We start from the raw sequence: 57671 nt of genomic DNA, 5'->3' as shown, positions 1-57671 counted from the left end.
ACGTCGCGGTCCCCGACAACGCCAGCCTCTACGCCTTCGTGATCGACAAGCTCACCGCGCGCCCCGAAGTGGCCGACGTCCGCACGTCGATCGTCTACGAACACCTCCGCAACACCCGCATCACGCCGGTCGAGCGCTGAAAACGGTTCGCTCGTCGGTGATTCGGGGCTAAGGAACTTCCTTCGTGGCCCGCGCCCGGAAGTCACGCACTTTGGCGCGGTTCCCGCACGTCGCCATGGAGCACCAGCGGCGGCGGTGCGCTTTGGTGCGGTCGTAGAACCACAGCGGGCACTCCGGTCCCTCGCAGTTGCGGACCAGCGACCGGTCGCCGTGGGCGAACAAGTCGGCCGCCGCTTGCGCGACGGGTGCGAGAAGGGACCGGGACGTGGTCCACGTCCACCGGTCCTCCAGATCGACGACGGCGCCGGAACGGTGGATCTGCAGGCTGCGGCCGCTTTCGGCGAAGATGGCGTTCAACGCGGCCAGGAAAGCCTCGTCCGGTGCCGTGGGATCGCCGCCCGCCCACGCCTGGACCACCGGGCGCAGGCGTTCGCGCAACTCGACGGCTTCGAGCGCCGCCGCGTCCAACTCGGCTGCGCTGAACCGGTTGAGCACCGCGGCGCGATCGTCGATCAGTCCCGTGAGCTCGAGCCACCGCAGATAACCCGCGCCGTCGGGGATCAGTTCGGCGCCTTCGGCGGTGGCCGCGGTGTTGAGGAACGCGAGGGCCGGATGGTCGCTCAGCCCGAGCGGGGGCAATTCCGGTTCCATCGGCCCTCCTTTCCTGTCCGTCCGTTCCGCGTTCGTTGACAGAGGACGCCAACCCCGGCACGGTCGTGAAGACGCTGGACCTCTGGGACGGCTCGCTGCCGCAGTTCGGACCGGCCGGCGCGAGCGCCAAGCTCGCCGTGTTCGCCGGCGGTGCACCCGAAGGCGAGCAGGCCGAGGTGTGGGCGCGGGCCCAGACGCTCGCCGACCAGTTCACTTCGGCCGACGCCTACGTCTTCAGCATTCCCATGTGGAACTCGGGCGTGCCCTACGTCTTCAAGCAGTGGGTCGACATCATCACCCAGCCCGGCATGGTCTTCGGCCTCGACCCGGCCGCCGGCTACTCGGGTCTGGTCCACGGCAAGAAGGCCGCCACGATCTATACCAGCGACGTCTACTCCGAAGGCGTCCCCATCCAGTTCGGCGCCGACTTCCACTCCACGTACGTGAAGGACTGGCTGCGCTTCGTCGGCGTCACCGAGGTCACCGAGGTCCGCTTCCAGCCGACCATCCTCACTGCCACCCCGGACCAGGACCGCGCCGCGGCCCTGACCGCAGCCCGTGACGCGGGCAAGGCGTTCTAGTTCGTTCCGGTAATCGGAACTCGGCGGTCCGTCGCCTCGCGGTGGCGGGCCGCCGAGGCGCGTCAAGCATCATGTCAATCCTTGACTTGATGCGACCGCAACCTTAACGTTTCCTTTCGCCGCCGGGTTTCCACAACATTAATTCACATATCTGAATAAATGGCACAGAGGTCCCCACCGTGCGAAAGGAAACTGCGATGCGCATGCGCGCCGCGCTCGTCGTGCTGGCGATTCCCGCTTTCGTGGCTGCAACCGCGTTGCCCGCGGAGGCAGCGCCGGCCACCGGCCAGTCCGTGCTGGGCAGCCCGTCCGTGGCTCCTGGCGGCAACTTCGACCTGTCGACCTGGCAGCTCCAGGAGCCGGTCGGCTCACCGGGCTCGCCGACCACCATCTCGTCGTCTCGGCTGCAAGGGCCGAACGGGTTCCAGGACAGCTATTTCTACACCGATACGCGTGACGGCGGGATGGTGTTCTGGGCGCCGGAAAAGGGCGTCACCACGCCCAATTCGAACTACGCGCGATCCGAGCTGCGGGAGATGAACCGCGACGGATCGGCCGCGAACTGGTCGCTGAGTGGTTCGCACAAGCTCAGCGCCACCCTGCGCGTGGTGTCGGTGACGTCGAACGTGTGCGTCGGCCAGGTTCACCTGGGTACCGGCGGCTCGTCGACGAAACCGTTGCTGGAGCTGTACTACCGCTCCAGTGGTGACATCGTGCTGGGCACGGAGAACTCGCCCGACGGCGGCCAGACCCTGCACACCGTCGGCCACGTCGCGGTGGGCAAGACCTGGACCTACACGATCGGGATCTCCGGCGGCAACACCATCGACCTCACCGTGAACGGCAGCACGACGCACTACAGCATTCCGTCGTCGTTCAAGGCGTACAAGCAGTACTTCAAGGCCGGTTCGTACAACCAGTCCTCGTCGAGCAGCACGACGAAGGGCGCACGGGTCTCCTTCTACGGGCTGACGATCTCGCACAGCTGACCGCCTGGGAAATCGGCGCCGCCGGGGCGAACTCGCCCGGCGGCGCCTTTTTTCGTTGCCCGGCTCGGCCCCGGGCACCGCGTCGGCCGGAGCGGCCGGCGCCAGGTCCGCGCCGCCGACCGGGTGAGCGTGGGCTCAGCTCGCCGGCGTGCTCAGGTCAAGTTATTCGCGATTCACTAAATTCCGCGGGGGATGAACGAGCCTGAGTCATCCCGGAGGGTTGGGTCTTCCTGGTCAGGTGACGTCGACGTCCTCGCTTGCCAAAGCGGCCGTAGTGAACCACTATGCACTAGGGTGCTGGACGGACGAAGGAGTCGGTGTGGACTTTCAGGAGGCCTCGGAACACAGGGATCTCCGGGACACGGTGCGGGCGATCGCCGCGAAGTTCGGGCCGGAGTACTACGTCCCGCGCGCCGAGGCCGGCGAGCCCACCGCCGAGCTGTGGGCCGAGTTGGGCCGCAACGGCTACCTGGGGATCAACCTGCCGGAGGAGTACGGCGGCGGTGGCGCCGGCCTGGCCGAGCTCGCGATGGTGTGCGAGGAGACCGCGGCGGCAGGCTGCCCATTGCTGCTGCTCATGGTCTCCGCCGCCATCTCGGGCGAGATGATCTCCGACTACGGCACCGCCGAGCAGAAACAGCACTGGCTGCCGCGCATGGCTTCTGGCGAGGCGAAGGTCGTCTTCGGCATCACCGAACCCGACGCCGGGTCCAACACCCACCGGCTCTCGACCGTCGCGGTGCGGGACGGCGATGACTTCGTCCTCAACGGCACCAAGCACTACATCTCCGGCGTCGACGAGGCCGAGGCCGTCCTGCTCGTCACGCGAACCGGCCGTGACGAGAGCACCGGGCGCGCGCGGTTGTCGCTGTTCCTCGTGCCCACCGACACCCCTGGCTTCGTTGCGACACGGCTCCCAGTGTCGGCGAAGCTGCCGGAGAAGCAGTTCGTGCTCCACTTCGACGACTTGCGCCTGCCCGCGAGCGCGCTCGTCGGCGAGGAGGGCAACGGCTTCCACCAGGTCTTCCACGGGCTGAACCCGGAGCGCATCACCGGCGCGGCCGTGTGCGTCGGTATCGCCCGCCACGTGCTGGGCCAGGCCGCGGACTACGCGTCGACCCGTGCGGTGTGGGACGCGCCGATCGGGCAGCACCAGGGCATCGCGCACCCGCTCGCGAAGGCCAAGATCGAGACCGATCTGGCCGCGCTGATGACTGCGAAGGCGGCCTGGCAGCACGACCACGGCGAACCGGCGGGCGAAGCCGCGAACATGGCCAAGTACGCCGCGGCCGAGGCGGCCGCCGCCGCCGTGGACGCGGCGATCCAGACGCACGGCGGCAACGGGTTCGCCACGGAATACGGCCTGCTGCCGTACTGGGGCATCGCGCGCCTGCTGCAGGTCGCGCCGGTGAGCCGGGAGATGGTCCTGAACTACGTCTCCCAGCACAGCCTCGGGCTGCCCCGTTCGTACTGAGCCCGAGACAAGCGAGCCGAGAGAAACGGACCACCGCGAGATGACCACCGTGTTGCGGTCCGCGCTGAACACCGCGGACGAGACCTTCCAGACCAACCTGAAGCACCAGAAACAGGTGCTGGCCGAGCTCGACGAGCAGATCCAGGCGGCCATCGCCGGCGGCGGGCCCCGCTACCAGCAGCGCCACCGCAACCGCGGCCGAATGCTCGTCCGCGAACGCATCGAGCTGCTGCTCGACCGCGACGCGTCGTTCCTCGAACTGTCGTCACTGGCGGCCTGGGGCACGCAGTTCCCGGTCGGGGCCTCGGTGGTGACCGGGATCGGCGTCGTCTCCGGCGTCGAGTGCGTGCTGATCGCGCACGACCCGACCGTGCGCGGCGGGGCGATGAACCCGTACTCGCTGAAGAAGACGTTGCGAGCGCTGGAGATCGCCCGGATCAACCGCCTGCCGGTGATCAACCTGGTCGAGTCGGGCGGTGCCGACCTGCCCACGCAGTCGGAGCTGTTCGTGCACGCGGGCAAGATCTTCCACGATCTCACCGAGCTGTCGTCGCTGGCGATCCCCACGGTCGCGCTGGTGTTCGGCAACTCGACCGCGGGCGGCGCCTACGTGCCCGGCATGTGCGACTACGCGGTGATGGTCGACGGCCAGGCCAAGGTCTTCCTCGGCGGCCCGCCACTGGTGAAGATGGCCACCGGCGAGGACGCCGACGACGAGGAGCTCGGCGGCGCGGCCATGCACGCCAAGGTTTCCGGGCTGTGCGACTACTTCGCGGCCGACGAGCGCGACTGCATCCGGATCGGGCGCCAGATCGTCGCCGAGTTCACGTGGCGCAAGCTCGGCCCCGGCCCGACGCTGCCCGCCGACGAGCCGCTGTACGACCCGGAGGAGCTGCTCGGTCTCGCGCCTTCGGACATCAAGGTGCCCTTCGACCCGCGTGAGGTCATCGCGCGGGTGGTCGACGGATCACGCTTCGGCGAGTACAAACCCTTGTGGGGCACCAGCCTCGTCACCGGCTGGGCCTCGGTGCACGGCTATCCGGTGGGCATCCTGGCCAACGCGCGAGGGGTGTTGTTCAGCGAGGAAGCCAAGAAGGCCAGCGAGTTCATCCAGCTCGCGAACCAGACCGACACGCCCCTGCTGTTCCTGCAGAACACCACGGGTTACATGGTGGGCAAGAACTACGAGCAGGGCGGGATCATCAAGGACGGCTCCAAGATGATCAACTCGGTTGCCAATAGCAAGGTTCCGCACATCACGGTGAACCTCGCCGCGTCGTTCGGCGCGGGCAACTACGGCATGTCCGGCCGCGCGTACGACCCGCGGCTGATGTTCGCGTGGGCCGGGTCCAAGCTGGCGGTGATGGGTGCCGCGCAGCTGGCCGGCGTCATGTCCATCGTGGCGAAGCAGTCGGCGGCGGCGAACGGGCGGGAGTTCGACCTCGAAGCAGACGAGCGCAACCGCGCGGCGATCGAGGCGCAGATCGAGAAGGAATCGCACGCGTTCTTCGTCACCGCGCGGCTCTACGACGACGGCCTCATCGACCCCCGCGACACCCGCACCGTGCTCGGCATCGCGCTGTCCGCCGCGCACTCCAACACCGTCGCCGGCCAGCGTGGCTACGGCGTCTTCCGGATGTGAGGACCACCTTGATGACCAGCCGGACCACGCCGGGCACCCACCCGATCCGGAAGCTGCTCGTGGCCAACCGCGGCGAGATCGCGGAACGGGTCATCCGCTCCGCGCGAGCCCTGGACATCGCCACCGTCGCGGTGCACTCCGATCCGGACGCCGACGCGTTGTTCGTCGAGGCCGCCGACGAAGCCGTGCTCCTGCCCGGCTCGTCGTCGGCCGAGACCTATCTGCGAGGCGAGCTCATCGTCGAAGCCGCGCTGGCCACGGGCGCGGACGCGATCCACCCCGGCTACGGGTTCCTGTCCGAGAACGCCGGCTTCGCGCGCCGCTGCGCCGAAGCCGGGCTGGTTTTCGTCGGGCCGCCGGTCGCGGCGATCGAGGCCATGGGGTCGAAGATCGCGGCCAAGGAGCTGATGGCGAAGGCCGGCGTTCCCGTTCTGCCCGGTGCCACCATCGACGACACCACCGACACGGATGCCGCGACCGTCACCGGGATGGCCGAGGACATCGGCTTCCCGCTGCTGGTCAAGGCGGCCTTCGGCGGTGGCGGGCGCGGGATGCGGATCGTGCGCGAGGCAGCGGACGTCGTCGAAGCCGTGACGAGCGCGCGGCGGGAAGCGGCGTCGGCGTTCGGCAACGGAACCGTGTTCCTGGAACGGTTCGTGGAGAACCCGCGCCACGTCGAGGTCCAGATCTTCGGGGACGCGCACGGCACCGTCGTGCACCTCTTCGAACGTGAGTGCTCGATCCAGCGCAGGTACCAGAAGATCATCGAGGAAGCGCCGTCGCCGGCCGTGGACGAGGCGCTGCGCAAGCAGCTCGGCGACGCGGCGGTCGCGGCGGGTGCCGCGATCGGGTACACCGGCGCGGGCACCGTGGAGTTCGTGATGGCGCCCAACGGGGAGTTCTTTTTCCTCGAGGTGAACACGCGCCTGCAGGTGGAGCACCCGGTCACCGAGGAGATCACCGGGCTGGACCTCGTCGCTCTGCAGCTGAGCGTCGCCGAAGGCGCTCCGCTGCCGGTCGAAGTCACCGAAGCCGCGATCAGCGGGCACGCGGTCGAAGCGCGCCTCTACGCCGAGGATCCCGCGGCCGATTACCTGCCGGGCAGCGGAACCCTCCACCGCTTCCGGATCCCGGCCCTGCCGGGGGTGCGCGTCGACACCGGGGTGCGCGACGGCTCAGTGGTCGGCACGCACTACGACCCCATGCTCGCCAAAGTCATCGCGCACGGCCGCACGCGCGCCGAAGCCGTGCGGAAACTCGCCAGAGCCCTTGCCGAAGCGCAAATCCACGGTCTGGTCACCAACCGCGACCTGCTCGTGGCGATCCTGCGTGAACCCGGCTTCGCCGCCGGCGCGACCGACACCGGTTACCTCACGCGCCACGATCCCGCCGCGTTGATCGGCGTGCCCGGCAAGGAGGCGGTGACCGTGCACGCGCTGGCGGCCGCCGTCGCGAGTCAGGCCGACCGGCGGGCCCGGGCCGAGGTGCAGCGGGTCGTGCCGACGGGGTGGCGCAACGTCGCGAGCGCCCCGCAGCGCGCCGAGTACCGCCTCGGGGACACCGACGTGGACGTCGCCTACCGCTTCACCCGCCAGGGACTCGACGCGCGGGTGGACGGTTCCCCTGTGGACGGCCTCGCGGTCCTCGACGCGCGTCCGGACCGAGTGGACCTGCGCGTGAACGGAATCCGGCGCACGGTCCACGTGCACCAGGTACGCGACATCGTCTACTGCGACAGCGTGCTGGGCGGCACCACCTTCACCGAACGACCCCGGCTGCCCGAGCCCGGCACGGACGCCGCGCCCGGTTCGTTGCTGGCGCCGATGCCGGGCACGGTCGTCCGGGTCGTCGCGGAACAAGGACAGCACGTCGAGGCCGGCGCGGTGATCGTGGTGTTCGAGGCGATGAAGATGGAGCACTCCGTGCGCGCGCCGGTCGCCGGGCTCGTGGCCGAGCTGTCCGTCGAGCTGGGACAGACCGTCGAATCGGGCGAGATCGTCGCCGTCATCACCGAAGAGGAGGCCGGATGACCCCCGTGCGCTACGAGGTGACCAATGGCGTCGCCTGGCTCACCATCGACCGCCCCGAGGCGCGCAACGCGTTGAGTGAGGCGGTCCGAAAAGGACTGTTCGACGGCGTGCACCGCTTCAACGCCGATGACGACGCGAAAGTCCTCGTCCTGACCGGCGCCGGCGACAAGGCGTTCTGCGCCGGCGGCGACCTCAAGGAGATGAACGAGACCGCGCTGAGGGTGCCGCCCCCGGACTTCCTTCCCCAGTTCGGGCGCAACGTCGACGTGCCGAAGCCGACGATCGCCGCGGTCAACGGGATCGCCTACGGCGGCGGGTTCCTGCTCGCCCAGCAGTGTGATCTCGTGGTGGCCGCCGAGCACGCGCGCTTCGCCGTGTCGGAGGTCAAGGTGGGCCGCGGTTCGCCGTGGGCGGCGCCGTTGTCCTGGCTCGTGCCGCCGCGGGTCGCGCTGGAGATCCTGCTGACCGGCGACCCGGTCAGCGCCGCGCGGGCGCAGCAGCACGGGCTGGTCAACGACGTCGTCCCGGCGGCCGGCCTGCGCGAACGCACGCAGCAGCTGGCCGAGCGCATCGCGGCCAACGCGCCGCTGTCCGTGCTTGCCGCCAAGCGCACCGCCTACCTGTCGGCCGGCCACAGCCGGGCTGAGGCCTACGACCTGGCCGAGGAGATCTGGGAACCCGTGTACCTGTCGGAGGACGCGCAGGAAGGCCCGTTGGCCTTCAAGGAAAAGCGCACGCCGGTCTGGCAGGGCCGCTGACGTGGCCGTTTCGATGCGGCAGGTGCTCGACGACCTCGTCGCCGAGACCCGGGTGCTGCAGGACCTCGTGGCGGACCTCGACGACGCGGCGATCTCCCGGCCGACCCCGGCGGTGGGCTGGACCGTCCGCGACCAGCTCACGCACCTCGCGTACTTCGACGAGACGGCGACGCAAGCCGCGGTCGACCCGGCCGCGTTCCGGCTCGCCGCCGACGCCCTCGTGGCCGGTGGCATGGATTTCCCCGACCGGGTCGCGGCCGAACACGCGACGCTGCCCGCGGAAGCGGTCCGCACCTGGTTCGACCGGACGCGCCGCGAGTTCGTCACCGCCTTTTGCGACCTCGACCCGAAAGCGCGGCTCCCGTGGTACGGCCCGGACATGAGTGCCCTGTCCTCGGTCACCGCGCGGCTGATGGAGACCTGGGCGCACGGACAGGACGTCGCCGACGCGCTGGGCCGTGACCGCGAGCCGACCGACCGGCTGCGCCACATCGCGCACCTCGGCGTGCAGACCATCGCGTTTTCCTTCGCCCTGAACGGAAAACCCGCGCCGGCCGAGCCGATCCGGGTCGAGCTCACGGCCCCGTCCGGTGCCGTGTGGACGTGGGGTCCGGCCGAGGCCGCGGACCGTGTCACCGGGACTGCGCTCGACTTCTGCCTCGTCGTGACGCAGCGCCGCCACCGCGACGACACCGCTCTCGAGGTGGCGGGCCCGGTCGCGACCGAGTGGCTGTCGGTCGCCCAGACCTTCGCCGGCAGCCCCGGAACCGGGCGAACGCCCCTGAGTCATGCGGGAGGACCATCGTGACCACGACCGGCGGCCGAGCCGTGCGCATCGGCAACTGCTCGGGCTTCTACGGCGACCGGCTGCAGGCCGCCCGCGAGATGGTCGAGGGCGGCCCGATCGACGTGCTCACCGGCGACTACCTCGCCGAGCTGACCATGCTGATCCTCTGGAAGGCCAAGCAGAAGGACCCGGCGACGGGGTACGCGAAGACGTTCCTCACGCAGGTCGAGCACGTGCTGGGCACCTGCCTCGACCGCGGCGTCCGCATCGTCTCGAACGCCGGCGGGCTCAACCCCGCCGGGCTCGCCGCCGAACTCAGCGTGCTGGCCGAACGGCTCGGTCTGCACCCGCGCATCGCGTACGTCGACGGAGACGACCTCGTGCCCCGGCTCGACGAGCTGCAGGCGGCCGGCCACGCCTTCGCGCACCTTGACACCGGCCGCAAGCTCGCCGACGCCGGTGTGCGCCCGGTCTCGGCCAACGCCTACCTCGGCGCGTGGGGGATCACCGAAGCACTGCGCGCGGACGCGGACCTGGTCGTGACCGGGCGGGTCACCGACGCGTCGGTGGTGGTCGGCCCGGCGGCGTGGTGGCACGGCTGGACCCGCGACGACGCGGACATCCACGACAAGATCGCCGGCGCGATGGCCGCCGGCCACGTGATCGAATGCGGACCCCAGGCCACGGGCGGGAATTACGCGTTCTTCGAGGAGGTCACCGACCGCCGGTACCCGGGTTTCCCGATCGCGGAGGTCGACACCGACGGCGCCAGCGTGATCACCAAGCACGCCGATACCGGCGGGCTCGTGTCCGTGGGCACCGTGACCGCGCAGCTGCTGTACGAGATCGCCGAGCCGGCGTACCTCGGGCCGGACGCCGTGGCCCACTTCGACACCCTCGAGCTCGTGCCCGAGGGCGAGCACCGCGTGCGCATCCAGGGCGTGCGGGGCAGTGCGCCGACCGACCGGTTCAAGGTGGCGCTCAACTACGAGGGCGGGTACCGCAACACGATGACGCTCGTGCTGACCGGCACCCGCATCGAGGAGAAAGCGGCGTGGGCCGAGCAGCAGCTGGTCGAGCTGCTGGGCGGACGGGAGCGGTTCGCGGAGTTCGACGTGCGGCTGCTGCGGTTCGACCACCCCGACGCGCCGACCAACGCCGAGGCCACCGCGCACCTGCGCGTGACGGTGAAGGACCCCGACCGGCGCAAGGTCGGCCGCGCGTTCTCCAACACCACCATGGAGCTCGCGCTCGGCGGCTACCCGGGTTTCCACACCACGACGCCGCCGTCCGCGGAAAGCGCGTACGGCGTCTACTGGCCGACGCTGATCCCCGCGTCCGAAGTGGAGCACCGCGTCACGCTGCCCGACGGGACCGTGCGGACCATCCCGCACAGCCCGGTGACGGCGGTCGCTCCTGAGGTCTCGGAACCGGCGGTGGCCGAGGTGCCCGCCGGGCCGACCCGGCGGCTGCCGCTCGGGACGATCGTGGGAGCCCGATCCGGGGACAAGGGGGGCAACGCCAACATCGGGGTGTGGGTCCGCACCGACGAGGAGTACGCGTGGCTGCGTGGTTATCTGACCGTCGAGCGCGTGCGCGAACTGCTCCCGGAGGCCGCGGAGCTGGACCTCCGGCGTTACGAGCTCGCCAACCTGCGCGCGGTGAACCTTGTGGTCGTCGGCATCCTCGGTGCGGGCGTCGCCTCCGCGACGCGGCCCGACCCGCAGGCGAAGGGGCTGGGCGAGTACCTTCGCAGCCGGCTCGCGGACATCCCGGAACACCTCCTGCGGGGCTGAGTCCACAGTGGACGATGTGCGTACGCCGAGACGCGACCCGGACCGCAAGGAGCGGATCCTGGCCGTCTCGGCCGAGCTGATCTCGCGACACGGCTACCACGCGGTGGGCCTGGCCGAGATCGGCGCGGCGGCGGGCATCGTGAGCACCGGGGTCTACCGCCACTTCCCGAGCAAGGCGGCGATCCTGACCGCGCTGCTGTACCGGGTCATGGACCTGCTGGACTCGGCGGCCGCCGAGATCCTGGCGACCGCGCCGGACGCGCGCACCGCGGTGACCGAGCTGGTGCGCCACCACGTCCGCGTGGCCGTGGAGGAGCGGCGGATCCTGCAGGTGTACCACCTGGAGGCGCGCAACCTCCCGGCCGAGGACCTGCGCCGGCTGCAGCGGGCCCAGCGCGAATACCTGGAGGGCTGGGCGGCAGCGGTGCGGCCGCTGCGGCCGGGCCTGGCGGAAGGCGAGGCGAGGGTGCTGGTCCACTCGGCGATCGGCTGCGTGCAGTCGGTGTTGTTCCACCATTCGGGCCTGCCCGCGGACCGGCTGACGGAGCTGCTGCGCGGTGCGGCGCACGCCTGCCTGGGAGTGTCGCCAGTCGAACCGGAGGCGAGCGGGTGAGCCGGGAGCGCGCGGCCGTGCGGAGGTCAGCCCAGCACGGCGCGGGCCACGAGCGCGAGGTCGTCCGGCAGTCCCTGTACCGCCAGCGAATCGACCACAGTGGACTCCCACCGGCACAGGTCCTCGCGGATCTTGCCCACCGGCCCCACGAGGGCGACCTCCTCGACGAGCGCCGTCGGGATCGCGGCCGCGGCGGCCCGCTTCTCGCCGCGGAGGTAGAGGTCCTGCACCCGCGTCGCCACGTCGGCGTAACCCACGCGGGTGAAAACGTCGTGGTGGAAGTTCGCTTCGCGGGCGCCCATGCCGCCGATGTACAGCGCGAGCTCCGGCCGGACGTGGTCGGCCGCGCGCTCGACGTCCTCGTCCACGACGACCGGCACCGTGGCGATCACCTCGAAGCGCGCCGGGCGGCCACCGGGCCGGCGGGAGAAACCGGCGTCGAGCGCGGCCCGGTAGAACGCGTCGGCCTCGGGGGAGAAGAACATCGCGTGCCAGCCGTCGGCGATCTCGGCCGCGAGCGCGACGTTGCGCGGGCCCTCGGCACCCAGCTGGATCGGCAGGTCCGGCCGCAGGTGGTGCAGCGTCGAGCGCAGCGGCTTGCCGAGCCCGGTGCCCGACGGCAGCGGAAGGCGGTGGAACTCCCCGTCGTGGGTGAGCGGGGCTTCGCGGGCCAGGACCTGGCGGATGACCTCGACGTACTCCCGGGTGCGAGCCAGCGGACGGGGGAAGGCGACACCGTGCCAGCCCTCGGACACCTGCGGGCCGGAGGCGCCGAGGCCGAGGACCACGCGTCCGCCGGAGAGGTGGTCCAGCGTCGCAGCCGCCATCGCGGTGGCCGCGGGGGAGCGGGCGGGGATCTGCGCGACGGCCGTGCCGAGGCGCACGCGCGTCGTGCGGGCGGCGCACCAGGCGAGCGGGGTGAACACGTCCGAGCCGTAGGCCTCGGCGAACCAGATCCCGTCGAAGCCGAGGTCCTCGATCTCCCGGACGCGCTCGTCCCACCGTGGTGGCACCCCGCGGAAGAACTGGCCGACGTTGACTCCCACGGGGATCGGCATTCCGGTGCCCTCCTGAACGCGCCTTTGGTGAGTGCATCGTTGTTCACTATCGGGCTCCATGCAAGCTGCACTGATCGGGTAACGATGTGAATGGCTAGTGACTTTGGTCTTGCCAGTGCGCGCGTCAAGTTGGATGCTGTGCGGCGTCTGGCATTCGGCAAGGAGGCTGGTGTGGACCTGTTCGGGAAGATCGACGTCACCACGTTGCGAGGCCGCCGCGCGGTCAACCGCTGGGAACGGACCTCCGTCGGCGACGTGTTCGAACGCCTGACGTGGAGCTACCCCGACAAGGTCGCGGTCACCGGCCGGCCGGGCGCGTACGGCGAGGAGCGGTTCGCCTCGGTCACCTTCCGCCAGGCCGACGAGATCGCCAACCAGCTCGCCCACGCCCTGGCCGCGCGCGGGCTCGAACCGGGCGCCCGGGTCGCGCTCTTCTGCGAGAACTCCGTCGAGGCGTACCTGGCGAAGATCGGCATCGCGAAGGCCGGGATGGTCGCCATGCCGATCAACCCCGCGCTCGCCACCGACGTGCTCGAGTACCTCATCGGCCAGGCCGCACCGGAGGCGGCGATCGTCGACGCCGAACTGTGGCCGCGGGCGCGGACGGCCTTCGAGAGCGCTGGGCTGCCGGTCGCCGCGACGATCACCATCGGCGGCGGCGCGGTGGCGGACAGCCCGACGTTCGGCGCGTTCCTCGCCGATCGGCCGGTGACCGAGCCCGACGTCGAGATCCACGGCGACGACATCTGGCAGCTGCTCTACACCTCCGGCACCACGGCCATGCCGAAAGGCGCGATGATCTCGCACTCGGCCAGCCACCTCGCGGCGCTGAACTTCTCCGTCTCGCTGACGCGCGGGCTCCGCGTGGAGACCGAGGTCAAGGTGCTGACCTACCTGCCGATGATCTACCACGTCGGCGACCAGGTGTTCACCTTCTCGGCGTTCCTCGCCGGGGGTTCGCTGGTCCTCGGACGCCGGCCGGTGCCCGACCAGGTCGCCCTGGCCATCGACGAGGAGCGGCCGACCGCGCTGTGGGCCGGCTCGCCGCAGTTCGTCGCCGCGTTGACCGCGGACGCGGAGAAATCCGGTCGCGATCTCTCCAGCCTCACGGTGCTGGTCTACGGCTGGGGTGCGCTCGAGCCGGCCGTTTACGAGACCCTGCAACGGAAAGCGCCCGGCCTGGTCGTGCTCGGCATCTTCGGGCAGACCGAGGCGATCGCGTGCCACCGGTTCTGGCCGGCGAAGTGGCCGGAGGTCTACGAACGCACGGCTCCCGCGTTGAACTACGTCGGAGTGCCGAGTCCGCTGCTCGCCTCCGACGTCGTCGACGAGACCGGCGCGTCCCTCTTGCACGAGCCGCAGATCCCCGGCGAGGCCGTGTACCGGAGCCCGACCGTCACGTCCGGGTACTACCTCAACGAGGACGCGACCCGCGAGGCCTTCCGCGGCGGCTGGTTCCACTCCGGGGACAGCGCCGTGGTGGACGAGGACGGCCTGCGCGTGATGGTCGACCGGTTCAAGGACATCGTGAAGTCCGGCGGTGAGAACGTGTCCAGCTTGCGGGTGGAGGCGGTGCTGCACCGGCACCCGGCCGTCGAGAAGGCCGCCGTGATCGGCCTGCCGCACGAACACTGGGGCGAAGCCGTGACAGCGGTCGTCGTGCTGCGGCCCGGCGCGGAGGCCGACGAAGCGTCGCTCATCGCGCACTGCCGCGCCGCGCTCGGCGGCTACGAGACCCCGAAGGGAGTCGTCTTCGAGGACGCCCTGCCCGAGACCGTCGGCGGCAAGGTCCTCAAGTACAAGCTTCGGGGCCGCCACGCCGGCCTCTACGGGTCGCGCGGCTGAGGACCCCGCTCGCCCTATCGTGATCTCCGGCGCTTCGCCGTCCTTTGTGGAGGAGCCTGATGACCCTGGTCGACCTGACCTACCAGGACTCGATCGCCCTCGTCCGCCTCAACCGCCCGGACCGCCTCAACGCCCTGTCCGACGAGCTCCTGGCCGACCTCGAGACCACGCTCGACCGCATTGCCGCCTCGGCGTGCCGCGCGATCGTCGTGACGGGTGCCGGGCGCGCGTTCTGCGTCGGCGCGGACCTGCCCGAAGTGCTCGACCGGCTGGACGGCGGCCAGGAGGACCTGCTGGCTTTCGTGCGGCGCGCCGGGAACCTGTTCAGCCGCTGGGAAAACTCACCCTTGCCGGTCATCGCCGCCGTCAACGGTCACGCCGTCGCCGGCGGGTTCGAACTGGTCCTCGCCGCGGACGCCGTCGTCGCGGCCGAGGGCGCCCTTCTCGGCGACGGCCACGTCCGCTACGGCATGCTGCCCGGCGGAGGCGGCGCGGTCCGCATCGAACGCAAGCTCCCGGCCAACGTCGCCCGCCGCCTGCTGTTCACCGGCGACCTCGAACCCGCCGAACGCTTCCACACCTGGGGTCTCATCGAGGAAGTCGTGCCGGCGCAGGGTTTGCTCGACGCGGCGTTCGCCCTCGCCCGCCGCTTCACCACCCACAGCGCCCTCGCTCTGGCCGAAGTCAAACGCGTCGCCAACGCCGCCCGCGACCTGCCCACCGCCGAAGCCCTCGACCTGGAGTACGAGACCTTCACGGCCTACCTGCATTCCCCGGAAATCCGCGCCGGCCTGACGGCCTTCCGCGAGCGCAACCGCCCGCCAGCGTAGGCGAGCGCGCTCGGCCGTCTGTTTCTCGCGGGTTTCACGAGCGGGAAACTGCGACGGCCGCGCTGCGCTCAGCCGCGGCGGCGGCCCCCGAGCGGCCGAGTGCCGGTCAGGCGCCCTGCTCGTCCGGCCATTCCTCGTCCGCCTCGACGACGACCGCGGGCGAGGCCGCGTCGATGCCGAGACAGGCGTGGGCCGCGCCGACCAGCAACGCGGCCAGTTGCGGTACCGGCAGGCCGGAGTTGAAGAACAAAATGGACTGGATGCTGCCGATCGCCGCGTGGACCAGGACGCGGATCTCGCCGTCGGCCAGGTCGGTGCGCAGGGGAGCGACCGCACCGACCCACTCCTCGATGTAGTGGCGCTGGGCGCGGCGCAGTCGCCGGAGGTCGTTCTCCGGCAGGTTGCGCGCTTCGCGGTGGTACACCTGGAGGATCCGGCGGTCGTGGATGGCGATGCGCACGTGGTTGCCGATCAGCTCGCTCACCGCGCGCCGGTCGTCGCCCGCTTCGTCCACGATGGACGAAGCGGCTGTGGACAGCTGGTCCATCACCTGCTCCAGCAGTTCGGCGAGGATCGCCGACTTGCTGTCGAAGTGCCGGTAGATGCCCGATCCCACGATCCCTGCGGCCTGCCCGATCTCGGCCATGCCCACGGTGTGGTAGCCGTTGCGCGAGATCAGCTCCGCGGCCGCGGTCAGGATCCGGGCTTTGCGCGCGGGATCGCGCCGAGGCCGTTGCGCCTCTTTCACCGGTACCTCCCTCCACGGCGGACTTTCCGATCGTACCTCGCACCCCCGCGCCCCAAGCCGCCGCAGGGCGAGCGTCACTCCCGTTTTGCGGGGCAGAACAACCCGATCACGTGAATTGCGCCCGGGCTCGACCGTGGTACTGTCCGCTAGCTAGTGAATCACAGTTCACTAGCTAGCCGCAGCCCTCGACACCTTCCACTTTCGCGCTCACCAGAGGGTTTCTTGCGCAGAAGTCCATGGTTCAGGATGACAAAGAGGTCAACCCATGCCGCTCGTAAAGAACACTCATTCACTACGGCGCCGGCGCGCAGCGACCGTGCTGGCCGCCCTTCTCGTGGCCACCGGAAGCGTCGTGACGCCCGTCTTCGCCGCGGAAAACCCGGCAACAGACTGCAAGAACGTCACGGTTGCGGTGACCGCGGCCGGTCAGCCGGCCACCATCGCCGGCACGCTGTGCGTCCCGCCCGGCGCCACCACCGTGCAAATCCTGGTTCACGGCTGGTCCTATGCGCGGTACTACTGGGACCTGCCGTACGAGCCGGACACCTACTCCTACGTGCGGGCGGCCAACCGGCGCGGCTACGCGACGATGAACATCGACCGCCTCGGCGACGGCCAGTCCACCCACCCGCTGAGCGCGTTCGACAACTTCTATGCCGACGTCAGCACCGTCCACCAGGTCATCACCGCCCTGCGTGCCGGCAAGCTCGGCACCCGCTTCGACAAGGTGATCGAGGTCGGGCACAGCCTGGGCGGCATCCTCACGATGACGGAAGCGGGCCTTTACCAGGACGTCGACGCCATCATGCCGACCGGCATCGCGCACTCGCTGAACTACACCAACGTGGTCACGAAGATCATCGCCGACGACTACCCGTCGTCGCTCGACCCGAAGTTCTCCGGCGCCGGCCTCGACCCCGCGTACCTGACCAGCTACCCCGACACCCGCCGCGGCTTCTATCTGGGCAACGCGACCTCGACCGACCCGGGTGTGGTCGCGAAGGACGAGCAGCTCAAGGAAACCGGTAACCTCGTCGAGCTGGCGACGTTGGCCGGCTACAACGTCCTCAACGTCGACCGCACGCTGAACATCCCCGTCTACACGGTTGTCGGACAGCACGACCCGTTCATCTGCGGTCTGCTCGGCCCGAGCTGCTCGGATTCCGCGGCCCTGGCCGACTTCGAGCGCCCCTTCTACGGTCCTCACGCGACAGTCCTCGCCGACGTCGTCCCGAACACCGCCCACGACCTCCAGCTGGAGAAGAGCGCGCCGGGCAGCAATGCGCGCATGCTCGACTTCGCGGACCAGTACGTCGGGGCCGGCACCGCGGCCCGCGACAGCGCGCCCGGTGCCGCGGCGCCCGTCCCCACGCCGCCAAACCCCACGCCGAGCCTGGCTTCACGGGCGGTCAACGCCACGGTCGTGCAAGCCGCCGTCCCGGCCATCGCGCTGCTTCAGCGCAGCAGCAACGTCGTCCCCGGCCTCGGCGACAACCAGGACCCGATCCCGGGCATGTCGCAAGCCCTCTCGACGATCGGCAACCTCACCGACACCCTCGTCGGCACGTTCCCGGAAGCACTGATCAGCGGCAGCTGAGTCGGCCACAATGACGGCAAAACAAATCGGCGGTTCTCACTCGCGAGTGAGAACCGCCGATTCGTTTACGTGAAGAATGTGCCCTTGGCAGGATTCGAACCTGCGACACCTGCCTCCGGAGGGCAGTGCTCTATCCCCTGAGCTACAAGGGCGCATCGCTGCGCGACGACGTCAGCTTAGCGCACCCCGGTTCGCCCGGTGTTCCGCAGGGGGTCACCTTCGAGGCCGACACTGCTAGCGTTGATCTTGCCGACGGAGGGAGCAAGGGTGACAGCGGAACCGTTCGAGGCCCACGTGACCGAGGCCGACATCGCGGACCTGCGGGAACGGTTGCGCCGCACGCGGTGGCCCGAGGCCGAGACGGTGGACGACTGGTCCCAGGGTTTGCCGCTGGCCTACGCGCAGGAGCTGTGCCGCACCTGGGCCGAGGACTACGACTTCGGCTTCGCCGACCGGCTGAACGCGTTCCCGCAGTTCCGCGACACCGTCGACGGGCTCGGGATCCACTTCCTGCACGTGCGCTCGCCCGAGCCGGATGCGTTTCCACTGGTGATCACGCACGGGTGGCCTGGCTCGGTGCTCGAGTTCCTCGACGTGCTGGGCCCGCTCACCGACCCGCGCGCCCACGGGGGAGACCCGGCGGACGCGTTCCACGTGGTCGCGCCGTCGCTGCCCGGGTACGGATGGAGCGACAAGCCGGCGAAGGCCGGGTGGGGTGTGGAGCGGACCGCGCGGGCGTGGGACAGCCTGATGGTCTCGCTCGGCTACGAGCGCTACGGCGCGCAGGGCGGCGACTGGGGCGCGGCCGTGACCGGAGCACTCGGCGAGGTCGCACCGGAGCGGGTGGCGGGCGTCCACGTGAACATGGCGGCCGCGCCGCTGGGGCAGTTCGACGACCCGACGCCCGAGGAACAGGCGGCGCTCGCCGCGGCGCAGGAGTTCGGCCGCACCGGCCGCGGTTACTCCGGCCAGCAGTCCACGCGCCCGCAGACGCTCGGTTACGGCCTCACCGATTCACCCGCCGGCCAGGCCGCCTGGATCGCCGAGAAGTTCTGGGCGTGGACCGACAACAACGGCCACCCGGAAGACGCGCTCACCCGCCGCCAGATCCTCGACGCGATCTCCGTGTACTGGTTCACGGCCTCGGCCACGTCGTCGGCGCGGCTGTACTGGGAGAGCTTCGGCTCGGGGTTCCGGAACAAGATCACCGCGCCTTCAGGGATCTCGTTGTACCCCAAGGAGATCACGCGGCCCTCGCGCCGCGAGGCCGAGCAGCGGTTCACCGACCTGCGCTGGTTCGAACAGCTGGCGCACGGCGGGCACTTCGCCGCGATGGAGGAGCCGGAGTCGCTCGTCGAGCAGGTGCGCGGGTTCTTCCGCCTGGTGCGCTGATCCCACCAGGCGGGAGTGCTCATCCGGGGGATGGGTATCGGCCTGTGTGCCCGATTACAGTGAACTGAGGCTTACCTGTATTGCACATATGCGCATGCGACTATATATTGCGAAAGGGACCTGGCGAAGGGCCTCGCACCGGTGGTGACCTGCGGAAACGAGGGGGAGGCGACGTCATGGGCCACGGACACGGGCACGCCGCCGCCCCGGCGAGCGCGTCCGGCCGCTACCTGCGAGCGCTGCTGATCGCCCTCGTCATCGGTGCGGGCTTCATGGTGCTGGAGTTCGTGGTGGGCTTCACCACGGGCTCGCTGGCGCTGATCTCCGACGCCGCCCACATGTTCACCGACGTCCTGGGCGTCGGGATGGCGCTCACCGCGATCGTCCTGGCGCGCCGCAGCGGGCCGACGCTCAGCCGTACGTTCGGCATGTACCGGGCCGAGGTGCTGGCCGCGCTCGGCAACGCGGTGCTGCTGTTCGGCGTCGCCGGATACGTGCTGGTCGAGGCCATCGGCCGCATCACCGACCCGCCCGAGGTGGCGGGCCTGCCGGTGCTGCTGGCCGCGGGAGCCGGCCTGGTCGCCAACATCGTGTCGTTCTTCGTGCTGCGCTCGGGCGCGCGCGAAAGCCTCAACGTCCGCGGCGCGTACCTCGAGGTGCTCGCCGACCTGATCGGCTCTGTCGGTGTGCTGATCAGCGGCGCGATCACCCTCACCACGGGCTGGCGCTACGCCGACCCGATCATCGGTGTCGCCATCGGCCTGTTCGTGCTGCCGCGCACGTGGACCCTGGCCCGACGCGCGCTGCGCATCCTGTTCCAGCACGCCCCGAACACCGTGGACGTCGGCGCGATCAGCACGGAGCTCGCGGCTTTGCCGGGCGTCTCGGACGTCCACGACCTGCACGTCTGGACCCTCACCTCCGGCATGGAGGTCGCCTCGGCCCACCTCACGATGAGCGACGAGGCCGAGCAGTCCACCGTGCTCACCAAGGCACAGGACCTCCTGTCCGCCCGGTACTCCATCAACCACGCGACGCTGCAGGTCGAAGGACCGCAGTGCGCGCGCCGGTGCCAGGAACTGTCCTGGTAGCCCGCAGCGCGCCTGCCGAACAGACCACCAAGGGGAATGCTCGTGAGTGAACGCATCAGTTGCAGCGGCAGGAGTTCGGGATCGGCGTGATCGGGGGGCCGACCACCGTCGTGGACATCGCGGGCCTGCGGTTCGTGGTGGACCCGACGTTCGACGAACCGGGTCCGCACGCCTACCTGACCAAGCTCGAGGGTCCGGCCGTCGACGAGGCCGGGCTCGGCGACGTCGACGTCGTGCTCGTGAGCCGCGCCACCCACCCCGACAACCTGGACGTCAAGGGCAAGGAATACGCCCTGACCGCCAAGACACTCCTGACCGGCGCCAACTCCGCGAAGCTGCTCGGCGCCAACGCCAAGGGCCTCGAGGCCTGGGAGACGATCACCATCCCGCGCGGCGACGGCGGCGGCGACCTGACCGTGCAGGCCGTGCCGGCCGAACACGGCCCCGCCGACGGTGACCGCGACGACACCGGCCACATCAACTCCCAAGTGATCGGCTTCGTGCTCTCGGGCACCGGCTTGCCGACGGTGTACCTCAGCGGTGACAACGCTTCCGTCCGCGTGGCGGCCGAGATCGCGAACAAGGTGGGGCCCATCGACGTCGCGGTCCTCTTCGCCGGCGCCGCCCGCGTCGCGGCGAAGTTCGACGGCCGCCCCCTGACGCTGACCTCCGAACGCGCCGCCGCTGTGGCCGCGGTGCTCGGCGCGAAGACCGTCCTGCCCGCCCACATCCAGGGCTGGGCCCACTTCTCCGAGGGCATCGACACGTTCCCGCCCGCCTTCGAGGACGCCGGCCTGGCCCACGTCCTCGCGCTGGCCGAACCGGGCGAGTGGAACGTCGTGGGGAACCGGTCCTGACGCCTTCTGCCTCTGCACAGGAGCCGGGCGCGGTGGACGAGGTGCGCCCCTCGTCCACCGCGACCACCTGGTAGACCAAGGGCATGCGCAAGGACTTCGATCCCGCCGACGTCGCCCCGTTCGCCTTCTACCGCCTGCTGACCGCGACCGTGGTGCCGCGGCCGATCGCGTGGGTGTCGAGCACCTCGGCAAGCGGCGTGGACAACCTGGCGCCGCACTCGTTCTTCACGGTGGCCTCGGCCGCGCCGCCGGTGTTGCAGTTCACGTCGGTGGGGCGGAAGGACACGTTGCGCAACGTCGAGGCCACCGGGCAGTTCGTGGTGAACCTCGCGCCGGAGCACCTGTTCGAGAAGATCAACATCACGGGCACCGACTTCCCGCCCGACCACAGCGAGTTCGACGCGACGGGGCTCACACGCGAGCCCAGCACGAAGGTCAAGCCGCCGCGGGTGGCGCAGTCGCCGGTGGCGTTCGAGTGCGAGCTGCACAGCACGGTCGGGTTCGGCACGTCGACGGTGGTGTTCGGCCGGGTCGTGCACGTCGCGGTGGCCGAGGACGTGCTCGACGGCGACCACCCCGTGATCGAGCGGCTGCGGCCGCTGGCCCGCCTCGGCGGCGACGAGTGGGGCACCGTCGGTGACGTCAAGGAGATCCCGCGCATCCGGTTCGCCGACTGGAAGCAGCACTAGAAAAAGGGCCGCCCCCGAAGAACGGGAGCGGCCCTGGAAACAACAATCTCAGGACGCCGGCAGCGGAGCCGCCCCGCGCGCCTGCAACATCAGCTTCATCTGGTTGATCTCCGCGCCCTGCGACACGAGGATGCTGCGGCACAACGCCTTGAGCGCCGGCAGGTTCGAGTGGTCCTGCGCGTACTCCGCCATCGCCGTGCCGCCCTGGTGGTGGCGCAGCATGAGCTGAAGGAAGTCGACGTCCATCGCGCGGCCGGTCAGCGAGCGCAGCTTGGCGATCTCCGCGTCGGTGGCCATGCCCGGCATCGGGGCGCCGTTGGCCGGAGCGCTGGTGGGCACCTGCATACCCGCGTGGCCCATCGGCTCGGTCATCCACGTCATGTACGCGCCGGGCGCCTGCTCGGGCTGGTCCCACAGCATGAGCCAGCCCTTCATGCGCCCGACCTGCTCGGTCTGCGACGACTCGATGTCGAACGCGAGCTGCCGCACCTCGGGGTCCGTGCTGTGGTCGCGGGCCCAGTTGGCCATGGTCACGGCCTGCAGGTGGTGCGTCGACATGTCCTGCGCGAAGCCGACCTCGACCGAACCCGCGCCGGGGATCGCCGGCGCGGCGTCGCTGCCGTCGGTGAGCCGCGAGGCGAACACGCCGATCGCCACGCCGATGAGCAGCACGGCGAGCATCGACCCGCCGATGACGACCCAGCGCGACCACGCGGGCCGCTCGTCGGGCTCGTCGACGTCCGGTTCGAGGTCTGCTTCGGTGCTCACCGCGAGATCACTGTCCTGCCGGAGCCGACGGCGCCGTCACCGGCGCGCTGGGCTGGCCGGGGGTGCCCGGCATGCCGCCCTCCGGCACGGCACCGGAGCTGCCGCCGTAGTTCATCGGCTTGGCGTCGGGGCCCGGCTTGCTCGGGTCGAACGGCGGCGGGTTGCTCGGGTCGAACTGGCCCGGGCCGAGCGCGTCGCACGAGGCGCCGATCTCGGGGTACACGCCGTTGGGGTTCGTCCGCAGCGCGGCGATGAACTCGTCGATGCGCGGGTCGTCGGCCTTGTCCAGCTTGAGCTGGTGGCCCCAGGACTGCAGCGAGATCGGCTTGTCCAGGCCGGGGTACGGCGACATCGAGATGTAGGTCTTGCCCTTGACGCGAGCGGCCAGCAGGTCCACCTGGTCGCCCTTGACGAGGTCCGGGTTGTAGGCGATCCAGATCGCGCCGTGCTCGAGCGTGTGAACCATGTTCTCGGTGCGCACCGCGGTCGGGTAGACGACGCCGTTGCAGGCCGCCCAGTTGCCGTCGTGCGGGCCGCCGAAGGGCGGGCTGTGGTCGTACGCCACGCGCTCGGTGGGCAACACGTGCACCGAACCGGTGTAGGTCGCGGTGATGACGCCCGGGATCTTCTTGGACGGGTCGGGGTCAGTGGCCGTCGGCGCGAACGACGAGGCCGCCTCCTCGCGGGACTTCTGGTCGCGCTGCGGAGCGGATTTCACCATGTAGTAGGTGACGACGCTGGCCAGGAGGGCCACCACCACGACGACACCGACGATGGTGCCCCACGGAGTGCCCTTCTTCCCCACGACGGACTTGCCGCGCGCGGCCTTGACCGCGTTCGCGGACTTGCCGCGCGTTCCGCCGGCGGACGTCCCCTTCTTACTGGTTGTCCCTTTCGCCATGGTTTGCCGCGATCTCCTCGTGAGATGATGGAGGGATCCGGACGGACCCTGCCCGTCGGCCAGTGTAGAGACCGGACGTCTGATCACCGTGAACGCCTCTCACGATCACTCCAGGGTGATGTGCGACAACCGCAGGTCGGACCGGCGTAAGCGTCCGACCTGGGCACACCTAGAATTCGGCGAGTGACTCCCGCCGCTCTCGCCGACCTGGTCCGCGCCTCCGCCGTGCAGGTGCTCGACGCCCGAGGCGTCGACGCCGCCGTGCTGCCGGAGCAGGTGACCATCGAACGCCCGCGCAACCCCGACCACGGCGATTACGCGACGAACCTCGCGCTCCAGGTGGCCAAGAAGGCCGGGCTGAAGCCGCGCGAGTTCGCCGAGGCGCTGGCCGAGGTCGTGGCGGCCGCCGACGGCGTGGACGCGGCCGAAGTCGCCGGCCCGGGGTTCCTCAACTTCCGCCTCGCCGCCGACGCGCAGGGCGAGGTCGTGCGCCAGGTGCTCGCCGCGGGGGAGGCCTACGGCCGCGGTGACGCGCTCACCGGCCGCAAGATCAACCTCGAGTTCGTCTCCGCCAATCCGACCGGCCCGATTCACCTCGGCGGCACGCGCTGGGCGGCGGTCGGCGACGCGCTGGGCCGCGTTCTGGCCGCGCAGGGCGGCGACGTCACGCGCGAGTACTACTTCAACGACGCCGGCGCCCAGATCGACAGGTTCGTCCGGTCACTGATCGCCGCCGCCAAGGGCGAGCCCGCTCCCGAGGACGGCTACGCCGGTGGCTACATCAACGACATCGCCGCCGAGGTCCTCAAGCAGGAGCCCAGCGCGCTGTCGCGGCCCGAGGCCGAGCGGCACGAGACGTTCCGCAGCGTCGGCATCGAGCTGATGTTCACCGAGATCCGCCAGAGCCTGCACGAGTTCGGCACCGACTTCGACGTGTACTTCCACGAGAACTCGCTGCACGAGTCCGGCGCCGTCGACGCCGCCGTGCAGCAGCTCAAGGACTCCGGCAACCTCTATCTCGCCGACGGTGCCTGGTGGCTCAAGTCCAGCGAGTACGGCGACGACAAGGACCGCGTGGTCATCAAGAAGGACGGCAACCCGGCCTACATCGCCGGCGACCTCGCCTACTTCAAGGACAAGCGCAACCGCGGCTTCGACCTGTGCATCTACATGCTCGGCGCCGACCACCACGGCTACATCGCGCGCCTGAAGGCCGCCGCGGCCGCCTTCGGCGACGACCCGGACACCGTCGAGGTCCTCATCGGCCAGATGGTGAACCTCGTGAGCGACGGCAAGCCGGTGCGCATGTCCAAGCGCGCGGGCACCGTGATCACGATGGAGGACCTCGTGGAGGCCGTGGGTGTCGACCCGGCGCGCTACGAGCTCATCCGCTACTCCGTCGACTCCACTTTGGACGTCGACCTCGACCTGCTGCGCAAGCACAGCAACGACAACCCGGTCTACTACGTGCAGTACGCGCACGCCCGGCTGTCTTCTTTGCAGCGCAACGCCGCCGATCTCGGACTGAGGTCCGAAAAGGACGCGGCGGATGTCGATTTCGGACTCCTGACCCTGCCCGCCGAGGGCGACCTGATCCGCACGATCGGCGAGTTCACCGCCACCGTCCGCCGCGCCGCCGAGATGCGGGAACCGCACCGCATCGCCCGCTACCTCGAGGAGCTGGCCGGCGCGTACCACAAGTTCTACACGGTGGGCCGGGTGCTGCCGCAGGGCGACGAAGAGGCCACCCCTCTCACGTTCGCCCGGCTCGCCCTGTGCGAGGCCGCCCGCCAGGTGCTGGCGAACGGCCTGTCTTTGCTCGGTGTCTCAGCTCCGGAACGGATGTAAGAAATGGCGCACCCCGCGGGCCCCCGCCACGCCGACGTCTACCCCCATGCCGACGCCTCCGGGTTCCCGCCCGCGAGCGCCGAGGAACTCGACAAGCTGCCCGCGAAAGTGTGGCCGCGCAACACTTATCGCGCCGGCGACGGCATCGTGCGCATTGCCGGGATGGACGTGCGCGACCTCGCCGAGACCTACGGCACGCCGCTGTTCGTGGTCGACGAGGCCGACTTCAAGTCCCGGTGCGCCGACTACGCCGAGGCGTTCGACGACCCGGCGCTGGTGCACTACGCGTCGAAGGCGTTCCTGTCCATCGAGATCGCCCGCTGGGTGGCCGAGCAGGGCCTGAGCCTCGACGTGTGCAGCGGCGGCGAGCTCGCCGTGGCGCAGCGCGCCAACTTCCCGGCCGAGCGGATCACCTTCCACGGCAACAACAAGTCGATCGCGGAGCTCGACGCGGCGGTCGAGGCCGGCGTCGGCACCGTGGTGGTCGACTCCTACTACGAGATCGCCCGCCTCGCCGAGATCGCCGCGCGCCGCGAGGTCGTGCAAGCGGTCCTCGTGCGTGTGACGGTCGGCGTCGAGGCCCACACGCACGAGTTCATCGCCACCGCCCACGAGGACCAGAAGTTCGGCTTTTCGCTGGCTTCGGGCGACGCGGCCGAGGCCGTGCGCCGGGTGCTCAACGCGCCGTCGCTCAAGCTCGTGGGCCTGCACAGCCACATCGGCTCGCAGATCTTCGACGCCGACGGCTTCGAGGTCGCCGCGCGCCGCGTGGTCGGGCTGCTGGGCGACCTGGCCAAGGAGCACGGCCGTGAGCTGCTCGACCAGCTCGACCTCGTGGACCTCGGCGGTGGCTTCGGCATCGCCTACACCGAGAAGGACAATCCGCCGCCGCCCGCGCAGATGATCACACAGATCCGCGAGATCGTGCGCAAGGAGTGCGCGTACGCCGACCTGCCCGTGCCGCGCATCGCGGGGGAGCCGGGCCGTGCGATCGCCGGCCCGGGCACCATCACGTTGTACGAGGTCGGCACCATCAAGGACGTCGCACTGGGTGACAACAGCACCCGCCGCTACGTGAGCGTCGACGGCGGCATGAGTGACAACATCCGCACGGCGCTCTACGACGCGGTGTACGACTGCCGGGTGGTTTCCCGCTCCGCGAGCGAAGGTGACGAGCCCGTGCTCGCCACTCTGTCCCGAGTCGTGGGAAAACACTGTGAATCCGGCGACATCGTCGTCCGAGACTGCTGGCTACCCGACACTCTTGCTCCCGGCGACCTGCTGGCCGTCGCGGCGACCGGTGCCTACTGCTACTCGATGGCGAGTGGGTACAACCGGCAGCCGCGCCCGGCGGTGGTGGCCGTGCGCAACGGCAGCGCCCGCGTGCTGCTGCGGCGGGAGACGACGGACGACATGCTGCGCCTGGAGGTTTGAGAAGTGTCCACAGTGTCTCCATCGGACGGACGAGCGATCAGGGTCGCCCTCCTCGGCTGCGGCACCGTCGGCAGCGAGGTCGTCCGGCTGCTCACCGAGCAGGCGGACGAGCTGGCGGCGCGCGCCGGGGCCGCGGTGGAGCTGGCGGGCATCGCCGTGCGCCGCCCCGACAAGCACCCCGAGCTGCCGCAGGACCTGGTGACCGACGACGCGGCCGCGCTCGTCGTCCGCGAAGACGTCGACGTGGTCGTGGAGCTGGTCGGCGGCATCGAGCCGGTGCGCGGCTGGCTGCTCGCGGCGCTGGGCGCCGGCAAGGCCGTGGTCACGGCCAACAAGGCGCTGCTCGCCGAGCACTCGGCGGACCTGTTCGAGGCCTCCGACGCCGCGGGTGTCGACCTGTACTTCGAGGCCGCTGTGGCCGGCGCCATCCCGCTGCTGCGCCCGCTGCGCGAATCGCTGGCCGGCGACCGCATCACGCGCGTGATGGGCATCGTCAACGGCACCACCAACTACATCCTCTCCGCGATGGACACCACGGGCGCGGGCTACGCCGAGACGCTCGACGAGGCCGGCCGCCTCGGGTACGCCGAGGCCGATCCGACGGCCGACGTCGACGGTTACGACGCCGCGTCCAAGGCCGCGATCCTCGCCTCGCTGGCGTTCCACACGCGCGTGACAGCGAAGGACGTGCACCGCGAGGGCATCGCCGACGTCACCGCGGCCGACCTGGTCGCCGCGCGCGTGCTGGGCCGCACGGTGAAGCTGCTGGCGATCTGCGAGCGCGTGACGGCCGACGACGGCGCCGAGTCCGTGTCGGCGCGCGTGCATCCGGTGATGATCCCGCGCAGCCACCAGCTCGCGGGAGTCAGCGGCGCGTTCAACGCCGTCTACGTGGAAGCCGACGCGGCGGGCGAGCTGATGTTCTACGGCCAGGGTGCCGGCGGGGCCCCCACGGCGAGCGCGGTGCTGGGCGACCTCGTCGCCGTGGCCCGCAACCGGGTGATCGGCGGCCGCGGTCCGCGCGAGTCGGCGCACGCCGCGCTGCCCGTGCGCCCGATGGGCCAGACGCCCACGCGCTACCACGTGAGCCTCGACGTCGCCGACCGCGCGGGCGTGCTCGCCCAGGTGGCGCAGGCGTTCGCGGGCCACGGCGTGAGCATCGCCGCCGTGCGCCAGCGCGACGCCAACGACACGGCGAGCCTCGTGGTGGTCACCCACTTGGCGCCCGACGCGGCGTTGCAGTCCACTGTGGACGAGCTCGCGAAGCTCGATGTGGTGCACCAGGTTGTCAGCGTGATGCGGGTGGAAGGCGAAGACCAATGAGTGCGTGGCCCGGGATCATCGAGGCGTACCGCGACCGAGTCCCCGTGCCGGACGGCGCGCAGGTGGTGACGCTCGGCGAGGGCAACACCCCGCTGTTGCCCGCCGCGCACCTGTCGGAGCTCACGGGCTGCACGGTGTACCTCAAGGTGGAGGGCGCGAACCCCACCGGCTCGTTCAAGGACCGCGGCATGACCGTGGCCATCACCCACGCGCTGGCGAGCGGGCTCAAGGCCGTGATCTGCGCGTCGACGGGCAACACGTCGGCGTCGGCGGCCGCCTACGCGGCGCGCGCCGGGCTCACCTGCGCGGTGCTCGTGCCGCAAGGCAAGATCGCGATGGGCAAGCTCGCCCAGGCCGTGCTGCACGGCGCGCGCATCCTGCAGGTCGACGGCAACTTCGACGACTGCCTCGAGCTCGCGCGCAAGACGTCGGCCGACTACCCCGTGACGCTGGTGAACTCCGTGAACCCGGTGCGCATCGCGGGCCAGAAGACCGCGGCGTTCGAGGTCTGCGACGCGCTCGGCCAGGCGCCCGACATCCACTGCCTGCCGGTGGGCAACGCGGGCAACATCACCGCCTACTGGGCCGGGTATTCGGAGTACGCCGAAGACGGTGTGGTGAAGAACACCCCGCGGATGTTCGGCTTCCAGGCGGCCGGCGCCGCGCCGCTCGTGCTGGGTGAACCGGTCTCGGACCCCGACACCATCGCGACGGCGATCCGCATCGGCAGCCCGGCTTCGTGGGCGAGCGCGGTGAAGGCGAAGGAAGAGTCCGACGGCCTGTTCGAGGCGATCACCGACGCGAAGATCCTCGAGGCCTACCGCCTGCTGGCCGGACGCGAGGGCGTGTTCGTGGAGCCCGCGTCGGCCACCAGCGTCGCCGGCCTGCTCGCCACCGCCGCGGACGGCCGGCTGCCGAAGGGCAGCACGGTCGTGTGCACGGTCACCGGCCACGGCCTCAAGGACCCCGCGACCGCGCTCGAGGGCAACGTCGAGGTCGAGCCCCTCGCCGTCGATCCCACGGCGGTCGCCGCGGCGCTGGACCTGCGGTGACGGGCTCCTCGGGCCTGCCGGTGGGCGCGTCGTTCCGGGCCGTGGTGCCGGGTTCGACGGCCAACCTCGGCCCGGGATTCGACGCGCTGGGCCTGGCGCTGGCGTATCACGACGTCGTCGAACTGCAGGTGACCGAGGACGGCCTCAAGGTCGAGGTGGTCGATGCCGGCGCCGGCGGGGTCGCCGACGTCCCCACCGACGAGACGCACCTCGTGGTGCGGGCGATCCGCCGCGCGTGCGCGCACCTCGACGTGCGCCCGCCGGGCCTGCACCTGCGTTGCTTCAACAAGATCCCGCACGCGCGCGGACTCGGTTCCTCGGCCGCCGCCGTGGTGTCCGGCGTGGCGCTGGGTTACGCGCTGGCGGGCGTCGCGCTCGACGACGGGGCTTTGCAGCTCGCGGCCGAGTTCGAGGGCCACGCGGACAACGCGGCCGCCAGCCTGCTCGGCGGGCTCGTGGTGGCGTGGTGCGAAAACGGGCGCTTCCATGCCGAACGCGTGGAGCCCAGTACCAAGATCCGTCCTGTGGTGGCGATCCCGGCGCTGAAGTCGTCCACGGACGCCACGCGCGGCCTGCTGCCGCAGCACGTTCCGCACGCCGACGCGGCGCACAGCGCGGGCCGCACAGCGCTTTCGGTGCTCGCCATGACGACCAAACCCGAGCTGCTGCTGGCCGCCACGGAAGACCGGCTGCACCAGGAGTACCGGGCCAGCGCGTACCCCGCGAGCTCCGAACTGGTGCGCACGCTCCGTGCGCACGGCGTGGCGGCGACGATCTCCGGCGCCGGTCCGACGGTGCTCGCCCTCACCACGACGGGAATATTGCCGCCGGAATGCGACGTTGAGGGGTTCGACGTCGCCGAGCTGGGCGTGGACCTGACGGGTGTTCAGGTTGCGGCTCAGTAAAGCCCCGGTCACGTGGCGGGCGGAACGTGCGCCACGCGGGGGGGTGGTTGTTGCACCCGTCCACAGGGCGGTCTACCCTCGGGGGCGTTCGATCACCGTGCGTTTCCGCACCCGATGCCGGTCCTGTTCGCTCCTCGCGAGCCTCCGGTCCGCATCCTTCGTCGATCCGCCAACTCTGCGCCGCCTGGCAAGCGGGACGCGGAGGGACGCAGGCGGGTTTCCGGTTTCGGCGGTGCCGAATTCCGTTTCCTCCGTTTGGGGGAGGCAAACACCCCTGTGCTGGCGACGCTCTCGCTGTGTTCCGCACGGCTAGGCGCGACTCGCCCGCATCGGAAGCAAATGCCGTTTCGCGATCAGACGCGATCGGCGGCAGTCCGCTGATCCACCTGGAGGCGTGGATCGGTCAGGAAGGACATGTGTGAGCAACACCGATCTGTTGAGCGGCGACGTGGAGACCCCCGCCGCGGCCGCTGAGACGAATGGGGCCGCGGCCGCTCCGAAGCGCCGCACCGGGGGCCTGTCGGGGATGGTCATCGCCGAACTCCGCCAGCTGGCGGGCGAACTGGGTGTGGGCGAGACCACGGGGATGCGCAAGGGTGACCTGATCGCCGCGATCCGCGAGCGGCAGGGCAAGACCAAGAAGCGCACCGCCACGGCGGAGACTCTCCCGCTCGACGGCGTCGGCGACACTCCGGCTCCCAAGGCCTCGAAGGCCGCGAAGAGCGAAGAGCCGGCCCGGGCCGAGAAGAAGCGCGAAGAGACCCCGAGCGCCGAGGCGGCGCCGGCTCCCAAGGCCGAGACCAACGGTTCGGCTTTCGGAACCGAAGCGGCGCCGGCCGAGAAGCCCGCGCAGAACGACCACGGCGGCCAGCAGAACTCCGACGGGCAGCAGGAGGAAGGCGGCCGCAGCCGTCGTCGCCGCGGCTCGAACCGTGCCGCGGGCGCGCCCGACGGCCAGCGTGAGCCGCGCGAGCAGCGTGACGGTGGCCAGCAGCGTGACGGTGGCCAGCGTGGCGACCGTGAGCAGCGTGGTGACCGTGAGCAGCGTGGCGATCGTGGTGACCGCGCCGAGCGTCAGGGCGGCCGCGACAACAACCGCGGCGGCTCGGACAACCGGGACAACCGCGACAACCGCCAGCGCAACAACCAGCAGGACAGCGGCAACCGCGGCCAGCAGGACAACCGTTCGCAGGGCCCGGAGGACGACGAAGAGGGCGGCCGTCGCGGCCGTCGCTTCCGCGACCGCCGTCGCCGGGGCAGCGGGGGCGGGCGCGCCGAAGGCGGTTCGCCGGACACGGAGATCCGCGAGGACGACGTCCTGCTGCCGGTCGCCGGCATCCTGGACGTGCTCGACAACTACGCGTTCGTGCGCACGTCCGGCTACCTCGCCGGGCCGAACGACGTGTACGTGTCGCTCTCGCTGGTCCGCAAGTACGGCCTGCGCCGCGGTGACGCCATCACCGGTGTCGTCCGGCAGCCGCGTGACGGCGAGCAGCAGCGGCAGAAGTTCAACCCGCTGGTGCGCGTCGACTCGATCAACGGCCTGGAGCCTGACGAGGCCAAGCGCCGCCCCGACTTCACCAAGCTGACCCCGCTCTACCCCAACGAGCGCCTGCGCCTCGAGACCGAGTCGCACAAGCTCACCACCCGCGTGATCGACCTGATCATGCCGGTCGGCAAGGGGCAGCGCGCCCTGATCGTGTCGCCGCCGAAGGCCGGTAAGACCACGATCATGCAGGACATCGCCAACGCGATCACCACGAACAACCCCGAGTGCCACCTCATGGTCGTGCTGGTCGACGAGCGGCCGGAAGAGGTCACGGACATGCAGCGGTCCGTGAAGGGCGAGGTCATCGCCTCGACCTTCGACCGCCCGCCGGCCGACCACACCTCGGTCGCGGAGCTCTCGATCGAGCGCGCCAAGCGCCTGGTCGAGATGGGCCACGACGTGGTGGTGCTGCTCGACTCGATCACCCGCCTCGGCCGCGCCTACAACCTGGCCGCGCCCGCGTCGGGCCGGATCCTGTCCGGTGGTGTCGACTCGACCGCGCTGTACCCGCCGAAGCGTTTCCTGGGTGCCGCGCGCAACATCGAGAACGGCGGCTCGCTCACCATCTTCGCCACGGCGATGGTGGAGACGGGCTCCACGATGGACACGGTGATCTTCGAAGAGTTCAAGGGCACCGGCAACGCCGAGCTCAAGCTCGACCGCAAGATCTCCGAGCGCCGTGTGTTCCCCGCGGTCGACGTCAACCCGTCCGGCACTCGCAAGGAAGAGCTGCTGCTCTCGCCGGACGAGCTCGCCGTCACGCACAAGCTGCACCGCGTGCTCCACGCGCTGGACTCCCAGCAGGCCATCGACCTGCTGATCTCGCGCCTGCGCAAGACGAAGACCAACATCGAGTTCCTCATGCAGGTCTCGAAGACGGCCCTCGGCGCGAACGACGAGGACTGAGCTCCACCGTTTCACCGTCCGTGAAGGGCACTGTGAGGGAATCCGATTCCCCCGCAGTGCCCTTTCACCGCGTCTGGGGCTGACGGCCGATGAGCCGAGGAATACCAGGCCAGGAGGGTTGGTTGAACTCACCGTCAGCCCGTCTGGCACAATGACCCGCTGAAGTCCGGCACCGGTTCACCCCGATCCTGGGGACCCGGGGCCAACAAGAGAGGACACCATGAAGAGCGGCATTCACCCTGAGTACGTGACGACTCAGGTCACCTGTAACTGCGGGAACAGCTTCACCACCCGCAGCACCAAGGACTCGGGCGCGATCCACGTCGAGATCTGCTCGAACTGCCACCCGTTCTACACCGGCAAGCAGAAGATCATGGACACCGGTGGCCGGGTTGCGCGCTTCGAGAAGCGCTACGGCAAGCGGCAGAAGAACGACGCCAAGTAGCTTCGCCCACGGCGCCCACTCGCACGTGCGAGTGGGCGCCGTTTGCTGTCTGTCGGTGGAATTCTGTCGTTGGTGGTACTAGGCCCGGAAGAAGGCGCGGAAGTGGATTCGACTTCGCTCAAGGGGTTGCTCGCCGAGCACGCCCAACTGGAAGAGCAGCTGGCGGACCCGGCCGTGCACGCCGACCAGGCCAAGGCCCGCAAGCTGGGCCGCCGCTACGCGGAGCTGAGCCCGGTCGTGCGCGCCGTGCGTGAGCTCGACCAGACGCGCGACGACCTCTCCGCGGCCAAGGAGCTGGCGGCCGAGGACTCGACATTCGCGGAAGAGGCCGACGAGCTGGCCGCGAAGATCCCCGATCTCGAGTCCCGCCTCACGGAGCTGCTGCTGCCGCGCGACCCGTACGACGGCTCCGACGTGGTCATGGAGGTCAAGTCCGGCGAAGGCGGCGAGGAGTCCGCTCTGTTCGCGGGCGACCTGCTGCGCATGTACCTGCGCTACGCCGAGCGCCACGGCTGGAAGGCCGAGGTCCTCGACTCGACCGAGTCCGACCTCGGCGGCTTCAAGGACGTCACCCTGTCGATCAAGAGCAAGACCGCCGACGTCGACGGCGTCTGGTCGCGCCTGAAGTTCGAGGGCGGCGTGCACCGCGTGCAGCGCGTGCCGGCGACCGAGTCGCAGGGCCGCATCCACACGTCTGCCGCGGGTGTGCTGATCTACCCCGAGCCCGAAGAGGTCGAGGTCGAGATCGACCCGAACGACCTGCGTATCGACGTCTTCCGCTCGTCGGGCCCCGGCGGCCAGAGCGTGAACACCACCGACTCGGCCGTGCGCATCACGCACCTGCCGACCGGCATCGTCGTCTCGTGCCAGAACGAGAAGTCCCAGATCCAGAACCGCGCCCGTGCGCTGCAGGTGCTGCAGGCGCGCCTGCAGGCCATCGCCGAGGAAGAGGCCGCGGCGAAGGCCTCGGACGCCCGCCGTTCGCAGGTCCGCACCGTCGACCGCTCCGAGCGCGTGCGCACGTACAACTTCCCGGAGAACCGCATCTCGGACCACCGGGTGAACTACAAGGCCTACAACCTCGACCAGGTCCTCGACGGCGACCTCGACGGCGTCCTCGACGCCCTGGCGACGGCCGACCGCGAGGAGCGGCTTGCCGCCCAGTCCGGTTGAGTCAGTCCGGCTGAGCCAGCCCCGCCGCCTCGGACACCTCAGCCGCCTCAGACAGCGGCCGCGATCTCCTCGGTCAGCGGCTCGTCGTCCTCGCGTTCTCTCTGCGGCTTCGGCGGCTCTTCGGCGCGCGGCAGCAGGCTGAGGGTCGCGAACGCGAGCGCCAGCACGGTCGGGAACAGCGTGAGCAGCTGGTGCTTCACGCCTTCCACGCCTTCGCCCAGCGCGGACAGCCCGAGCTGCCCGATGGCGAAGAACGTCAGCATCAGCACCACGAGGCCGTACTCGCGCCGCCCCCGCCGGAAGGCGCGCACGGCCGCCCAGATCATCAGCAGCCACAGGGGAACCAGTACGAACAGCCCTGCGGGCGCGGCCAGCGCGGCGGGCCCGGAGAACACCGGCACGCGGTGCTCCTTCGACAGCCGTGGCCGGCCGGAGAGCTCACCGAAGCTGCCGAGGTTGTCGGGGCGCGCGGTGAGCGTGTTCACACCGCCCTGCTGCAGGATCTGCGCGACGCGCGCGGGGTGCGACTCGTAGTACGCCAGCACGTTGCGGCGGCTGATCTTGTCGCGGTACTGCGGGTAGAGCGGGTCGGTCCTGGCCGCGCCCGGGGTCCACCAGCCGGTGCCGATGTAGCGCGCGAACGATTGTGGAAGTCCGAGTGCGGCCAGGTCGGCGTTCGTGTCGTGCTTGCCGTCCGCAATGGAATCGAAGATCGCGTTGTACACGTTGGCCTCGCGGTACTCCGCGTTGGCCGGGTCGCCGTGCGACTGCACCGCGAACGTCCCGCCGCCCACGAGCAGGAGCACCGCGAGCGGCAGCGGCCAGCGGGCCTTGCCGCGCTCGCCCTGGGGTTTCACCAGCAGCACCGCGAGCACGAAAACGGGGATGAGCAACAGCGTCTGCGACTTCGCATTGATGCCGATCAGTCCACCGAGGACGGTGAAGGCGGCGCCGGCGTAGCGCTGGGCGCGGTCGCGGTGCATCAGCAGGAGGCCGCCGGCGATCAGCAGCATGCCGAGGAAGGCCGCGCCCTCGCTGAGCGTGGAGGCGAAGTAGCCGAAGAACGCGGAGTCGCCCATGACGATCAGCAGCAGGACCGTCGCGACGACCTTGCCGCGGCGCTCCAGGTCGAGGCCGGTGACCGCGGCGGTGATGGCCACCGCGACGAGCACGCAGGTACCGACGCCGAGGACCAGCAGGTTCAGGACGGCGCTCGAGCCGAAGAGGTGACCGGCTTTGCTCGCCAGCCAGTCGAGCCAGGTTTGGCTCGAGACGTAGTCGCTTGTGCAGGGGACCCCGGCGCCGTAGCTGAACCGGACGAACCCCTCCGACGGGCGGTCGAGCTGCTTGCCGCCGAGTTTGCAGAGCAGCCGCCAGCCGTCGCCGTTGTCGGCCATGCCGATGGGTCGGGGGATGAGGAAACGGACCAGGAGCAGAGCGAGGGAAGCGCCGAAGATGGCGAGACCGAAGCGGAGGTCTTTGGTTCGCACCCGGCCGAGTGTAGGCAGGGCGGTGCCGGGCCGCAGTGTGTGCGGGCATCCCGGTCACCGCCACCAGGCCGGCGCCGCGGCACTCGCCGCGGTCAGCCCGCCCAGTACCCCGACACGAAGCGCAGGAAGATCAGCGCGCCGATCGTCGTGTTCGCGTACAGCACGCCGTAGACCACACCGCGCAGCTTCGGCCTGCGCTCGGCGAACAGCACGAGCGCCACGTACATCACCAGGCACGGCAACAGGTAGCGGTGCACCGACACCACGTTGTTGTTGATCGTCAGCATCACGATCGACGCGATGCCGAACAGTGCGAGCGGGATGCCCTTGGCGCGCAAGGCGATGAAGATGTACACAGAGGACACGAGCAGCAACGCGAGCCCGATGGTGGGCAGCACGTGGCTCATCAGCGTCCAGCCGTCCATCGGGGTGTCGCCGAGGAGCGCGTGGGCCGTCAGCTTCGTCTCGGTCCAGCCGGTGGCGAAGATGTTCGGGTTGAACTTGTGGTACGACCAGGTGGCCACGCCCTTGAGCGCGTTGAAGCTCGCCATGGCGCTGCCGGTCTGGATCTTCATGTACAGCATGTGCGCGCCGAGGCCGAGGAACGCGGCGGGGAACCACAGTAACCGCCAGTTCAGCAGGCCGCGCAGCTTCCAGTCCTTCGAGCGCCAGAACTCCAGGAAGCACAGGCCCACGAACACCGCCGCGGTGATCCGCGAGGCCGTGAGCGGGATCAGGCACAGGCCCATCCACAGCCACTGGCGCCGCAGCGCGAACAGGTAGGCCCAGAAGCCCAGCGCGCAGAAGACCGCTTCGCTGTAGAACGAGTGCAGGAAGAACGCCGTGGGCGCGGTGAGGAACGCGGCGACCACCAGCCACTGGGCACGGGCGCCGGTGAAGTAGAAGCGGGCGATCTTGAGCAGTGCCGTGGTGGCGAGCCACGTCGCGACCACGTTGACCACGAAGCCCGCGACGAGGATCCCGATCAGGTGGAAGCTGATCGTCTGCACGAGCCACACGCAGATCGGGAACACCGGGTAGAACGCGCGCAGGGGCACGTAGCTGCTGGTGTAGGCGTGCTGCGCGATGTCGCCGTAGTTGCCGGCGTCCCAGCGGTAGGTGTGCGCGAGCAGGCTCCAGGTCGAGCCGATGCCGGTCTTCGGCACGCCCTCGCTCACCGGGGACGACGGGCCGAACAGCCACGCCACCGCGATCAGCACGACGTTCCACGCGAGCACCACGGCCAGCACACGGGCGAAGTCGCCCGTGAGCCAGCGCGGCACGCGCGAAACCGCGTCGGGCTGCTTCGGTTCGTCCTCGGAGGTGAGCTCCTCGGCGGTCACCGTGGCGGTCATACCGTGCCTCCCGGCTGTTCGGTGGCGGCCACCGGGACCGGGGTCCGCTGCCGGAAGACGACCTTTTGGTAGAGCACGTAGTTCCACACCAGACCCACGGCGATGCCGGCGAACTTCGGCACGAGCACCGTGACGTGGGGCAGCAGCGACCCGACCGCGAAGATCACCGCCGCCTGCACCACCCACAGCCCGAACGCGGTGATGGCGAAGAACAGCAGCACCTGCTTGCGGACGTCGCCGTCCTTGGCGCGGAAGGTGAAGTTGCGGTTGAGCACGAAGCTCAGCAGCATGCCCGCGGTCGTCGAGCACAGGTTCGCGACGAACAGCGGCAGCCCGACGCTGGAGTACAGCAGCGCGAAGCCCACCGCGTCGACGAGCGTGTTGGCGACACCGACCACACCGAAGCGGATCTGCTGCGCGGTCAGGAGCTTCATCAGGCCCTGCTCTCCGCCTGGACCGCATCGACGGTGTCCACGGTGTCCAGGGTTTCCAGGGTTTCCGCAGCGCGCCCGGTCGGATTCGAGGTGACGCGAGCGTCGGAGGCGAGACCCGTCCGCACCGAGGCGACGCCGTACAGCGGCCGGTTCTGCACCTGCGAGTACGTGCGGCCGATGTAGCTGCCGAGCACGCCGAGCATGATGATCTGGATGCCGCCGAGGAAGAACATCGCGATCGTGATGAACGCCCAGCCGGGCACCGCGGTCGCCGGCGCGAACAGCTTCACGCCGATGACGTAGAGCACGCCGACGAAGCTGAGCGCGGAGATCAGGTAGCCGAGACGGCTGATCATGCGCAGCGGCGTGACGGAGAAACCGAGGATGCCGTCGGCGGCGAAGCGCAGCATCTTGCGCAGCGGGTAGCCGGTGACGCCCGCGTGGCGCTTGTCGCGATCGAACAGCACCGCGGTCTGGCGGAACCCGATGTAGGAGACCAGGCCGCGCAGGAAGCGGTCGCGCTCGCGGTACTTGCGCAGCTCGTCCACGACCTTGCGGTCGATCAGCCGGAAATCACCGGTGTTCTTGGGGATGTCGACGGCGGCCATCTTGCGCAGGAACCAGTAGAACGCGCCGGCGGTGAACCTCTTGAACGCGCTGTCCTGCCGCGAGCGGCGCTGCGCGTAGACGACGTCGTAGCCCTCTTCCCAGCGCTCGATCAGTTCGAGCGCGACGCGCGGCGGGTCCTGCAGGTCGCTGTCCATGATGATCGTCGCGTCGGCGTCGACCAGGTCGAGGCCCGCGGTCACGGCCATCTGGTGGCCGAAGTTGCGCGCGAGCTCGATCACGGTCACCCGCTCGTCGCGCCGGGACAGCTCGGTGAGCAGCACGAGCGAGCTGTCGCGGCTGCCGTCGTCGACGTAGAGGAAGCTGAGTTCGTACCGGTCTGCCAGCGGCCTGGTGACCTCGTCCACGGTCCGGTGGAGCAGGTCGATGTTGCCTTCCTCGTTGAAGATAGGGAAGACGAACGCGATCCGGCGTCTGTCGCTCGAGGGCTCCGAAGACACGCCAATCATGACGGGACTCCCGTTTGACTCAATGGATCGGGCGAACGCGCTGATCCGCGGCCCGGAGGACCTCAGGATCTTAAGAGATCACGCTCACGGTGCTTCTTCGGGCCCGCATCGGGGCCCGCCTGCGGCCAGGCGGCTCCGGAAGCGCGCCGGAGGTCGATACGCTGGGCGGAGGATTTTCGACGTGAGGGAAAACTTGTGAATCGGCAGCCGCTGCGCCTGGCCATCATGGAGGCCACCCGCATCCTCACCGAGGCGGGCGTGGAGTCGCCGCGGACGGACGCGGACCTGATCGCCGCGCACGTGCTCGGGGTCGATCGCGGGCGGTTGCCGATGGTGCCGCTGGTCGACCCGCCCGTGATCGAGGCGATCGGGCAGCTCGTGGCGCAGCGCGCGAAGCGGATCCCGCTGCAGTACCTCACCGGGTGGGCCGCACTGGGCAACATCACGGTGAACGTGGGCCCCGGCGTGTTCGTGCCGCGCCCGGAGACTGAGCTGCTGCTGGACTGGGGCCTGAAGTTCCTCCACGGACGCGAGTTCCCCGTGGTCGTCGACCTGTGCACGGGGTCCGCCGCGCTGGCCCTGGCGCTGGCGCACGAGCGGCCGGACGCCGTCGTGTACGCCGTGGACGTCGACCCCCAGGCGCTCGCGTGGGCCCGGCACAACGCCGACGTGCACTCCGACGCGGGCGACACCCCCGTGCGCCTCTACTCGGGCGACATCGGCGACCCGACGATGTTCGCCGAGCTCGACGGCCTTGTCGACCTGGTGCTCTGCAACCCGCCGTACGTCCCCGAAGGCACGCCCGTGCCCCCGGAGGTCGCAGAGCACGACCCGGCGCGCGCGGTGTTCGCCGAGGAGAGCGGCCTGGCGGTGATCCGCCACGCCATCGCGGCCGGCGCCCGCCTGCTGCGTCCCGGCGGCGGATTGGCGATCGAGCACGACGACACCCACGGGTCGGCCGTGCCGGCGCTCGTGCGGGCGCGCCGCGTGCTCACCGCGGTCGAGGACCACCCCGACTTCACGGGCCGGGCCCGCTACGTCACTGCCCGCCGCCTGGGCTGAAGCCGGGCCGAAACCGCACGGTTCGCCGTAGTCTCTCGCGCATGGCCTGCCGGATCACCGAACTCGTCATCGACTGCGCCGACCCCCAGCGCCTGGGGGACTTCTGGTGCGAGGTCCTCGGCTACGTCGAGCTCGGCTGGGAGGGCGCCGACCTGGAGATCGGCCCGCCCGGCGGCTTCGGCGGGCCGCTGCCGACCCTGGTGCTCAGCCGCAGCGACGAGCCCAAGCGCGGGAAACTGCCGCTGCACCTCGACGTCAACCCGACCGATCGCGACCAGGACGCGGAACTCGAGCGCCTCCTCGCCGCGGGCGCGCGCCCGGCCGACGTCGGGCAGACCGGCGAGGAGTCCTGGCACGTGCTGGCCGACCCGGAGGGCAACGAGTTCTGCCTGCTCCGCCGCCAGGTCGACGCGGTGGACAGCCCGAGCACCGCCGGTTGAACCGAGCTGGAGGGACCATCTCGAACCCGCGCCCGGCTCGTCCCGTCTGCCGTTCGAACGACAGGTTCGGCCGGTACGCCACCTCTGTCCGACTTTCGTCGTGAGGCAATGGGGCGGATTTCGTTCGCAACCCTAACGATCCGCGGTCGACTGAATACCGTCGATCTTCGGGCCCGCCCGCTCCGGGGCGGCCCGATCGTGAAGGGGAGTGTGGATGAGACCCTCCTGGATCCCTGCCCGGCGCACGACAAGGCGCGTCTCGAAGGTGGCCGCGGTCGTCGCGGCCGTCGCCTTGCTGCCCGGGCTGACCGCCGGCACGGCGAACGCCGACACGTTCACCCGCAGCTGGCCCGCGCCGCTGGACTCCGCGCACTGGGCCGACCAATCGGCCATGACGTGGAACGACTACCGCAAGGTCCCCGGCACGAACTGGGCCGACCCGTCGCTCAAGCCGACCGAGCGCACGTTCAAGGGCGCCGTGGTGCTCGCGGACTATGCGGACGAGGACTTCGTGGTCACGAAGCCGGCGCACTCGACGGTGTTCGGCAACCCCGGGCCGTCGGCGAGCAATCTGAAGCGCGAGGACGTGGCGCAGTACTACCAGGACTTCCTCAACAAGCCGGAAACCCTCAACCACGGCCACACCATCAACGAGTACTGGATGGAGGACTCCGGCGGCCGGTTCGGCGTGGACCTCACGGCGTTCGGGCCCTACCGCATGCCGGGCAAGTCCTTCGAGTACGGCATGGAGTTCCAGGACAACGCGTGCCCGCAGGGCTCGACGTGTGACCGCGACCTGCGCACCGACGCGCGCGCCGCGTGGAAGGCCGACGTCGGTGCGCTGGCCGACCAGTTCGACTTCGTCTTCTTCCTCTCCGCGGGCCAGGACGAGAGCTCGACGTGGCAAGAGTTCGGCGAGATGAAGTTCGGCAGCCAGGACGCCGTGCCGGACGAGTTCGGCCCGCCCGGCGACGAGAGCCTGCCCAACTGGGCCGACACCCGCTACGTGCCGTGGACGTCGTGGGCCTCGGCGTCGAGCATCTGGCCCAACGCGCAGAACGGCTCCTCCACGCAGGCCGAATCGTCCGGCCAGGGCACCTACGCCCACGAGTTCAGCCACATCCTGGGCATCGGCGACAACTACAACAACCCGTTCGGCGTCCCGCCGCAGCGCGCGTACACCGGCCCGTGGGAGATGCTTTCGCGCGGCAGCTTCAACGGTCCCGGCGGCCCGCACACGCGCTGGCAGATCCCGGCCACCGAGGGCGGCTCGATGGGCGCGCACCACATGCTGCGCAACAAGCTGAAGCTCGGCATCGTCGACCCCGCCGACGTGCTGCAGCTCCACCGCGACCAGCTCGCGAAAACCGGTCCCGTGACGGCGCGGATCACCGCGCGGGAGGCGGCGCCGGAACCGGGTGCCTACACGGGGCTGAACATCGCGCTGCCGGGCGGCGACAAGTCCCCGAAGTGCGACCGCAACACCGACCCGCTGTGCGACGGCGGCGGTTACGACAACTACACGCTCGAGGTCGTCGACCGGATGGGCTCGGACTCCTTCGCGCCCGACTCCGGCGTGCTGCTGGCCAAGACCAAGAACAAGGACGCGGCGCCGTTCGAGTGGGTCGTCGACGCGAACCCGCAGGACATCGGCCTCACCGACTACGTGAAGCCGGACGGCACGCCGGTGAAGATCACCGTCGGCGACTACCGGCAGCTCAACGACGCGGCGTTCAAGGCCGGCACGGGCTCCTCGGGCGCATATGAGTACACCGACGAGGCCAACCGGCTGCACTTCCTCGTCACCGACCTCGCACGGGATCGCCGCGGCGTGCTGTCGTACACGGTCACCGTCGCGTCGCTCGACGGTGCGGGCCCGCAGGCGCGCGGTGCGCACCTGTGGCCGGCGCTGCCCGCGTTCACCAAGGGCGGGCTCGCCACGTGCGACTTCCGGCTGCTGAACACCGGTTCCGCGCGCGGGGCGAAGGCGCCGTACGACAGCGACACCTACCGGCTGAGCGCAAGCACCGACGCGAAGGGCTGGGAGGTGCGGCTGCCCAATGAGCTGGCGACGGCGAAGTTCGGGCAGACCGCCCAGATCGCCGCCTACGCGAAACGGACACCGGGCGCGCCGTACACGGCGCGGGTCAAGCTCACCGCCACATCGGTGAGTGATCCGGCGAAGACGAGCACCACCGCCTGCACGGCCATCGGGTTCTGACCCGGCGTCCCCGGCACCTGACCACCGCATTCGGGTGCCGGGGACGAGGGCTAGGCTTCGCGGCATGAGTGCGGTGTACGACTGCAGCAAGCGCGAATCCCGGGCCGAAGGGCTGGCCGCCGCGGCGTCAGCGGTGAGGTCGAGCCGGTTGGTGGTCCTGCCGACCGACACCGTCTACGGCATCGGTGCGGACGCCTTCGACGCCGGCGCCGTGCAGGCGTTGCTGCGCGCGAAGAACCGCGGTCCGGACATGCCCGTGGGCGTGCTCGTCGGTTCGTGGTCCACAGTAGACGGTCTCGTGCTCGGCCTGCCGCCGCAGGCGCGGGCGCTCGTGGAGGCGTTCTGGCCGGGCGACCTGTCCATCGTGCTCCCGCACGCGCCGAGCCTGCAGTGGGACCTCGGGCAGTCGCGCGGCACCGTGATGCTGCGGATGCCGCTGCACCCCGTCGCGCTGGAGCTGCTGCGCGACGTCGGCCCGATGGCCGTGTCGAGCGCCAACGTCTCCGGCCGCCCGCCCGCGTCCACCGCGGCCGAGGCGCAGGACCAGCTGGGCGATTCGGTGTCGGTGTACCTCGACGGCGGTTCGAGCGGCGAGGCCGTGGCTTCGTCGATCGTGGACCTCACGGGCGAGAATCCGGTGGTGCTGCGCGAAGGCGCGGTCACGCGCTCGGCGATCGCCGAGGTCATGGGCGTGCCCGTCGAGTCGCTCGCCTGAGCGGTCCACAGGGGAGGCTCCGCCAAACCGCGTCACATCCGGTCGCGGTAGCGTGACGCGGTGACTCGGACCCCCCGGCAGGCGTGACGCGGTCATGCCCCCTGTGCAAGGACTTCTCCCCATCCGGGAGTACCTCCTCGTCGCGCTGACCGCGACGGCGGTGACCTACCTGCTCACCGGCGTGGTCCGCCGCGTCGCGATCCGCATCGGCGCGATCGCCAACCCGCGCGCCCGCGACGTCCACGTGACGCCGATCCCTCGCATGGGCGGCGTCGGCATCTACCTGGGCGTGGCCGCGGCGATGGGCCTGGCGCACCAGCTGCCCGCGCTGAGCCACGGTTTCGACGCTTCGCTGGACTCCGTCGGCGTGCTGCTGGCGGCCGGCGTCATCTCGCTCATCGGCGCCCTGGACGACCGGTTCGAGCTCGACGCGTGGACGAAGCTCGCCGGCCAGGTCATGTGCGCGGGGATCCTCGTGCTCTTCGGCGTGCAGTGGGTGTCGTTCTGGGTGCCGTGGGGCGGCACCGGCGACTCGTTCGGTTCGGTGCTCGTGCTGGACAAGAACCAGGGCGCGCTGCTGACCGTCGTGATGGTCGTGGTGATGGTCAATGCGATGAACTTCGTCGACGGCCTCGACGGCCTCGCGGGCGGCCTGGGCTTCATCGCCGCGACGGCCACCTGCGCCTTCTCGCTGGGCCTGCTCGACAGCACCGGCGGCGACTTCGGCACCTACCCGCCGGCCCTCATCGCGGCGACGCTGGCGGGCGCGTGTCTGGGCTTCCTGCCCTACAACTTCCAACCCGCCAAGATCTTCATGGGCGACTCCGGCTCCATGATGATCGGCCTCATGCTCGCCGGCGCGACCACGTCCGCGAGCGGCCGCGTCAGCTACACGCGCTTCTCGGCCTCCGACGCGCTCGCCCTGCTGTCGCCCTTGGTCGTGGTCGTGGCGGTCCTCTTCGTTCCCGTCCTGGACCTCGTGATGGCCGTCATCCGCCGCACCCGCCGCGGCGAAAGCCCCTTCGCGGCCGACAAGATGCACCTCCACCACCGCCTGCTCGAGATCGGCCACTCCCAGCGCCGCGCCGTCCTGCTCATCTACTTGTGGGCCGGCATCCTCGCCTTCGGCGCGGTGTCCGTGACGCTCTTCGACGACACGGCCGTGTTCTGGGTCATCGGGGCGGGTCTGGTGGTGGCCGTGCTGGTGTCCCTGGTGCCGCGGTTGCGGGCGCGGCACCGAGCCGGCTGAGGTCTTCGCGAATTCCGATTCACCTCCTCTCGGCGTCCCCGTCGCCTCCTTGTGAATGTCCGATGGGGCGAGGAATCGAGGTGAAAATGCGCCAAATCGCGCTCGGCCTGTCGGCTGCGGGTTCGATGATGGCGACTTTCCCGGGGCTGGCGTCGCTGCCGAGCCGACGGGGGCGATTCCGGCCGAATCAGGAAAAACGGTGCTGTGGAACAGGTGTCTTCGATCGGGCACGCGCGTCGCTCGCGCTGCAGTGGTCGGTCTCGGTGCTGCCGGCACAGCCCGAACGACGGCCGCTCGGTGCGGGGTTCTCGGTCCGCTTTTCCCAGCCCGCAACGCGATCGGCCGCGTCAGTCCCCATCGGACGGTTTCGGTCGGCATCGTGACCGCGACCAGTCTCGACGGGAACGCGCTGGCCTGTACCAATCCCGGCCGTCCCTGGGCTGCGTGAACCGTTTCGATGAATGCGCCGCGGCGGTCGTCCCGTGGGTCATTCTTGTTCATTTCCGCGACCGATCATCCAGTCGCGGAAATGAATTCTGCCGCCCCGGTTTTCGCGCCCGCGTGGACCCGGGGCAGCCCGTTGTGTTGCTGGGTCGCAGGCCGGGGGTCAGGAGACCAGGTCGCGGGGTTCTCTACACTCGATCTCGAACCGAGTAGGGAGCCCAGCTGTGAGCGAAACCGAAACCTCGACCGACGCGACGGAGAACCCGCACGCCAAGGTGGTGCTGCAGGCTGCTCGCGCGATGACAAAGGCTTCGCTGCTGGTCACGCCGCCGGCGGTGCTCGTGTGCATTCTGGTGTTCAGCATCGTCTACGGGTTGCATGGCTTCCTCGGCTCGCTGGTCGGTGCCGTGCTGGCGATGCTGGCGGCCCTGTCGACGCTCGGGCTCATGCGCTTCAGCGCGGGCCAGGACCCGATGTTCGTCATGGTGATCGCGCTCGGTGGGTACGTGGTCAAGGTCGTGCTGCTGTTCGGCGCGCTCACGTTGCTCAAGGGCGTGCCCGCGCTGCATCCGTTGTCGCTGGGACTCACCATGATCGTGGCGATCCTGGTGTCCGCCGCGGCCGAGTTCGCGGCCTTCCGCAAGACGAAGATCCCGACGATCATCCCGTCCTGACGCGAACCCGGCACCCTCGGCTACCGACAGTGAGAGCACGCTGCGGGCATCCGTGTGTGACCTGAAACACGCCAGCCGACTTTCGGGTGTGTGGCACACCTCGCCGAGGCGCTCACCTGTGGTGTTGCGAAACCGGTCGCGCGCGTCCCGGACTTGGGTCCTGGATGGACTCGGGACCTAAGTCCTGAGCTGATCGGCTGGTATGAAGTACGCGTGTACGGCACCGATTGACCTGCTGGTAGGGTCCGCTTCAAGGGTGGCGGCCTCGCCCGCGCACTCCCTCAAACGAACCGCGACCAGCAGTGTGGCGACCCGATGGTTCCGCCCCTCAGCCGCTGGTCCGAAGTGGATTGCAGGGCAGTGCTCTTGCGAGCCAACCTCTGTGCAGGGCATGAGAATCATTCACTGCGCGGTGGGGCTGGCCGCCTCCGGCGTGCTCGTGCGTATCGGGTACGTTAAGTCCAGATCGTGACGATTCCCCCGGCGGAGTGAACGCCGGCCGGGAGAACCGGGAGGAGCGCAGTGATCGCGCTGGTACTGACCGAGGGTGCTGTTTTCACGCCCCCTGGTACTGATGCCTTCGAGCTGCCGCCGTTTTTGGGGTCTGGCGAGTGGGGCTTGAACAAGCCGAAGCTGCTGGTGATCATCGCTTTGATCATCGTCGCCGGCTACTTCTTGGTGGCTTCGCGCAAGCTGAAGATCGTGCCCACCAAGGGCCAGTTCATCGCAGAGTCCGTCTATGACTTCAGCCGCAACAACATCACGCGGAGCCAGATCGGCTCGAAGGAGTTCAAGCCGTTCATCCCGCTGGTTCTCGCGTTGTTCACCTTTATCTTGGTGAACAACCTCTTCGGGATCATTCCGTTCTTCCAGTTCCCGACCATGGCGCGGATCGGCTTCCCGCTGGCCATGTCGCTTCTCGTGGTCTACCCGGTCTACCACTACGTGGGCATCAAGAAGCACGGCCTGGGCGGGTACCTGAAGAACCAGTTGGCGCCGGCGGGGATCCCGAAGTTCGTGCTCCCGCTCTACGGCCTGATCGAGTTCGCGCAGAAGTTCTTCATCACCCCGATCACGCTGGCCATCCGTGTTTTTGCCGCCATGTTCGCGGGTCACCTGATCATCATCGTGTTCACCCTGGGCGGCACCTTCCTGCTCACGGAGACCTCGGGCTGGGCCCTCAAGCCGGTGTCGATCCTGGGCTGGGTCCTGGCAATCCTGATGACTTTCCTCGAGGCCTTCATCCAGGTGCTGCAGGCCTACATCTTCGCCCTGCTGTCGGCCGGGTACATCGGCGCCGCGCTGGCGTCGGAGCACTGAGAAACACACAAGCCCCCGATCCGCGTGAGTGCGCGGACCGAAGTGAAGGGAAACGCACGTGAGCAACATCGTTCTGGCCCAGGCCGCTGAGCAGGCTGTCAACATCAACCCCGGCCTCGCCGCCATCGGCTACGGCCTGGGCGCGATCGGCCCGGGTATCGGCATCGGCCTGATCTTCGCCGCGGTCATCAACGGCACCGCGCGTCAGCCTGAGGCCCAGGGCAAGCTGCAGGGCATCGGCTTCTCGACCTTCGTGCTCACCGAGGTCCTCGCGCTGATCGGTATCGTCATCTACTTCATCGCCTCCGCGGCCTGAGTCACCCCACTCTCGCCAACTAAGGAGACGCTGTGCTGAAGACCGAACTGGTGTTGGCGGCCGAAGAGCACGCCAACCCGATCATTCCGGACATCCCGGAGCTGATCCTCGGCATCGTCGCCTTCCTGATCCTGCTGTTCATCCTGAAGAAGTACGTCGTCCCGCGTTTCGAGACTGCGTACGAGGAACGGGCGCAGAAGATCGAAGGCGGCATCGAGAAGGCCGAGAAGGCCCAGGCCGAAGCCGAAGACGCGCTGGCCGAGTACAAGGCGCAGCTCGCCGAGGCCCGGTCCGAGGCCGCGAAGATCCGCGACGACGCCCGGCTCGAAGCCGAGCAGATCAAGGCGGAGCTGCGGGCCGAGGCCGAGTCCGAGTCCCAGCGGATCGTCGCGCAGGGGCAGGCTCAGCTGCAGGCCCAGAAGGCGCAGATCATCGCCGAGCTGCGGGCCGACATGGGCCGCAACGCGGTGGAGCTGGCGAGCCGCATCGTCGGCGAGTCGCTCGAAGACGAGGCGCGCCGCCGCGGCACCGTCGACCGGTTCCTCTCGGAGCTCGAGACCGCGTCGGCCACCAATGGAGCGGGGAAGTAACCAGAGATGACGCTGCATGCTGCGAGCCGTGAAGCGCTCGACCTCGCCGAGACCCGTCTCGGCGAGGTTCTGGCCGACGCGGGTACCGACCCCGCGACGGCCGGGGACGAGCTGCTCTCGGTCGTCGACCTCCTTGACCGCGAAATCGGCCTGCGCCGGTCGGTCAGCGACGCTTCGGCCAGCCCGGAGAGCCGCCAGGGCCTCGTCCGCCGGCTGTTCGACGGAAAGCTGAGCGAACCGGCCCTGAAGGTGCTCGACGCCGTGGCGGGCAGCCGCTGGTCAAGCCCCCGCGAGCTGGTGGACGGGATCGAGTCCCTCGGCCGCTCGGCGCTGCTCACCTCCGCCGAGAAGACCGGGAACGTCGAGACCGTCGAGTCCCAGCTGTTCCAGGTCGCACGGATCGTCTCGGGCTCCTCGGAGCTCGAGGCCGCGCTGTCCGACCTGGCCGCTCCCGCCGACGCCAAGCGGACTCTGGTCCGCGGGCTGTTCGCGGACAAGGTCGACGTGGTCACCCAGACCCTCGTCGAGCAGGTCGTGCGCCGCGCCAAGGGGCGCGGGGTCGGCAACGGGCTCGACAAGCTGGTCGCGCTGGCCGCGGAACGGCGTGAGCGTTCGGTCGCGTACGTGACCAGCGCCAACGCTCTCACCGACGAGCAGCAGGCCCAGCTCGGGTCGAAGCTCAACGGCATCTACGGGCGGACCCTCGCGCTGCACGTCGAGGTGGACCCCCGGCTGGGCGGCGGGCTCGTCGTCCGCGTCGGCGACGAGGTCATCGACGGCAGCACGGCCGGCCAGCTGGCGGCGGTGCGCCGCAGGCTGAGCCGCGCCTGACGGGTGCGCCCGCACCACAGACTTTGCACACTGGACAGAACAGAAGCGAGAGCGGGAACGAAATGGCGGAGCTGACGATCTCCTCGGACGAGATCCGCAGTGCGATCGAGAACTACGTCTCGAGTTACGCCCCGGATGTGAACCGGGAAGAGGTCGGCGTGGTCGCCGACGCCGGTGACGGTATCGCCCACGTCGAGGGCCTCCCCTCGGCCATGGCCAACGAGCTGCTCGAGTTCCCGGGCGGCGTCCTCGGTGTGGCGCTGAACCTGGACGCCCGTTCGATCGGTGCGGCCATCCTCGGCGACTTCGAGACGATCGAAGAGGGCCAGCAGGTCAAGCGGACCGGCCAGGTCCTGTCCGTGCCGGTCGGCGACGGCTACCTCGGCCGGGTCATCGACCCGCTGGGCGCGGCCATCGACGGGCTCGGCGAGATCGAAACCACGACCCGGCGTCCGCTGGAGCTCAAGGCCGCCTCGGTGGTCGAGCGCCAGCCGGTGTCCGAGCCGCTGCAGACCGGCATCACCGCCATCGACGCGATGACGCCGATCGGCCGTGGCCAGCGCCAGCTGATCATCGGTGACCGCAAGACGGGCAAGACCGCCGTCGCCGTGGACACGATCATCAACCAGAAGGCCAACTGGGAGACCGGCGACCCGAAGAAGCAGGTCCGCTGCATCTACGTCGCGATCGGCCAGAAGGGCTCCACGATCGCGTCGGTCAAGAAGTCGCTCGAGGACGCGGGCGCGATGGAGTACACGACCATCGTCGCCGCCCCGGCTTCCGACTCGGCCGGCTTCAAGTGGATCGCCCCCTACACCGGCTCGGCCATCGGCCAGCACTGGATGTACGAGGGCAAGCACGTCCTGATCGTGTTCGACGACCTGACCAAGCAGGCCGACGCCTACCGCGCGATCTCGCTGCTGCTGCGCCGCCCGCCGGGCCGCGAGGCGTTCCCCGGCGACGTCTTCTACTTGCACTCACGTCTCCTCGAGCGGTGCGCCAAGCTGTCGGACGAGCTGGGTGCCGGCTCGCTGACCGGCCTGCCGATCATCGAGACGAAGGCCAACGACGTGTCGGCCTACATCCCGACGAACGTCATCTCGATCACCGACGGTCAGTGCTTCTTCCAGTCGGACCTGTTCAACGCCGGTCAGCGCCCGGCCATCGACGTGGGCATCTCGGTGTCCCGCGTGGGTGGTGCCGCGCAGGTCAAGGCGATGAAGTCGGTCTCCGGTTCGCTCCGCATCGACCTGTCGCAGTACCGCGAGCTGGAGGCGTTCGCCGCCTTCGCCTCGGACCTCGACGACGCGTCGAAGGCGCAGCTCGAGCGTGGTGCGCGCCTGTACGAGGTGCTCAAGCAGCCGCAGTACTCGCCGATCCCGGTCGAGGAGCAGGTCTGCACGGTGTGGCTGGGCACCAACGGCCACTACGACTCGGTCCCGACCGAGGACGTGCGCCGCTTCAACCACGAGTTCCTCGACTCGGCCCGCCGCAAGCACACCGAGGTCCTCGGTGCGATCCGCGACAGCGGCAAGTTCGAGGACGACACGCGCGACGCGCTCGTGAACGCGGTGAACGAGTTCAAGAAGGAGTTCACGACCTCCGAGGGCAAGCCCCTGGAGTCGAACGCCGACGCGATGGACGCCGACAAGGTCGGGCAGGAGACCGTCAAGGTCAACAAGCCCGCCCCGAAGAAGTGAGCTGATAGCTCATGGCCGCACAACTCCGGGAACTTCGGTCGCGCATCAAGGCGACCAAGTCGATCGGCAAGATCACGAAGGCGATGGAGCTCATCGCCACCGCGCGCATCACCAAGGCGCGTGCGAAGGTCGCCGCTTCCCGGCCGTACGCGGACGAGATCACCAAGGTGCTCTCGGCGCTGGCCGGTGCGGCGGCGAACCTCGACCACCCGCTCCTGGTCGAGCGCCCCAACCCGAAGCGGGCCGCGGTCCTCGTCGTCACCAGCGACAAGGGCCAGTGCGGTGGGTACAACACCAACGTGCTGAAGGCGACCGAGGAACTGCTCGCCCTGCTCCGTGAGGAGGGCAAGGAGCCCGAGGTCTACGTCACCGGCAACAAGGGCCTGAACTACTACCGGTTCCGGGGCCGCGAGGTCGTCGACAGCTGGACGGGCTTCTCCGACCAGCCGGCGTACACCGACGCGGTCGCGGCGGCGGAGACGCTGGTGGAGTCGTTCCTCTCCGGCACCGAGGCGGGTGCGGCCGGCGCGCTCGCCGGGGTCGACGAGATCCACGTCGTCTACACCGAGTTCGTCTCGATGCTGACGCAGCGCCCGATCGCCAAGCGGGTCGCCCCGCTCGAGGTCGAGTACACCGAAGGTGAGGAGCAGAAGCCCGCGGGCGAGCTGCTCCCCAGCTACGAGTTCGAGCCGAGCGCCGACAAGCTGCTGGGTGCGCTGCTGCCGAAGTACATCAACACGCGCCTGTACTCGGCGCTGCTGGAGTCGGCGGCGTCCGAACTGGCAGCCCGCCGCACCGCGATGAAGGCCGCGTCGGACAATGCGAACGACCTGGTGGGCAACCTGACGCGGGAAATGAACCAGGCCCGCCAGGCGCAGATCACCCAGGAGATCTCCGAAATCGTCGGTGGCGCGAACGCGCTCACCGCAGCAGGAAGTGATGATTGATGACCAGTACTGAAACCCCGCGTGCCAAGGGGCGCATCGTGTCGGTGACCGGTCCGGTCGTCGACGTCGAGTTCCCGCGTGGTTCCGTTCCCGACCAGTACAACGCGCTCAAGGTCGAGATCGAGTTCGAGCAGCTGCGCAAGACCGTGACCCTCGAGGTCGCCAGCCACCTCGGTGACAACCTCGTCCGCACGATTTCGCTGCAGCCGCAGGACGGTCTCGTCCGCGGTGCCGAGGTCACCGACACCGGCGGCCCGATCACCGTACCGGTGGGCGACAAGGTCAAGGGCCACGTCTACAACGCCCTTGGCGAGTGCCTCGACGAGCCCGGCTACGGCGACGACCTCGAGCGCTGGGGCATCCACCGCAACCCGCCGCCCTTCGACCAGCTCGAGGGCAAGACGGAGATGCTGGAGACCGGCCTCAAGGTCGTCGACCTGCTCACCCCGTACGTGCAGGGTGGCAAGATCGGCCTGTTCGGTGGTGCCGGCGTGGGCAAGACGGTGCTCATCAAGGAGATGATTACCCGCGTCGCCCGGAACTTCGGTGGCACCTCGGTGTTCGCCGGCGTCGGCGAGCGCACCCGTGAGGGCAACGACCTCTTCCTGGAGATGTCCGAGGACGGCGTCATCAACGACACCGCCCTCGTCTTCGGCCAGATGGACGAGCCGCCGGGCACGCGTATGCGCGTCGCCCTGTCCGCGCTGACGATGGCGGAGTACTTCCGCGACGTGCAGAACCAGGACGTGCTGCTGTTCATCGACAACATCTTCCGGTTCACCCAGGCCGGTTCCGAGGTGTCGACCCTGCTGGGCCGCATGCCTTCGGCCGTGGGTTACCAGCCGACGCTGGCCGACGAGATGGGTCAGCTGCAGGAGCGGATCACCTCGACCCGAGGCCGGTCGATCACCTCGATGCAGGCGATCTACGTCCCCGCGGACGACTACACCGACCCTGCCCCGGCCGCGACGTTCGCCCACCTGGACGCAACCACCGAGCTGTCGCGTGGTGTCTTCCAGAAGGGCATCTTCCCGGCGGTGGACCCGCTGGCGTCGACGTCGACGATCCTCGACCCGGCCATCGTCGGTGAGGACCATTACCGCGTGGCTTCCGAGGTCATCCGGATCCTGCAGAAGTACAAGGAACTGCAGGACATCATCGCGATCCTCGGTATGGACGAGCTCTCGGAAGAGGACAAGCTCACCGTTCAGCGCGCGCGCCGCATCGAGCGGTTCCTGTCGCAGAACATGCTGGTCGCCGAGGCGTTCACGCAGATCCCCGGCTCGACCGTGCCGCTGGCGGAGACCATCGAGTCGTTCGACCGCATCGCGAAGGGCGACTTCGACCACTACCCGGAGCAGGCGTTCCTGGGTATCGGTGGCCTCGAGGACCTCGAGAAGAAGTACAAGGAAATCACCAAGAAGTGACTCTTTAGAAGACGCAGTCTGAGCGCGGCGGGGGCAGTGTCCATTATGGACACCCGCCCCCGCCGTTCTCGTAACCGAAGCCGGACCTATTACACTCGGTGGTGACACCCCGAGCGAAGGAGTGCTACGTGGCTGAGATGTCCGTGGAGCTGGTGGCCGTGGAGCGCCGGCTCTGGTCGGGTACCGCCACCTTCGTGGTGGCGCAGACCACCGAGGGCGAGATCGGCATCATGCCCGGCCACGAGCCGGTGCTGGGCCAGCTCGTCGAGGGTGGCGTGGTGAAGGTGAACACGACCGACGGCGAGATTCTCACAGCCGCCGTGCACGGTGGGTTCCTGTCGGTGACCGCCACCGGGGTGAGCGTGCTCGCCGAGAGCGCCGAGCTCTCCGACGAGATCGACATCGACGCGGCCAAGGCGGCCCTGACCGCGGACGACGAGGCGGAGCGCACGAGGGCAACGGCCCAGCTCCGCGCGGCCGGTCAGACAGTCTGATCGAGCGACGAGCAGGAGCCGGGCCGTGAAGATCGCCATCGTGGTGCTGGGGCTCCTGATCGTGCTCGCCGTGCTGGCGGCCTGGTACGGCCAGCGGTGGATCCGGATGCGCCGCGGCGGTGGCGTGAGCGTCGCGCTGCGGTGGCGTCCGGACAACCCGCGCGCCAGCTGGCACCTCGGGCTCGGGCGTTACGAGGGCGACGAGTTCGTCTGGTACCGCGTCTGGAGCCTCCGGTCCGGCCCGGACCGCGTGTTCCAGCGCGAGAGCATGCAGATCGCCGACCGGCGGGACCCGTCCGGCACGGAGGCGTACGCGGTGCCGGAAGGTTCCACTGTCCTGCGGTGTGAATCGCCCACCCAGGAAGCGATCGAGATCGCGATGGGGCCTGGTGCGCTCACCGGGTTCCTGTCCTGGCTGGAGTCGGCTCCGCCGGGACGAATGCTGCCGCACGCGTCCTGATCGGCCGTTACCCTGGGATGATGGAGCCCGAGGAACAGGCCGACCGCAAGCGTCGCTGGGCGAAGCTGCCCGAGCACGTGCGGCTCGAGGACATGACCACGGCCCAGGACGTCGAGCCCGGGGCCGATTCGACGTGGGATGTCGACTACGAGCGGTACTGGACCGCCCGGGAGCTGCGCTGACCCGCAAGGTGGCGGTTGCTCAGCCGCCCGGCTTCCACAGCACGTCGCCGTCCGGGTTGGCGAGCCGGCCGAGGATGAACAGCAGGTCGGACAACCGGTTGAGGTACTTCACGGCGATCGGGTTCGTCGTGTCCGGCTCCGCCTCCACGAGCGCCCACGCCGAACGCTCCGCGCGCCGCGTGACCGTGCGCGCCTGGTGTAGGTAAGCCGCGCCCGGCGTGCCGCCCGGCAAGATGAACGACGTGAGCTTCGGCAGCCGCTCGTTGAACTCGTCGCACCAGCCCTCCACGCGCTCGAGGTAGGCCTCGGTGATGCGCAGGGGCTCGTACGGGGGATTTTCCTCGATCGGCAGGCACAGGTCGGCGCCGACGTCGAACAGGTCGTTCTGCACGCGCCTGAGCACGCCGGCGATCTCGTCGCTCAGGGAACCCATCGCGACGGCCAGCCCGATGACGGAGTTGGCCTCGTCGGTATCGGCGTAGGCGCCCAGGCGGGGCGAGGTTTTGGGGATCCGCGAGCCGTCGCCGAGCGCTGTGGTGCCGCTGTCGCCGACCTTCGTGTAGACGCGGTTGATGCGAACGACCATGCCTTCGACTCTACCGGCCCCGCGTGTGCCGAAACTGGGCGAGAGGGCATGATTGGCGGCCATGAGCGAGCACTTCGACGTGCACGGCGGGGCACGGCTGGTCGGCGAGGTCGACGTGGTCGGAGCCAAGAACAGCGTGCTGAAGCTGATGGCCGCGGCCCTGCTGGCCGAGGGCACCACCACCATCACGAACTGCCCGCAGATCCTCGACGTGCCCCTGATGGGCGACGTCCTGCGCAGCGTCGGCTGCGAGGTCGAGATCAACGGCGACACGGCGCGTATCACCACGCCTGCCGAGCTGTCGCACCGCGCGGACTCGGCGGCAATGGGCAAGCTGCGCGCGTCCGTCTGCGTGCTGGGTCCGCTGGTCGGGCGGCTCAAGAAGGCCGTGGTCGCGCTGCCCGGCGGCGACGCGATCGGCTCACGGCCGCTGGACATGCACCAGAACGGCCTGCGCAAGCTGGGTGCCACGAGCACGATCGAGCACGGCTGCGTGGTCGCCAACGCCGAGTCCCTCGTCGGCGCCCAGATCTGGCTGGACTTTCCGAGCGTCGGCGCCACCGAGAACATCCTGATGGCCGCGGTGCTGGCCGAGGGCACGACCGTGATCGACAACGCGGCGCGCGAGCCCGAGATCGCCGACATCTGCACGATGCTCGTGGAGATGGGCGCGAAGATCGAGGGCGCCGGCACGTCGACGCTGACCGTGCACGGAGTGGAGCGGCTGCGCCCGACCGAGCACCGCGTGATCGGCGACCGGATCGTCGGCGCGACCTGGGCGTTCGCCGCGGCGATGACGCGGGGCGACCTGACCGTGCGCGGCGTCAACCCGCACCACCTCGACCTGGTGCTGGACAAGCTGCGGCTCGCGGGCGCCGACGTGACCACGTTCGACGAGAAGGGCTTCCGCGTCGTGCAGCCCGAGCGCCCGAAGGCGGTCGACTGGGTGACGCTGCCCTACCCGGGCTTCGCCACCGACCTGCAGCCGTTCGCGGTAGCGCTTTCGGCCGTCTCCGAGGGCACGTCGATGATCACGGAGAACGTCTACGAGGCCCGGTTCCGCTTCATCGAAGAGATGATGCGGCTCTCCGGCGACGCCCGCACCGACGGCCACCACGCCGTGGTCCGCGGGGTCGAGCAGCTCTCCAGCGCGCCGGTCTGGGCCTCCGACATCCGCGCCGGCGCCGGCCTCGTGCTCGCCGGCCTGTGCGCCGAGGGCGTCACCGAGGTCTGGGACGTCTTCCACATCGACCGCGGTTACCCGCACTTCGTCGAGAACCTCAACCGCCTCGGCGCGCGCATCGAGCGCGTGGCGGGGGAGCCCGAGCGCGCGTAGTCAGTCCACGGGGCGGGCGTCGAGTGCGCGGAGCACGTGCTCGACGACCCGGTCCAGAAATTCGGGGCCCGGGGGCTCCCGGCGCACCACAAGGCGCCAGTAGATCGGCGCCGCGAGCAGGTCCATGGCCAGCTCGATGTCGACGTCTGCCGGGAGCTCACCACGCTGGATCGCGCGCTCGAACAGCGGCCGTGCGGCGTCACGGCGAGGGCCGCCGATGCGAGTGCGCATGTCGTCGGCCGGCTCGGGGTCGCGGGCGCCCTCGGCGATGAGGTCCGGCAGGATCCGGGCGAACCGCGGGTGCGTGAGCCAGTCGTACACCGCCTGCATCGATTCGCGCAGGTCACCGCGCAGAGATCCCGTGTCCGGGGTCGGCGCGCGGCTCACGCTGAACTCCGAAACCACTGCCGAGATCATCTCGTGCTTCGAGCGCCAGCGGCGGTACAGCGCGCTCTTGCCGACGCCCGCCCGCTTGGCCACGGCCTCCATCGACAGCCGGCCGTAACCCACCTCCGCGAGCTCGTCGAGCACCGCTTCCGTGATCGCCTGCGTGACGTCGGGCTGCAGCACAGCCGCCCCGGTGGGCGTGCGGCGAGTTGTCATGATCGCATCCTAGCGGGTGGACGAGACGGTACCGTTCCATGTAGGTTGACGTCGGGACGGTACCGTATCGTCCGCTCAGGAGGAGGGCCCGATGAAGCAGCTGCTGTTCGAGGACGACCCCCAGTTCTGGTTCGAGACGCTCCGCGTGTTCGGCCACGCGAGCTACGGCGGTTCGGACTTCGGCGAGGTCGTCGCCACCGCTTCCCGCATCAAGCCCGGCGACTACGGCAGCTGGCACGACGAGTGGCTCGCCGCGGCCGAGCGCCTGGCGGCCGAGGCCGACGGGGTGGCCGCTGCGCACCCGATCAGCGCCCGCGACGCGTACTTGCGCGCGTCCACCTACTACCGCTCGGCGGAGTTCTTCCTGCACGGCAACCCTGCCGACCCGCGCATCGCCTACGCCTACGACCGCAGCGTCGAGTGCTTCCACCGCGCGATCGAGGGTTTCGCGGGCGTCGAGCGCGTCGAGATCCCGTATGAGGGTCATGTGCTGCGCGGCTACTTCTACCGCGCGCCCGGCACCGGCCGTCGCCCGATTCTGTTGGCGCACAACGGTTTCGACGGCAGCGCGGAGGATGTGCACTTCTTCGGCGCGGCCGGGGGAGCCGAGCGCGGCTACCACGTGCTGGCGTTCGACGGCCCCGGCCAGCCGAGCGCGATCCACCGCGACGGGCTCGTCTTCCGGCCCGACTGGGAGCACGTGGTGGGCCCGGTGCTCGACTTCGTGCTCGCCGACCCGGACGTCGACCCGGACAAGGTCGCGCTGCTCGGCCTCAGCCTCGGCGGCCTGCTCGCCCCCCGCGCCGCGGCTTTCGACGAGCGCATCAAGGCGGTCGTCGCCGTGGACGCTGCTCTCGTTCACCGCCGAGAGGGCGCGGACGCCCACTGCCACGTCGGCGCGCAGCGGCTCGCGACGGCCCGCGTCTTCGACTGGCTCGACGAGACGCTCTAGGTGTACTGCCTGGGGAGGTTGCGATCGGCGCGACACGTGATCGGATGATCTTGGTGTGGGGGAGGGCCTCCGGGTTCGGTGTGGATTGCGACATCTGCACCGGCTACCAGGAGGCCCTCGTGTCCCACCGTAATGCCCCGCTGTCTGAGACCGGCAGGTTGCGCCTGGCCCGGTGTGTCGTGGACGAGGGCTGGCCGTTGCGGTGGGCCGCGAAGCGGTTCCAGGTATCGGTCTCCACCGTGGTGCGGTGGGCCGGGTGCTACCGCGAGCACGGCGAAGCCGGCATGGCTGACAGGTCAAGCCGTCCACGCGCCAGCCCGCACCAGACCCCCACCCGGGTCGAGCGGCGAATCATCAAGGTCCGGGTGATCCGCCGGTGGGGGCCGGCGCGGATCGCCTACCTGCTCGGGCTGAATCCGTCCACGGTTCACCGAGTCCTGACCCGCTACCGGTGCTCCCGGCTGGCCGACCTCGACCGGGCCACCGCACGGCCGATCCGCCGCTACGAGCACGATTCGCCCGGCGACCTCGTGCATGTCGATATCAAGAAGCTGGGCAACATCCCCGACGGCGGCGGGCATCGTGTCACCGGCCGCGCCACCGGAGAGCAGAACAAGAAAGCCACCACCACAGCTCGTTACCGTCACGGCAAACCCAAGATCGGATCCAGCTACCTCCACAACGCCGTGGACGATCACTCCCGGCTTGCCTACAGCGAAATCCTGCCCGATGAGACCAAAGAAACCGCGGTCGCGTTCTGGACACGAGCGCACGCGTTCTTCGCCTCAGCCGGTATCACCATCCAGCGAGTCCTGACCGACATTCAAGCTGGGTGTGCGGCGTTGAGCCTGTCTCGTCGGCCGGCGGGAGGGATCGGGGTCGTCCGGCACCCGCCTGTGAACGTTGTTTGACCGA

General features: G+C 69.8%; 54 protein-coding genes, 1 tRNA gene and 1 pseudogene (1 of these 56 running past the window's edge). 44 read left to right on the top strand and 12 right to left on the bottom strand.

Going from position 1 to position 57671, the window contains the following annotated elements; all coding sequences use genetic code 11:
• On the top strand, positions 1 to 140 hold the end of the coding sequence (locus AB0M56_RS45775; RefSeq protein WP_364188524.1) for an Lrp/AsnC family transcriptional regulator. 319 nt of this gene lie to the left of the window's left edge; 140 of the gene's 459 nt are visible here — the last part of the coding sequence; its start codon lies beyond the left edge, outside the window; the stop codon is at positions 138 to 140.
• A gap of 28 nt (positions 141 to 168) precedes the next feature.
• Here AB0M56_RS45775 and AB0M56_RS45770 read toward each other — a convergent pair whose 3' ends face one another.
• Positions 169 to 771, bottom strand: a complete 603-nt coding sequence (locus AB0M56_RS45770; RefSeq protein ID WP_364188521.1) for a CGNR zinc finger domain-containing protein — start codon at positions 769 to 771, stop codon at positions 169 to 171.
• A gap of 35 nt (positions 772 to 806) precedes the next feature.
• Between AB0M56_RS45770 and AB0M56_RS45765 the strand changes: the two genes are divergently transcribed.
• The 9 genes from AB0M56_RS45765 (at position 807) to AB0M56_RS45725 (ending at position 11441) form a co-directional block, all read left to right on the top strand.
• Positions 807 to 1352 (top strand): NAD(P)H-dependent oxidoreductase, encoded by a 546-nt coding sequence (locus AB0M56_RS45765; RefSeq protein ID WP_364188518.1) that lies wholly within the window; start codon positions 807 to 809, stop codon positions 1350 to 1352.
• 179 nt (positions 1353 to 1531) lie between these two features.
• Positions 1532 to 2341, top strand: a complete 810-nt coding sequence (locus AB0M56_RS45760) for a polysaccharide lyase family 7 protein (RefSeq protein WP_364188515.1) — start codon at positions 1532 to 1534, stop codon at positions 2339 to 2341.
• Between the two features lie 319 nt (positions 2342 to 2660).
• Positions 2661 to 3815 (top strand): acyl-CoA dehydrogenase family protein, encoded by a 1155-nt coding sequence (locus AB0M56_RS45755; RefSeq protein WP_364188512.1) that lies wholly within the window; start codon positions 2661 to 2663, stop codon positions 3813 to 3815.
• Between the two features lie 40 nt (positions 3816 to 3855).
• Positions 3856 to 5457, top strand: coding sequence for a carboxyl transferase domain-containing protein (locus AB0M56_RS45750; RefSeq protein ID WP_364188509.1), 1602 nt, complete (start codon positions 3856 to 3858; stop codon positions 5455 to 5457).
• Positions 5458 to 5468: 11 nt separating this feature from the next.
• Positions 5469 to 7487, top strand: coding sequence for a biotin carboxylase N-terminal domain-containing protein (locus AB0M56_RS45745; protein WP_364188506.1), 2019 nt, complete (start codon positions 5469 to 5471; stop codon positions 7485 to 7487).
• Positions 7484 to 8245 (top strand): enoyl-CoA hydratase-related protein, encoded by a 762-nt coding sequence (locus tag AB0M56_RS45740; protein ID WP_364188503.1) that lies wholly within the window; start codon positions 7484 to 7486, stop codon positions 8243 to 8245. The genes AB0M56_RS45745 and AB0M56_RS45740 overlap by 4 nt, the downstream gene beginning before the upstream one ends.
• Before the next feature lies 1 nt (position 8246).
• A complete protein-coding gene (locus AB0M56_RS45735) occupies positions 8247 to 9053 on the top strand; it encodes a TIGR03084 family metal-binding protein (protein ID WP_364188500.1) in 807 nt (268 codons plus the stop codon).
• Entirely contained in the window at positions 9050 to 10828 is a 1779-nt protein-coding gene (locus AB0M56_RS45730) for an acyclic terpene utilization AtuA family protein (RefSeq protein WP_364188498.1), read from the top strand. The genes AB0M56_RS45735 and AB0M56_RS45730 overlap by 4 nt, the downstream gene beginning before the upstream one ends.
• Positions 10829 to 10844: 16 nt before the next feature.
• On the top strand, positions 10845 to 11441 hold the full coding sequence (locus tag AB0M56_RS45725) for a TetR/AcrR family transcriptional regulator (protein ID WP_364188495.1): 597 nt from the start codon (positions 10845 to 10847) through the stop codon (positions 11439 to 11441).
• Between the two features lie 26 nt (positions 11442 to 11467).
• On the opposite strand, the gene AB0M56_RS45720 is transcribed toward AB0M56_RS45725, so the two are convergent.
• Positions 11468 to 12499: an LLM class F420-dependent oxidoreductase gene (locus AB0M56_RS45720; RefSeq protein WP_364188492.1), complete on the bottom strand. Its 1032-nt coding sequence runs from the start codon at positions 12497 to 12499 to the stop codon at positions 11468 to 11470.
• A 171-nt stretch (positions 12500 to 12670) separates the two neighbouring features.
• On the opposite strand from AB0M56_RS45720, the gene AB0M56_RS45715 reads away from it, so the two are divergent.
• Together AB0M56_RS45715 and AB0M56_RS45710 are read left to right on the top strand one after the other, a co-directional pair.
• The gene (locus tag AB0M56_RS45715; RefSeq protein WP_364188489.1) at positions 12671 to 14344 is read left to right on the top strand and encodes an AMP-binding protein; all 1674 of its coding nucleotides are present in this window, start codon (positions 12671 to 12673) and stop codon (positions 14342 to 14344) included.
• A gap of 59 nt (positions 14345 to 14403) precedes the next feature.
• Positions 14404 to 15174: an enoyl-CoA hydratase/isomerase family protein gene (locus AB0M56_RS45710; RefSeq protein ID WP_364188487.1), complete on the top strand. Its 771-nt coding sequence runs from the start codon at positions 14404 to 14406 to the stop codon at positions 15172 to 15174.
• A 106-nt stretch (positions 15175 to 15280) separates the two neighbouring features.
• Here AB0M56_RS45710 and AB0M56_RS45705 read toward each other — a convergent pair whose 3' ends face one another.
• The gene (locus tag AB0M56_RS45705; RefSeq protein ID WP_364188484.1) at positions 15281 to 15922 is read right to left on the bottom strand and encodes a TetR/AcrR family transcriptional regulator; all 642 of its coding nucleotides are present in this window, start codon (positions 15920 to 15922) and stop codon (positions 15281 to 15283) included.
• 265 nt (positions 15923 to 16187) lie between these two features.
• Between AB0M56_RS45705 and AB0M56_RS45700 the strand changes: the two genes are divergently transcribed.
• Positions 16188 to 17519, top strand: a complete 1332-nt coding sequence (locus AB0M56_RS45700) for an alpha/beta hydrolase (protein WP_364188481.1) — start codon at positions 16188 to 16190, stop codon at positions 17517 to 17519.
• A gap of 79 nt (positions 17520 to 17598) precedes the next feature.
• On the opposite strand, the gene AB0M56_RS45695 is transcribed toward AB0M56_RS45700, so the two are convergent.
• Positions 17599 to 17671, bottom strand: a tRNA-Arg gene (locus tag AB0M56_RS45695).
• 115 nt (positions 17672 to 17786) lie between these two features.
• Between AB0M56_RS45695 and AB0M56_RS45690 the strand changes: the two genes are divergently transcribed.
• The 4 genes from AB0M56_RS45690 (at position 17787) to AB0M56_RS45675 (ending at position 21548) form a co-directional block, all read left to right on the top strand.
• Positions 17787 to 18911, top strand: a complete 1125-nt coding sequence (locus tag AB0M56_RS45690; protein ID WP_364188479.1) for an epoxide hydrolase family protein — start codon at positions 17787 to 17789, stop codon at positions 18909 to 18911.
• 176 nt (positions 18912 to 19087) lie between these two features.
• Positions 19088 to 20002, top strand: a complete 915-nt coding sequence (locus tag AB0M56_RS45685) for a cation diffusion facilitator family transporter (RefSeq protein ID WP_364188476.1) — start codon at positions 19088 to 19090, stop codon at positions 20000 to 20002.
• Positions 20003 to 20088: 86 nt separating this feature from the next.
• A complete protein-coding gene (locus tag AB0M56_RS45680) occupies positions 20089 to 20859 on the top strand; it encodes an MBL fold metallo-hydrolase (RefSeq protein ID WP_364188473.1) in 771 nt (256 codons plus the stop codon).
• An 83-nt stretch (positions 20860 to 20942) separates the two neighbouring features.
• A complete protein-coding gene (locus AB0M56_RS45675) occupies positions 20943 to 21548 on the top strand; it encodes a flavin reductase family protein (protein ID WP_364188471.1) in 606 nt (201 codons plus the stop codon).
• Positions 21549 to 21596: 48 nt separating this feature from the next.
• Here AB0M56_RS45675 and AB0M56_RS45670 read toward each other — a convergent pair whose 3' ends face one another.
• Together AB0M56_RS45670 and AB0M56_RS45665 are read right to left on the bottom strand one after the other, a co-directional pair.
• Complete coding sequence (locus AB0M56_RS45670; RefSeq protein ID WP_364188468.1) at positions 21597 to 22316, bottom strand: DUF305 domain-containing protein; 720 nt, start codon at positions 22314 to 22316, stop codon at positions 21597 to 21599.
• 7 nt (positions 22317 to 22323) lie between these two features.
• Positions 22324 to 23217, bottom strand: a complete 894-nt coding sequence (locus AB0M56_RS45665) for a DUF3105 domain-containing protein (protein WP_364188465.1) — start codon at positions 23215 to 23217, stop codon at positions 22324 to 22326.
• 183 nt (positions 23218 to 23400) lie between these two features.
• On the opposite strand from AB0M56_RS45665, the gene argS reads away from it, so the two are divergent.
• The 8 genes from argS (at position 23401) to prfA (ending at position 33852) form a co-directional block, all read left to right on the top strand.
• Complete coding sequence (argS, locus tag AB0M56_RS45660) at positions 23401 to 25065, top strand: arginine--tRNA ligase (RefSeq protein WP_364188462.1); 1665 nt, start codon at positions 23401 to 23403, stop codon at positions 25063 to 25065.
• 3 nt (positions 25066 to 25068) lie between these two features.
• Positions 25069 to 26499, top strand: coding sequence for a diaminopimelate decarboxylase (gene lysA, locus AB0M56_RS45655; RefSeq protein ID WP_220243832.1), 1431 nt, complete (start codon positions 25069 to 25071; stop codon positions 26497 to 26499).
• A gap of 12 nt (positions 26500 to 26511) precedes the next feature.
• Positions 26512 to 27822, top strand: a complete 1311-nt coding sequence (locus AB0M56_RS45650) for a homoserine dehydrogenase (RefSeq protein WP_364188563.1) — start codon at positions 26512 to 26514, stop codon at positions 27820 to 27822.
• Complete coding sequence (gene thrC, locus AB0M56_RS45645) at positions 27819 to 28874, top strand: threonine synthase (RefSeq protein ID WP_364188459.1); 1056 nt, start codon at positions 27819 to 27821, stop codon at positions 28872 to 28874. Before AB0M56_RS45650 ends, thrC begins: the two co-directional genes overlap by 4 nt.
• On the top strand, positions 28871 to 29779 hold the full coding sequence (gene thrB, locus AB0M56_RS45640) for a homoserine kinase (protein WP_364188456.1): 909 nt from the start codon (positions 28871 to 28873) through the stop codon (positions 29777 to 29779). Before thrC ends, thrB begins: the two co-directional genes overlap by 4 nt.
• Before the next feature lie 418 nt (positions 29780 to 30197).
• Positions 30198 to 32234, top strand: coding sequence for a transcription termination factor Rho (gene rho / locus AB0M56_RS45635; RefSeq protein ID WP_364188454.1), 2037 nt, complete (start codon positions 30198 to 30200; stop codon positions 32232 to 32234).
• Positions 32235 to 32454: 220 nt separating this feature from the next.
• Positions 32455 to 32679: a 50S ribosomal protein L31 gene (rpmE, locus tag AB0M56_RS45630; protein ID WP_220243829.1), complete on the top strand. Its 225-nt coding sequence runs from the start codon at positions 32455 to 32457 to the stop codon at positions 32677 to 32679.
• Between the two features lie 102 nt (positions 32680 to 32781).
• Complete coding sequence (prfA, locus tag AB0M56_RS45625; RefSeq protein WP_364188451.1) at positions 32782 to 33852, top strand: peptide chain release factor 1; 1071 nt, start codon at positions 32782 to 32784, stop codon at positions 33850 to 33852.
• Between the two features lie 47 nt (positions 33853 to 33899).
• Here prfA and AB0M56_RS45620 read toward each other — a convergent pair whose 3' ends face one another.
• From AB0M56_RS45620 to AB0M56_RS45605, 4 genes are all read right to left on the bottom strand, one after another.
• The gene (locus AB0M56_RS45620; protein WP_364188449.1) at positions 33900 to 35342 is read right to left on the bottom strand and encodes a hypothetical protein; all 1443 of its coding nucleotides are present in this window, start codon (positions 35340 to 35342) and stop codon (positions 33900 to 33902) included.
• Positions 35343 to 35434: 92 nt separating this feature from the next.
• Positions 35435 to 36697, bottom strand: coding sequence for a hypothetical protein (locus tag AB0M56_RS45615; protein WP_364188446.1), 1263 nt, complete (start codon positions 36695 to 36697; stop codon positions 35435 to 35437).
• On the bottom strand, positions 36694 to 37131 hold the full coding sequence (locus tag AB0M56_RS45610) for a GtrA family protein (RefSeq protein ID WP_364188444.1): 438 nt from the start codon (positions 37129 to 37131) through the stop codon (positions 36694 to 36696). Before AB0M56_RS45610 ends, AB0M56_RS45615 begins: the two co-directional genes overlap by 4 nt.
• On the bottom strand, positions 37131 to 38198 hold the full coding sequence (locus AB0M56_RS45605) for a glycosyltransferase family 2 protein (RefSeq protein ID WP_364188441.1): 1068 nt from the start codon (positions 38196 to 38198) through the stop codon (positions 37131 to 37133). Before AB0M56_RS45605 ends, AB0M56_RS45610 begins: the two co-directional genes overlap by 1 nt.
• A gap of 204 nt (positions 38199 to 38402) precedes the next feature.
• On the opposite strand from AB0M56_RS45605, the gene prmC reads away from it, so the two are divergent.
• The 16 genes from prmC (at position 38403) to AB0M56_RS45525 (ending at position 53279) form a co-directional block, all read left to right on the top strand.
• Positions 38403 to 39269, top strand: coding sequence for a peptide chain release factor N(5)-glutamine methyltransferase (prmC, locus tag AB0M56_RS45600; protein WP_285972832.1), 867 nt, complete (start codon positions 38403 to 38405; stop codon positions 39267 to 39269).
• A 41-nt stretch (positions 39270 to 39310) separates the two neighbouring features.
• Positions 39311 to 39709, top strand: coding sequence for a VOC family protein (locus tag AB0M56_RS45595; protein ID WP_364188439.1), 399 nt, complete (start codon positions 39311 to 39313; stop codon positions 39707 to 39709).
• A gap of 214 nt (positions 39710 to 39923) precedes the next feature.
• Positions 39924 to 41930: a M6 family metalloprotease domain-containing protein gene (locus tag AB0M56_RS45590; protein WP_364188437.1), complete on the top strand. Its 2007-nt coding sequence runs from the start codon at positions 39924 to 39926 to the stop codon at positions 41928 to 41930.
• A 64-nt stretch (positions 41931 to 41994) separates the two neighbouring features.
• Positions 41995 to 42645, top strand: coding sequence for an L-threonylcarbamoyladenylate synthase (locus tag AB0M56_RS45585; protein WP_364188435.1), 651 nt, complete (start codon positions 41995 to 41997; stop codon positions 42643 to 42645).
• Positions 42646 to 42739: 94 nt separating this feature from the next.
• Positions 42740 to 43894, top strand: coding sequence for an MraY family glycosyltransferase (locus AB0M56_RS45580; RefSeq protein WP_364188433.1), 1155 nt, complete (start codon positions 42740 to 42742; stop codon positions 43892 to 43894).
• Positions 43895 to 44562: 668 nt separating this feature from the next.
• Positions 44563 to 45012 carry a hypothetical protein gene (locus AB0M56_RS45575; RefSeq protein WP_364188430.1) on the top strand — a complete coding sequence of 150 codons (450 nt, stop codon included), beginning with the start codon at positions 44563 to 44565 and terminating at the stop codon, positions 45010 to 45012.
• Between the two features lie 522 nt (positions 45013 to 45534).
• Positions 45535 to 46332, top strand: a complete 798-nt coding sequence (atpB, locus tag AB0M56_RS45570; RefSeq protein WP_364188428.1) for a F0F1 ATP synthase subunit A — start codon at positions 45535 to 45537, stop codon at positions 46330 to 46332.
• 58 nt (positions 46333 to 46390) lie between these two features.
• Entirely contained in the window at positions 46391 to 46648 is a 258-nt protein-coding gene (locus AB0M56_RS45565; RefSeq protein WP_285972840.1) for an ATP F0F1 synthase subunit C, read from the top strand.
• A 32-nt stretch (positions 46649 to 46680) separates the two neighbouring features.
• On the top strand, positions 46681 to 47238 hold the full coding sequence (locus AB0M56_RS45560; RefSeq protein WP_364188425.1) for a F0F1 ATP synthase subunit B: 558 nt from the start codon (positions 46681 to 46683) through the stop codon (positions 47236 to 47238).
• Positions 47239 to 47244: 6 nt separating this feature from the next.
• Complete coding sequence (locus AB0M56_RS45555) at positions 47245 to 48069, top strand: F0F1 ATP synthase subunit delta (protein WP_364188422.1); 825 nt, start codon at positions 47245 to 47247, stop codon at positions 48067 to 48069.
• Positions 48070 to 48131: 62 nt separating this feature from the next.
• On the top strand, positions 48132 to 49769 hold the full coding sequence (gene atpA, locus AB0M56_RS45550; protein WP_364188420.1) for a F0F1 ATP synthase subunit alpha: 1638 nt from the start codon (positions 48132 to 48134) through the stop codon (positions 49767 to 49769).
• Between the two features lie 11 nt (positions 49770 to 49780).
• Complete coding sequence (locus AB0M56_RS45545; RefSeq protein WP_364188417.1) at positions 49781 to 50716, top strand: F0F1 ATP synthase subunit gamma; 936 nt, start codon at positions 49781 to 49783, stop codon at positions 50714 to 50716.
• Entirely contained in the window at positions 50716 to 52143 is a 1428-nt protein-coding gene (atpD, locus tag AB0M56_RS45540; protein ID WP_364188414.1) for a F0F1 ATP synthase subunit beta, read from the top strand. The genes AB0M56_RS45545 and atpD overlap by 1 nt, the downstream gene beginning before the upstream one ends.
• 128 nt (positions 52144 to 52271) lie before the next feature.
• Positions 52272 to 52637 (top strand): F0F1 ATP synthase subunit epsilon, encoded by a 366-nt coding sequence (locus AB0M56_RS45535; RefSeq protein ID WP_364188412.1) that lies wholly within the window; start codon positions 52272 to 52274, stop codon positions 52635 to 52637.
• 25 nt (positions 52638 to 52662) lie between these two features.
• The gene (locus AB0M56_RS45530) at positions 52663 to 53097 is read left to right on the top strand and encodes a DUF2550 domain-containing protein (protein WP_220243810.1); all 435 of its coding nucleotides are present in this window, start codon (positions 52663 to 52665) and stop codon (positions 53095 to 53097) included.
• Positions 53098 to 53117: 20 nt separating this feature from the next.
• On the top strand, positions 53118 to 53279 hold the full coding sequence (locus AB0M56_RS45525; RefSeq protein ID WP_364188409.1) for a hypothetical protein: 162 nt from the start codon (positions 53118 to 53120) through the stop codon (positions 53277 to 53279).
• Positions 53280 to 53298: 19 nt separating this feature from the next.
• Here the strand turns inward: AB0M56_RS45525 and AB0M56_RS45520 are convergent, their stop codons facing one another.
• Complete coding sequence (locus tag AB0M56_RS45520; RefSeq protein WP_364188406.1) at positions 53299 to 53865, bottom strand: cob(I)yrinic acid a,c-diamide adenosyltransferase; 567 nt, start codon at positions 53863 to 53865, stop codon at positions 53299 to 53301.
• 61 nt (positions 53866 to 53926) lie between these two features.
• On the opposite strand from AB0M56_RS45520, the gene murA reads away from it, so the two are divergent.
• Positions 53927 to 55201: a UDP-N-acetylglucosamine 1-carboxyvinyltransferase gene (gene murA, locus AB0M56_RS45515; RefSeq protein ID WP_364188403.1), complete on the top strand. Its 1275-nt coding sequence runs from the start codon at positions 53927 to 53929 to the stop codon at positions 55199 to 55201.
• Here the strand turns inward: murA and AB0M56_RS45510 are convergent, their stop codons facing one another.
• Positions 55202 to 55804 (bottom strand): TetR/AcrR family transcriptional regulator, encoded by a 603-nt coding sequence (locus tag AB0M56_RS45510; RefSeq protein WP_364188400.1) that lies wholly within the window; start codon positions 55802 to 55804, stop codon positions 55202 to 55204.
• 91 nt (positions 55805 to 55895) lie between these two features.
• On the opposite strand from AB0M56_RS45510, the gene AB0M56_RS45505 reads away from it, so the two are divergent.
• Both AB0M56_RS45505 and AB0M56_RS45500 read left to right on the top strand, forming a co-directional pair.
• A complete protein-coding gene (locus AB0M56_RS45505; RefSeq protein WP_364188397.1) occupies positions 55896 to 56756 on the top strand; it encodes an alpha/beta fold hydrolase in 861 nt (286 codons plus the stop codon).
• Between the two features lie 119 nt (positions 56757 to 56875).
• Positions 56876 to 57577: pseudogene (locus AB0M56_RS45500) on the top strand (IS481 family transposase); the annotation flags it as partial.
• Positions 57578 to 57671: the final 94 nt, after the last annotated feature.

This window comes from Amycolatopsis sp. NPDC051372, from assembly GCF_040682095.1.
Taxonomy (GTDB): Bacteria; Actinomycetota; Actinomycetes; order Mycobacteriales; family Pseudonocardiaceae; genus Amycolatopsis.
The sequence above is the reverse complement of the archived record's forward strand: the minus strand, read 5'-3'. Positions and strand labels throughout refer to the sequence as shown.

Bases quoted from the DNA above. Each gene is read 5' to 3' on its own strand.
- AB0M56_RS45770 (WP_364188521.1), bottom strand. From the start codon at position 771: ATGGAACCGGAATTGCCCCCGCTCGGGCTGAGCGACCATCCGGCCCTC.
- AB0M56_RS45750 (WP_364188509.1), top strand. From the start codon at position 3,856: ATGACCACCGTGTTGCGGTCCGCGCTGAACACCGCGGACGAGACCTTC.
- AB0M56_RS45745 (WP_364188506.1), top strand. From the start codon at position 5,469: ATGACCAGCCGGACCACGCCGGGCACCCACCCGATCCGGAAGCTGCTC.
- AB0M56_RS45740 (WP_364188503.1), top strand. From the start codon at position 7,484: ATGACCCCCGTGCGCTACGAGGTGACCAATGGCGTCGCCTGGCTCACC.
- AB0M56_RS45720 (WP_364188492.1), bottom strand. From the start codon at position 12,499: ATGCCGATCCCCGTGGGAGTCAACGTCGGCCAGTTCTTCCGCGGGGTG.
- AB0M56_RS45710 (WP_364188487.1), top strand. From the start codon at position 14,404: ATGACCCTGGTCGACCTGACCTACCAGGACTCGATCGCCCTCGTCCGC.
- AB0M56_RS45700 (WP_364188481.1), top strand. From the start codon at position 16,188: ATGCCGCTCGTAAAGAACACTCATTCACTACGGCGCCGGCGCGCAGCG.
- AB0M56_RS45685 (WP_364188476.1), top strand. From the start codon at position 19,088: ATGGGCCACGGACACGGGCACGCCGCCGCCCCGGCGAGCGCGTCCGGC.
- AB0M56_RS45675 (WP_364188471.1), top strand. From the start codon at position 20,943: ATGCGCAAGGACTTCGATCCCGCCGACGTCGCCCCGTTCGCCTTCTAC.
- AB0M56_RS45665 (WP_364188465.1), bottom strand. From the start codon at position 23,217: ATGGCGAAAGGGACAACCAGTAAGAAGGGGACGTCCGCCGGCGGAACG.
- lysA (WP_220243832.1), top strand. From the start codon at position 25,069: ATGGCGCACCCCGCGGGCCCCCGCCACGCCGACGTCTACCCCCATGCC.
- thrC (WP_364188459.1), top strand. From the start codon at position 27,819: ATGAGTGCGTGGCCCGGGATCATCGAGGCGTACCGCGACCGAGTCCCC.
- rpmE (WP_220243829.1), top strand. From the start codon at position 32,455: ATGAAGAGCGGCATTCACCCTGAGTACGTGACGACTCAGGTCACCTGT.
- AB0M56_RS45615 (WP_364188446.1), bottom strand. From the start codon at position 36,697: ATGACCGCCACGGTGACCGCCGAGGAGCTCACCTCCGAGGACGAACCG.
- AB0M56_RS45610 (WP_364188444.1), bottom strand. From the start codon at position 37,131: ATGAAGCTCCTGACCGCGCAGCAGATCCGCTTCGGTGTGGTCGGTGTC.
- AB0M56_RS45595 (WP_364188439.1), top strand. From the start codon at position 39,311: ATGGCCTGCCGGATCACCGAACTCGTCATCGACTGCGCCGACCCCCAG.
- AB0M56_RS45590 (WP_364188437.1), top strand. From the start codon at position 39,924: ATGAGACCCTCCTGGATCCCTGCCCGGCGCACGACAAGGCGCGTCTCG.
- AB0M56_RS45585 (WP_364188435.1), top strand. From the start codon at position 41,995: ATGAGTGCGGTGTACGACTGCAGCAAGCGCGAATCCCGGGCCGAAGGG.
- AB0M56_RS45580 (WP_364188433.1), top strand. From the start codon at position 42,740: ATGCCCCCTGTGCAAGGACTTCTCCCCATCCGGGAGTACCTCCTCGTC.
- AB0M56_RS45555 (WP_364188422.1), top strand. From the start codon at position 47,245: ATGACGCTGCATGCTGCGAGCCGTGAAGCGCTCGACCTCGCCGAGACC.
- atpA (WP_364188420.1), top strand. From the start codon at position 48,132: ATGGCGGAGCTGACGATCTCCTCGGACGAGATCCGCAGTGCGATCGAG.
- AB0M56_RS45545 (WP_364188417.1), top strand. From the start codon at position 49,781: ATGGCCGCACAACTCCGGGAACTTCGGTCGCGCATCAAGGCGACCAAG.
- atpD (WP_364188414.1), top strand. From the start codon at position 50,716: ATGACCAGTACTGAAACCCCGCGTGCCAAGGGGCGCATCGTGTCGGTG.
- AB0M56_RS45525 (WP_364188409.1), top strand. From the start codon at position 53,118: ATGGAGCCCGAGGAACAGGCCGACCGCAAGCGTCGCTGGGCGAAGCTG.
- AB0M56_RS45520 (WP_364188406.1), bottom strand. From the start codon at position 53,865: ATGGTCGTTCGCATCAACCGCGTCTACACGAAGGTCGGCGACAGCGGC.
- murA (WP_364188403.1), top strand. From the start codon at position 53,927: ATGAGCGAGCACTTCGACGTGCACGGCGGGGCACGGCTGGTCGGCGAG.
- AB0M56_RS45510 (WP_364188400.1), bottom strand. From the start codon at position 55,804: ATGACAACTCGCCGCACGCCCACCGGGGCGGCTGTGCTGCAGCCCGAC.
- AB0M56_RS45505 (WP_364188397.1), top strand. From the start codon at position 55,896: ATGAAGCAGCTGCTGTTCGAGGACGACCCCCAGTTCTGGTTCGAGACG.